The sequence below is a fragment of the Pedobacter fastidiosus genome (assembly GCF_014306625.1).
Lineage (GTDB): Bacteria > Bacteroidota > Bacteroidia > Sphingobacteriales > Sphingobacteriaceae > Pedobacter > Pedobacter fastidiosus.
Genome location: NZ_JACRYL010000014.1, coordinates 65,566 through 123,236 on the forward strand (window position 1 = coordinate 65,566; position 57,671 = coordinate 123,236).

The window sequence follows — 57,671 nt, forward strand, 5'->3', positions numbered from 1 at the left end:
CGAGGGGCAACTCCCCTCCTTATTTTCAAGGAGGGGTTGGGGGTGGTTTATTTGTTTGTTGCAATTATACTTCCCAAACCCTGACTCCAGCTGAAATGATGACCGTTTTAAAAAAGGATTTGAAACTTACTTAAGGTTTCTCCGTTCCGCTGTGCTCCAGTCGAAATGACGGTAGCTTTAGGAAAGATTTGAACTTATTGTTTCAAAGGTTGCTCCGTTCCACTGCGCTCCAGTCGAAATGACGACCACCTTAAAAGCCCTCCGTTTGGGATATGAGCTCCAGTCGAAATGACGGTAGCTTTAGGGAAGATTAGGTGCAAAATGTTTAAAAACTTTGAGGGGGCAACTCCCCTCCTTATTTTCAAGGAGGGGTTGGGGGTGGTTTATTTGTTTCTTGCAATTATACTTCTCAAACCCCGACTCCAGCTGAAATGACAACGGCTTTAGGAAAGATTTAAACTTATTGTTTCAAAGGTTTCTCCGTTCCGCTGCGCTCCAGTCGAAATGACGACCACTTTAAAAGCCCTCTCGCAGATTTTTATCTGCGCATATCTGCTTGATCTGCGGGAGATCTCTTTTTCATTATCTTCATTGAAATGCTTGTTGTTGTGTTTGTTTCTTGCAATTACCCAACTTCCCTAAATCCGACCGAAATGAAAAACACGCATCCCGATTTTCTCGGGAGCGGATTTGTAATAAAGGGCGGGACTACTGTTTCAAAAGAACTACAAGCATTGCTTTCCAAAGAAGAAAAATGTCTGTTTATCACGGTTTCCCTTAATTGATCAAATCCATTGAAAAATTAATTATTTCTAAAATCTTAATTAAAACTACCTTAAAGCCGTATTTTATCACTCGAAATTTCATTTGACAATTGAATGATTGTGTATTTCTGAATTGGTTATACATTTGCTTAACGGTGTTAGATTATTTACACCTAATATTCCAGATCATGGGAAGTAAAGAAAGAATTCTACGTTTAAAAGATGAAACCAGAACAAACATTCTGGATGCGGCCTTGAACATTGTTCAAACTGAAGGTTGGCAGGCATTAAGTATGCGTAAAATTGCCGACCAGATTGAATACACTGCACCGATAATTTACGAGTACTTTTCCAACAAAGAAGGGATTTTACTTGAGTTAACTAGGAGAGGTTATTTAATTTTAGCAAAAGACATTCGCGAAGCACGTGACAAACATGAGTTGGCTGAGGATAAAATGGAGGCGATGTGGGTTGCTTATTGGAACTTCGCTTTTGCCAACAAAGAGTTTTATCAACTGATGTATGGTGTGGATATGGTTTGTTGCAATGTAAAAAGTGCAATGTCCGAAGCGGAAAGCGTTGGTTCGATGTTGGGCGATGTTATCGAATCTTTATTTATCAAAAAACCAGTATCAGAGGATGATATCTGCATGAAATACTACACTTATTGGTCTATCATTCACGGTTTGATTTCTATTAATTTAGTTCGTCCGAATGGAAGAACGACAGACGAGTTAAACCAACAAATCTTGAAAGACGCCATTAAAGGCATTACATTATCCATTAACAACTAAATTTTTTTACCCGATAATTTAACACTGTTAGATTATTTATACACTTTAAATCCACTATAATTATTAATCATATGAATGCTATCCATCGTCTATTTATTTTACTTAACAGTGTTAAACAGTTTAACCAAGTTAAGGCAGTGTTAATTATTTCTTTACTCTCTATAATTCTTGTAAGCTGTAAGTCATCTCCTGATCAAGCTGCCGCTGCACCACCGCCACCAGTTTTGCCTGTGAGCTTGGTTAATGAAAGTTCTGAAACCACGTTTATCGAATATCCTGCATCTATTCAAGGTGCTGTAGATATTGATGTCCGTCCTCAGGTTAGCGGATATTTACAAAGTGTTTTGGTTAATGAAGGTGCTTATGTATCAGCAGGACAAACACTTTTTAAAATTAATGAAAACCCATATCGTGAGGCTTTGAACAATGCAAAAGCAAGTTTACATGCGGCTGAAGCGGCTATTTTAAATGCACAGTTAGAAGTTGATAAACTAACGCCTCTGGTACAAAATAAGGTGGTGTCTGATTTTCAATTAAAAACTGCAAAAACAGCCTATAAAATTGCACAAGCCAATGCTGAGCAAGCAAAGGCGAGTGTGGCATCGGCACAAATTAACTTAGGTTATACCAATGTTAAAGCTACGGTTAGCGGTTATATCGGTCGGATTCCTAAAAAGCAGGGAAGCTTGGTTTCTCCAACAGATCAAACTGCATTAACTCAACTGTCAGATATTCATGAGGTGCATGTTTACTTCGCCCTAGCAGAAAACGATTTTAACACTTTCAATAAAGATTATCCAGGTAAATCTCCTGCCGATAGGATTAAACATTTACCAGCGGTTGATCTGGTATTGGCCGATAATTCTACTTATTCTATAAAGGGAAAAATTGATATGATTGATGGCCAGTTTGATAAAAACACAGGTGCTATTACTTTGAGAGCAAGTTTTCCTAATGCAAATGGTGTACTCCGTTCGGGTAACACTGGCAAAATACGCTTAAGCTTGCGACATGAAGACGCAATATTGGTTCCGCAATCGGCAACGGTTGATATGCAGGATAAAGTATTTGTATTTACCGTAGGCGACAGTAGTAAGGTTAAAAAACAGTCTATCACTATTGTTGGTAAATCTGGCGAAAACTATCTGGTAAAAGATGGCGTAAAAGCTGGCGATCAGATTGTGTTAAGCGGGATAGATAAATTACAGGAGGGTATGGTTATTCAGCCTCAAAAAACAGCAGATAAAGTAGCTGTTACCAGAATAAAAAAATAATACGACAACAAATTTAAAAAGTCATGTTTCAGAAATTTATAGAAAGGCCGGTACTTTCAACTGTTATTTCCATATTATTGGTTATAGTTGGTATCCTTGGCTTAACAAAGTTACCCTTAGAGCGATTTCCAAATATCGCGCCTCCTTCTGTATTGGTAACTGCAGTGTACCCAGGAGCCAATGCCGAAACAATTTTACGTTCGGTTACCCCATCATTAGAAGAGGCCATTAATGGTGTGGAAAACATGACCTACATGACTTCCACGGCTAGTAACGATGGTACTTTAGGGATTACGGTTTATTTCGCACAAGGTACCAATCCCGATCAGGCTGCGGTTAACGTACAAAACCGGGTTTCGCAAGCTACAAGCCAATTGCCCGCAGAGGTTGTGCAATATGGTATAACAACTACTAAACAGCAAAATAGTTTTATTGGTGCTATAGGGATTTACTCAGAAGATCCAAAAAAATATGATGCAGTTTTTGTAAATAACTATGCACAAATCAATATCATTCCCGAATTAAAACGTATCTCGGGTGTAGGTTCGGCGAGTGTATTTGGTGGTATTAAAGATTACTCAATGCGAATTTGGTTAAATCCAAGTCAGTTGGCAACTTACAAAATTACCCCTAATGAAGTAATCAGTGCCATTCAGGATAAAAACTTAGAAGCAGCACCTGGCCGGGTTGGAGAACGTAGTAATGAAGCATTTGAATATATAATTAAATATAAAGGTAAACTTACCAAACCAGAAGAGTATCAAAATATCGCAATCCGTTCTAATTCGGATGGTTCTATATTACGTTTAAAAGATGTGGCCCGTGTAGAATTGGGGGCTTATAGCTATAGTAGTGTAAACCGTTTAAACGGAAAGGATGGAATTACCATTGGTGTAATCCAATTATCAGGCTCTAATGCAAACGAGATCCAGATTTCCATTGATAAACTGTTGGCAAAATTATCAAAAGATTTTCCAGCGGGAATTAAATACAACCAGTTTTACCGTACCAAAACCGATCTTGATGAATCTATTAATCAAGTTGAGCATACACTTATAGAGGCATTTTTACTGGTATTTATTGTTGTATTTATATTCCTACAAGATTTCAGGTCGACATTGATTCCGGCTATTGCAGTTCCGGTAGCTATTATTGGTACCTTCTTTTTTATGAATCTGTTCGGATTCTCTGTAAACCTTTTAACCTTGTTTGCGCTTGTATTGGCGATTGGTATTGTGGTGGATGATGCGATTGTGGTGGTTGAAGCTGTTCATGCCAAAATGGAAGAAGACCCAACACTTACCCCGAAAGCGGCAACTACGCAGGCGATGCATGAAATTACCGGGGCAATTATATCGATTACATTGGTAATGGCCGCGGTATTTTTACCAGTTGGTTTTATGACTGGATCAACAGGGATATTTTACAAACAGTTTGCCTTAACTATGGCTATAGCCATCATTATATCGGCTGTTAACGCCTTAACTTTAAGCCCAGCTCTAGCTGCTTTATTTTTAAAAAATAAACATGCAGCAACTGGCCATAAAGCACCAAAAAAAGGTTTTGTAGAAAAGTTTTATGCGGGCTTTAATGGCGGTTTTAATTATATGACCAACAGATATATAGGTGGCTTGAAAATTCTTATCCGCCATAAATGGATTAGTCTAGGTGGATTAGCCTTAATCGTTGCGGTTACCGTTTTTATGGTAAGCAGAACAAAAACTGGCTTTATTCCTACGGAAGATCAAGGTTTTGTTGCTATCGCTGTTGCCAGTCCATCTGGAACTTCATTAGCCAATACCAATAAAATGTTAAAACAAGCTGAAAAAGAGTTGCGTGCTATGCCATCAGCAAGATTTGTAATGTCGTTGGCTGGTTATAACTTTTTAACGGCATCAAACAGTCCGTCAGCTGGTCAGATTTTCTTATTGTTAAAACCAAATGACGAAAGAGGGGCGGTAAAAAATATCGATGAGATCCAAAATATTGTAAGGGCTAAAATGGCGGCTATATCTGCAGGTACCTTCTTTGTATTCAGTTTTCCAACTGTGCCAGGCTTTAGTAACGTTGAGGCGATGAACGTAATGTTACAGGATAAAACGAATGGTAGGCTGGATAAGTTTAGTGGTGTAGCGAATAACTTTATTGGAAAGTTAATGGCGAAACCGGCAATTGCTTACGCGTTTACGTCTTACAAAGCAGATTATCCGCAGTTACAACTGGATGTTAATAATGAAAAGGCCGATCAGCTTGGGGTAAGTGTTAAGGACATTTTACAAACTATGCAAACTTATTTTGGTACTGCACAGGCATCAGATTTTAACCGCTTTGGTAAATACTATCGTGTAGTGGTTCAGGCTGATGTATCTGATAGAACCGACCCAGCAAGTATTGACCGTGTATTTGTTAAAAACAAGTCAGGAGAAAGTGTGCCCATTAATACATTGGTTAAATTAACCCGTGTTTATGGTTCGGAAACGGCTTCCCGTTATAATCTGTTTAACTCTATTGAGGTAAATGCGATCCCAAAACCGGGTTTTAGCTCTGGTGATGCGATAAAGGCGATAGAAGAAACCGCTAAGGAACAACTTCCAGCTGGGTATGCCTATGAATTCTCTGGACAAACACGTGAGGAGATTTCTTCAGGCGGACAATCGACTGTGATATTCCTGCTTTGTCTGGTTTTCGTTTACTTCCTATTGTCGGCACAGTATGAGAGTTACATTTTACCATTAGCTGTAATTCTTTCTATCCCTACAGGTGTATTTGGTGTGTTTGTGGTATTGGGTTTAACTGGTATAGAAAATAACATTTATGTACAGGTAGCATTGATTATGCTTATTGGACTTCTGGCCAAAAACGCCATCCTAATTGTGGAGTTTGCACTGCAACGGAGAAAGGCAGGATTGAGTTTGTTTGATTCGGCTATAGAGGCCGCAAAGTTAAGGATCAGGCCAATCATTATGACTTCACTAGCTTTTGTGTTTGGTTTATTCCCGATGAGTATTGCAACAGGCCCATCTGCTCAAGGTAACCACTCCATTAGTATTGGTGCTGCAGGCGGTATGGTTTCAGGTGTAGTTTTAGGCTTATTCATTATTCCTGTACTTTTCGTAATCTTCCAAGCCTTACAAGAAAAAATTTCCAAAAAAACAAATGAGGTTGTTCACCATGAAGAACCTATTAATAATGTAGTATATGAAACGGTTTAATATTTTTACCATCCTGCTCCTTGTTTTAGTGTGGAGCGGATGTTCGGTTTCTAAAGATTTATCCTTGCCAAACATGGCGCCAGGTTTGTTTAGAAACTCAGTGCAGAAGGATTCTGCTAGTGTTGGCGATTTGCCCTTTAAAAGTTTTATCTCAGATTTAACGGTTCAGAATTTAATTGATACAGCGCTGGAAAAAAACTACGATATGCAAATTGCTTTAAAAAATATCGATGCAGCTGAAGTGCTTTTTAAACAATCAAAATTAGGTTACTTACCCGAATTGAAAATGCAGATAGCCGCAAGTTCGAGTCGTCCTTCTGATAATAGCTTAAACGGTTTAAGCATTAGTCAGTTTACAGATTCAAAACACATTGAAGATTACAGTGCTAATCTTGGTGTATTTTGGGAGGCCGATATCTGGGGCAAAATCCGCAATCAAAAAGCTGGCGCTTTAGCCAGTTTTTTGCAAACAGAAGAAGCTCGAAAAGCAGTTCAAACGCGTTTAGTTTCCAATGTTGCTGAGGGTTATTACAACTTATTAATGATGGATGCTCAATTAGAAATTGCGAAGAAAAACTTAAAATTAAATGATAGTACCTTACGCATTATTAACTTGCAATTTGATGCTGGTCAGGTTACATCTCTAGCCATACAACAAGCAGAGGCACAGCAGTTAAACGCTGCTCAGTTAATTCCCCGCTTGGAGCAGAATGTAATTTTACAAGAGAATGCTTTAAGTGTTTTAATTGGCACTTTGCCAAAAGCAATTAACAGGCAAACCAGATTGGATAATATGAGTATTCCCCAAAATTTAAATGTAGGTTTTCCTTCGGCTTTGCTAAGCCGAAGACCTGATATTAAAACGGCAGAATTAGCTTTAAATGTGGCCAACGCCAAAGTTGGAATTGCAAAAGCAAGTTTATATCCGTCTTTAATTATTACGGCCAGCGGGGGTATAAATTCCTTTAAAGCGAGCAACTGGTTTAACGTTCCTGCATCGTTATTTGGAATGGTATCTGGCGGAATTACTCAACCAATTTTTCAACGCGGACAGTTAAAAACCACTTACGAATTGGCTAAAATAGATCGGGATAAAACGGTTATTCAATTCCGTCAATCGGTTTTAAATGCTGTAGGAGAGGTTTCTGATGAATTAACAAAAGTTGAAAAATTGAAAACTCAATATACAATAGCAGAGAAAAGAGCTCGAACTTTACAACAGGCATCTAGAAATGCGAGCTTACTTTTTAAAAGCGGGATGGCAAATTATTTAGAAGTAATAACGGCTCAAGGCAATCTGCTACAAAGCGAACTTGAACTAACAACCATTAAAACAGAACAATTAAATGCTGTTGTAGGTTTGTATCGTTCTTTGGGCGGTGGCTGGAATTAAGTTTCCAAAGAAATGCCTTTGTCTAATGTAATTAAGTTAAGATTTTAACCACAGATGGACACAGATAATCATTGATTTTAATCTCTGTGTCCACTCTTTTATCTCTCGGAAAATCGGGACAAGTTGTGGTTAAAAATATTTGTTTTTCGTCTCTTTGCAAGTGAAAACAATTGTGCTATTACATATCAATTAAGATTATCAACAACCAATAAAAAAGGAGCTGTATCGTAAAACTAAATTGTCATTTTGAGCTTGTCGAAGGATTAATAAAAAGTGCATTTAAGCATTTCGACAGGCTCAATGTGACAAAAACTAAAGAAAATTGATTTATGATACAGCCTCTTATAAAGTTTATTTAATCTTACTTACAAGCCACCTTTTCGGTTCGATTTAGTTTGAACTGGCCATGTTGCTGGCTTTCCGGTACGTTCGTTAACCGGTAAATCAGTGGCTTTCTCATTCGAAGTTTTCTCGGGATCTTCACAGGCCATGTAAACCAAAATTGCAGCCAAGATCACGTTGCTTCTAATTTCGTCGAAAACCAATTTATCATAACTATCACGATTGGTATGCCAGGTGTAAGTTCCGTAATCCCAACTGGTAGAACTTAAAGAATAACCCAAAGCACCAGCAGCTACAAAAGATGCAAAATCAGAACCGCCAGCACCCGGAGTACCTGGGAAGTTGGTTTTGATTTGATTTTTAATTGTATCTGGAACTTTAGCCAACCAACGTGTGATGTAGTCTTTTGATTTCGCAAATCCTTGGCCTCCAATATTAACAACTCTTCCAGTTCCATTATCTTGATTGAATAATGCCTGCAAATTGTTTACAATTTCTGGATGATCTTCTACAAAAGCTCTTGAGCCATTTAAACCTTGCTCTTCACTACCCCAATGTCCAACTAAAATTGTTCTTTTAGGGTTTGGATAAAATTTCTTTAAAATTCTCATCGCTTCCATCATCATAATGGTTCCCGATCCGTTATCAGTTGCCCCACTAGCTCCATCCCACGAATCGAAATGTGCAGACAGCATTACATATTCTTTTGGTTTCTGCTTGCCTTTAATCTCAGCAATAGTATTAAAAGTTGGTACAACACCAAGCTCCTTAGATTCCGTTTCTATTTTAAGCATTGGTTTATCGCCGTTAACAGCTAAACGATAAACTAAACCATAATCCTCTACAGATAAATCTATTGTAGGGATTTTCGTGGTATTTGCACCAAAAACCTTATCTACGCCAAAACCTTGCGACCAATTGTTAATCACGATTCCGGCAGCACCAGCATTTTCTATTGCTAAGGCTAAATTTTTAGCGCTCAATCCAGTTTTTGCAACGCCTGATGCAAAGGCTTTCACGGCATCTGCTTTTTCTTTTTTATATTTTTCAAATAAATCTTTTGTTGCAAATTCTTCCCAATTTTTTTCAGGTCGGCCAGAAATTTGGTTCAAAGAAATAAGTACTAATTTGCCTTTAACGCTAGGTAGCCATTTTTGGAAAGATAGAGAATCGGTTATTGCAGGCAAAATAATTGCTTCGGCATTTACAGGTTTTCCATTGGTTGATGGGCTCCAAGCCAATTGTGTGCCTTCCAAAGTTCTTAATCGTGGACTAACCAAATCAATGTGAGAAACGCCTCGTTCCCAACCACGCCATTCGCCCCATTTTTCGTTCTTTGCAGAAATGCCCCAATCGCTATATTTTTTTACTGCCCAATCATTCGCCTGCTTCATTTGCGGACTACCAACTAGCCTTGGTCCAACAACATCTAATAATTCGTGAGCCAGTTTTTCAAGCTGGGAATTTTCGTTAACCTCCTTTACAATATTGTCTATTATTTTATTTTCTTGTGCAAATACAAAAGACGATGAAAACAAAAGTAGTGCAGTAAACAGTAATTTTTTATTCATAATTAGTTCGGTTTTTCTTAATTGACGAGCTAATTTAATAAATAAGGACGCGTTTAAACCATGATAATGGAAATGTTGCAGAATGAATCTCTGCGAAAAATCTTTTCAATTAATATGGCCTGATACTGAAATACCAAACCCAAGCGATTAAGAATAATTGAAAAGGAATACGAAACCACAAATATTTTAACCCGGGACCAGGTTTATGCAAATTTTCATAATTAATATTGTTTTTGGCTGCATAAATATTTGATGGAAAAATGACAATCAAAAATATAATCAAGGCTATGCCGGTATAATATCTAGTATTTTCGATTCCTAAACCTATAGCAAATAGAATTTCCAATGCTCCAGTAATTAAAACAATTTCAACCTTTTTTGGGATAAACAAAGGAATCATTGCGGCCATACTCGTTTTAAATTTAAAATGCCCCATGGCAGTAAAAAGCAACATAATACTCATCGCTATGTTTCCAGCGAAAAGATAATTCTTATCAAAATCTGTGTATTTGTTAAAGGCAACAAAAAGAATAAAGGCAATAAGAAGTATGAATAGGGGCTTCATTGATATTCAATTTTAGGATAACTTTCTCTTTTTCCTATTTTATTAAATTAAATGCAATTAAAATCGTAGCAACAAAAAGGACAACCAATCCAGAAAGGAAAACAATATCGGCGAACTTTTCAAGTTTTTGACTTTCACTTCTTTCTCGTCGCATGGATATAAAAGAGAGGATACAGCTCGTCATAAAAAACATAACGGCTGCAACAGCAAATTCATCAATTAATGAGCCATCTGTTAAATTTAATTTTCTTAAGGATGTTAGAACAATAAAACATATTCCTAATAAATTGGCTGATGTACTTAGTATGTGCGGAGATCGATTTTCGGGCATCTTAATCTTTTTCCTCTAATTTAATCTTTTTAGTAATTCGGTACACACGTTTCTTTTTATCAGGTTTATGTTCTTCGCCCATTAAAATTCCCCAAGGTTTCAATGTATCTACACGGTCGAAAATGATCTTTAGCATAGCCAAATATGGGATGCATAAAAACATTCCAGAGATTCCCCAAATCATTTCGCCCACAACAATGCCAATGAAAGCGAAAAGGGCATTGATTTTTACTTTGGAACCTACAACTAAAGGCATCAAAATATTTCCATCAACCGCATGCACTGCTACAAAAGCAACCAAAACAAATAATACTTTAGCTGCCCCAGCAGTAGCGAAGGTTACCAAACAACTAACTAACAAAGCAAAAAATATCCCCAAATAGGGCACAACATTAAATATCCCACCGATAAGACCTAACAAAATAGCATACTTGACACCTAAAATGCTCAAGATACTAATGAGAAGTACGGAGACAATAAACATTTGAAGGAATAAGCCAATAATGTATTTTTTAATAATGTATTGAATCTGCCTAACAATCTCACTAACTTTTTCTTTGTGCTCTTCTTTAAATACTGCTGTTAAAAAAGTAAATAATACCCTTCTGTAATTTAAAATGAAAAATGTAAAAAGCAATGTAAAGCCTAAAAATAAAAATGTTGATGATACCGTTGAAAGTGTTGTGCCAACAATAGCAGCACTGGTAGCCAAAGCTTTATCCTTACTATCTTTTATGTAATTTCCAGGCGCTGGAATTGTTACTCCAAAATTTTTGTTTACCCAATGGTTCAGTTCATCAAAAGATTCTGTTCCTTTTTTTTCTAATAAGGGCCAATCTTTCCATAAATCGCTTAATTGGTTACCGAAGAAATAAATTACACCAGCTACAACTGCAATCATTAATATTACTGCAGAAATTGTAGAAAGACTCCGTTTAAAGCTTAATTTTTTTTCTAAAAAATTTGCAACTGGCAACATCAGAATCGCCATCAAGAAGGAGAACAAAAGTGGAGCTAAAAGTGATTGTCCTATAATGGCAATGTAGGTTAAGCTAATTAAACAGAATAGAACTAGCGCAAGCTTGGGCAGAAAAGAGAGTTTATCTTTCATATAATTTTAAATCCTGTTTAATACAAAATGCCCGATTAATTGTTTTATTAATCGGGCATTTAAATATAATAGTTTATTTTTAATAGATGCTCGCTTTATCTAAAATGGAGATGTCTTCAGGGCGCAAATTTAAATTTGCAGCATCTGTAAAAGATTTTAACTGGCTTAAATCTGTAACACTTGCAATAGGTGCTGTAATAGAAGGATGATGAATTAACCAAGCCAAAGCAACAGAAGCAGGTTCAGTATGATGGGTTTCGGCAACTTGATCTAAAGCGCCTAAAATTCTGAATCCCCGTTCGTTTAAATATTTTTTAACACCACCACCGCGTTGACTTTTCTTTAGATCATCTTCACTACGGTATTTTCCAGTTAAAAAACCACTTGCTAAAGAGTAATAACTAATTACACCCAAGCCATGCTCTAAACAAATTTTTTCGTGCTCTTTTTCAAATTCTTCCCGGTCAAATAAATTGTAGCCTGGTTGATAAACTTCATAACGTGGAAGGTTGTGTTCACTTGAGGAGATTAAAGATTCTTTCAAACGATCTGCAGAGAAGTTTGAAGCGCCTATCCAACGTACTTTTCCTTCTCTAATCAAAGTTTCATAAGCGCTTAAAGTTTCTTCAACTGGCGTAGTCTCATCATCGAAATGAGAAAAATAAAGGTCTATATAATCAGTTTTTAGGCGAGTAAGCGAATGCTCAACTTCATTTATAATGTAATCTTTCTTTAATGATTTACCTGATCCCATATCAGATCCAACTTTCGTTGCAATAATAACGTCGTGGCGCTTATTGTGTTTTTGAAGCCAGTTACCAATAATTGCTTCCGATTCTCCACCTTCATTTCCTGGTTTCCAACGTGAGTAAACATCAGCAGTGTCGATAAAGTTAAAACCGCTTTCCACAAAGTGATCTAATATTTCGAACGATTTTTGCTCATCTATAGTCCAGCCAAAAACATTTCCTCCAAATACAACCGGCGCAATACTTAAATCTGTTTTTCCTAAAGTTCTTTTTTCCATGATATGAATTGTTAATACAAAACTAACAAAATTGAAAGCTCTAGGTTTTTATTAGAGGTCGGGATTGTGTAATAATTATTTATCCTCAGCTTTAGTAGCTCTTAGCATTTCTCTTTTTCCGGGTGCTCCAGGCAATTTCTCAATTGTAAAACCATTTGCTTTAACGGCTCTTTTTAATTTTCCAGTTATGGCGTAAGTAACGAAAACACCGCCAGGTTTTAAAAAACTACAAGCGTGACTTATAATTTCATCACTCCACATTTCAGGTTGATGCTGAACTGAAAACGCATCGTAATAAATTAGATCAAATTTTTTGCTTGTGTCAAATTCTGCCAATGTAATATGCGGAATCTCAAGTTCGCAAAGCGGTGATAAATTTTGTTCAGCTTTTAATGCGCCATCATAATTTTCAATAAAACTTGTCCATATTTGTTCTGGAACATAGGCTTGATAACCTGTTTGCTCAATAACTTCTCTAGTAAGCGGAAAAGCTTCAATACTGGTATAATTTAGTTTGATGTTGTTTTCTGCGCAATATTCATAGCTTAAAATAAAGTTTAATCCGGTTCCAAAACCAACTTCTAAAATCAAAATTTCTGATTTTTGTGCACTTGAAAATTTTAATCCTGCATCAATAAAAACGTGTTTACTCTCTTGTAAAGCGCCGTGTTTACTGTGATAATGTTCGCCAATGGTTTCGCTGTAAAGTGTGTTCGAACCATCTGCAGTTGGGGTAATAATATTCATGACCAGGATTTTTTTAGGATTAAAAGATTTTAGGATCAGGGTGCAAAGATACAGTAGGATTTTAAAGTATTATAGGATTTTCAAGATCGAGGAGCAAAGATATAGCAGGTTTTTTTTAGGATTTGTGGATTTTAGGATCAGGGTGCAAATATACAGCAGGATTTTTGAGGATTATAGGATTTTCAAAATCGAAGAACACCTTTGGTAATAAAGTGCCAGCCTCTTACCTTTGGTCTTTCTGCTTTAACCTTTAGTCTTTCTTCTTTTAGCTTATTATGGATATTGAATCTTTCAGAGAATATTGTTTGAGTTTGCCTGGTACAACCGAGGGTATGAAATGGGATCATTTGTGTTTCATGATTGAAGAAAAAATCTTTATCATCATTGCAATTGATGAAGGAAGTCGGTTTTCTATTAAATGTAATCCTGATGATTTTGATGCATTAACTGCAAGGGATGGAATTGCGCAGGCTTATCATTTGGCTAAACGCAAATGGATTCAAATCGAAAATTTGGATGTGTTAAATGATCAGGAATTGAAAAGTAGAGTAGCGGATTCTAGAGCAATGGTTTTGGCCAAATTACCGAGGAAAATCCAAGCAAAATATGTTTAAGTTTATTTTGATCTCTCCAATTTATAAAATATCGGTGGTCTTTTCTTCTTTTTGAGGAATACAATTACTGTCGCAGAAAATAATATCGCAAACAAAATTGATAATTTCATTGTGCCTAAATGAGCTAAAATAAAAACTATTCCTAAAATAGAATGACCATTTGATACATCATACTCATCCCCGCTCTCCATTTTTATGGCAAGAATAAAGGAGAAAATAAAAAATAGCCAAATAACTGCCATAGCAATAATGGGTTTTTCTACTGCCTTTTTTATTGATTCTCTATCCAAGGAATATTCTGAGTTTGGAATGTTTTCTCTTAAATACTTAAGTATTTCGTCTTTTTTAACTTGATTTTTTATCACCAAAAAATCAGAGCCTCCATTTAGCTCCAGATTGATAAATGGTTTTCCCTTCTGAGTACTAATCCTTTTTAAATAATTTAGTGGAATTCCTCTTATCTTTTTCGTTGGAATTTTGCCTGAATTTAAATCCATTACATAACTATCAAGTTCATTCTGAGATGGATTTCCTTTATAAATAATGCTTTTATCAATCGCAATAATTCTATCACCTTCATTTACTTTATTAACCCAAATTTTCATACTAAATATTTTTTTTGGGGATGAATTAAAATAGGGACTATGACTATATTTTAAAAAAGATATTTTTTTTTGCAAATAGGATTTATGAATTTTAATTGACTTAATTTTTCTCTTCTTTCTTTTCAGTTGATGAATTTGCTTGCAATTCTTTTTGCTTCATAATGTTAAATTTGAAAAGTTCTTCTACTGTTACCAGTTTTCTAGTGCATTTTTCAATGTCTGTTCCTTCTTTAGCCCATAAATAAGGGCGGAAACTGTAAGATTTATTTCCATCTAAGTTTGCTATAAACTGGTTCCAGCTCCCCCATCTTAAACCTTTGTAAAAAGTAGAAAGGTCACTATCAAAGCAGAATAAAATAAACTCGCCATAACCTGCGCCTAACGATTCCCAATTTAAACTATTGGGTGCCAAGTAGTAAACATTCTTTAAATCTTTCCCTAAAGCACCGTAATTAATGGCGAAAAAACCTCCAACAGCATCATCTGCAACTAAAAGATAACCTGGCTTATCGCCATATTCGGTAATGGTTTTCCCTTTGTTCCATTCTGCTACATTTCTGTTCAATCTGGCACTCCCTGATCCTAAGATCCTGATCCAACCATTATCAACCATTATTCCGCCAGTGTTGTAAATCACTGCGCCTAAAGTAGAATAGGTGCTCACTTGTGCATTATAGAGGGCGTCTTTGGCTTTTGCAGAATCTAATTCTAAAACTTCAACTTTGTTTTTGGCAGAATCTACCCACTTTTTTACAATCGGCCATGCCGGATCGGTTTTATTAATCAACTCATCAATGCTTTCCATTTTATTTTGTGCAAATGATGCATAGGATAAAAAAGTTAAACTGAAAATGAATATTTTTTTGATCGTACTTTTCATTAAGTAATGTTTATATTTTTCAAAGATATAATGATAAATAAGAACCTGAATATTTTGGCATAAAAAAACGCCCCAAATAATCGGGGCGTTTGCAATATAGGTTTGATATTCCTCTCGGGATGAATTTACTGATGGTAATAGGAGTTACCACATTCTTATTCTGTCTTCTGGCTTTTTATACAATTTGTCGCCAGGCTTAACATCAAAGGCATTATACCAAGCATCCATATTAACCGGTGCACCAATTGTGCGGTACGGACCAGGAGAATGTGGATCGGTTTTAATTAATTGAGCAGCACTTTCTGGTAAAATATTACCTCTCCAAACTTGTGCCCATGATAAAAAGAAACGTTGATCTGGCGTAAAACCATCAATTTTATCGTTGCTTTGGCCTTCTTTGGTCATTTTAAAAGCAGTATAAGCAGCATTTAAACCGCCTAAATCGCCAATGTTTTCGCCCATGGTTAATTTACCAATAACATGAACGGTATCCAAAACGGTGTATGAATCAAATTGTTCGCCCAAAGCTTTTGTTTTAGCATCAAATTTTGCTTTGTCTTCTGCAGTCCACCAGTTTTTTAAGTTACCGGCAGCATCGTATTGGCTGCCGCTATCATCAAAACCGTGGCTCATTTCATGTCCAATTACAGCACCAATTCCACCATAATTTACAGCGTCATCTGCATTTGGATCGAAGAAAGGAAACTGTAAAATTCCTGCTGGGAAAGTAATATCGTTCATTGTAGGACTGTAAGATGCATTAACTGTTGGTGGCGTCATGCCGAAACGATTGCGATCTACAGGTTTCCCTAATCTAGTTACATTTTCATTGTATCCCCAAACACTAGCATTGCGTAAGTTTTGAAAATAGGTGTTTCTATTGATTTCTAAACCTGTGTAAGTTTCCCATTTAGTGGTATAACCCACTTTAGATTTAAAAGCAGCAAGTTTTTCTAGTGCCTTTTTCTTAGTCTCGGCGCTCATCCATTCCAAACCATTAATTCTAATTTCAAAGGCTTTACGCAGGTTTACAATCATTGCATCCATACGGGCTTTGGCCTCAGGTTTAAAATATTTAGCAACATATAATTGGCCCAATAATTCGCCAATAGTGCCATCAGTTAAAGATGACATCCGTTGCCAACGTGGAGTTTGAATTTTTTGTCCGGTTTGTGCTTGTTGAAAAGCGAAACTTGCCTTAACAAAAGGAGAACTTAAACTTCCGGCAGAACCTTTTAAAATGTTCCATTCTAAGTACGTTTTCCAATCCGCTACAGAAACCGATTTCAGCATCCCATCTAAACTCGTCATAAATTTAGGTGATGAAACTAGCAAAGTATCCTGACCTTTAATTTTGAATTTAGGTAAATAAGTTGCCCAATTAATATCTGGAGTTTTTGCGTTTAATTCGGCAACGGTAAGTTTATTGTATGTAGAATAAGGATCACGCATTTCCAAACGGCTCATTTGAGCTTCAGCAAGCGCTTTTTCAATTTTAAAAACTGTTTCAGCTTTTTGTTTAGCCACTTCTGGTGTACTTCCTGTTAAAGAAAACAAGGTAGTCATGTAAGTATTATAAGCCTCGCGGATTTTAACACTACGTGTATCGTCTTTTAAATAATAATCACGATCGGGCAAAGTTGTACCACCTTGGCCAATATTAACCATGTATTTATTTACATTCTTGCGATCTTGGCCAATACCAATGCCAAACATAGCCCCACCAATGCCGTTAACCCGCATGTAGGCAACATGATCTAAAACGCCCTGAATATCTTTAATTTGTTTAACTTTTTCTAAATCTGGTTTAATAGGCGTGTAGCCCAATTTTTCGATGGTTACTGTATCCATACCAGCTGCGAAAAAATCGCCAACTCTACGTTTTACAGAACCAGCAGGTGCAGATTTATCAGCAGCCGCATCTTCTACTAATGTTTTTACAGCATTAATATTAAAGTCTCGCAACTCGTTAAAACTTCCCCAACGGGTTTCTTTTGCAGGAACAGGATTGTTTTTTATCCAATTTCCACTGGCATATTGGTAGAAATCATCGCCAGGTTTTACAGATTGATCCATGTTTGATGGATCGATGAATTTTTTTGGCACTTGTGCATTTGCTGAAAAGCCTACGGCAACAAGACCGAGTGCAGCAAAATAGCTTTTCAAATTTTGGTATTTCATTCGCTTAATAAGTTAGTTTTAATAGCGAAATTTATGAAATACTAATTAATACTGAAACAATATATTAGAAATATTACTTATAGAACCAGTAGTAAATTTTTGCTAAGCCAAGCCTTCTAATAAATTCAGCAGGCGAGAATAGGGTTTTAATAGACTTCATGATTTTTAAATCTTATACACTATTAACATTTTTTAACATTATTTATTGTGTTGCTGTAAAAATTTTGATTATTAAGAATGATTCAGAATAAAGCATTAATTTTGAAAATATGTATGTTTAGGTTTACATCATTTGAAAATTAACGTTCAGTATTTCATAAGATTTGAAGTCTCGTACTAACGGCACTCCTTTGGGCCTTTTTGCTACAACAAAAGCAGAAAGGGCTTTTGGTTTTCGCTGCAATCGGGTTTATTAACTTTTGATATTACTACTATTTGTGCCACCTAAACCCGACAAAGTGGAAAACCCGGAAGCCAATTTTTTTTTGGCTGAGGATTTGTAACAATGGCGGGAACAAAGAAACCGAAGAGAAACTGTTGTTGCTTTTCAATAAATAATAATAATTAAATGAGTCATACCCACGATAAAGAAGATAGCTGTTGCAGTAGTAAAAAACATTCTGCGGAAAAACAAGAGCATAACCATTCGCATAGCCATGAAGAAGGGGAGGAGCATGATCACGATCATGGTGGTGATCCATCTGCGTTTAAAACTTATTTGCCTGCTCTGGTTACTTTTGTAATGTTACTTATTGGCATCGCTTTCGATAACATTTTTAAAATTGAAGCATTTGCCTTAGTTCGTCCATATTGGTATATAATTGCTTATTTGCCAGTTGGTATTCCTGTTTTGCAAGAGGTTTGGGAAACGTTTAAAGCAAAAGATTTTTTTACAGAGTTTTCTTTAATGTCAATAGCCACAATCGGCGCTTTTTGCATTCAACAATATCCAGAAGGGGTTACTGTAATGCTTTTTTATACCATTGGTGAGCTTTTCCAAATGGTAGCGGTGAATAGAGCGAAACGAAATATTAAAGCTTTGCTTGATGTTAGAGCAGATATAGCCAATGTTTTTCGCAATGGGAAATACGAAACTGTAAAACCCGAAACTGTTGAGATTGGGGAAGCCATTCAAATTAAAGCAGGAGAAAAAATCCCTTTAGATGGCGAATTAATTTCTGATAAAAGTAGTTTCAACACGGCGGCATTAACTGGAGAAAGTAAGCCTAAAACCATTAATAAAGGCGAAACCGTTTTGGCAGGAATGCTGAATTTAGATAAGGTAATCGAAATAAAAGTAACCAAAGCTTTTGCAGATAGTGCTCTATCACGCATTCTGGAAATGGTTCAAAATGCAACCACACGTAAAGCAAAAACAGAATTATTTATCCGCAAGTTTGCGAAGATTTATACCCCAATTGTTTTCTTTTTGGCCTTGGGCTTAGTAACCATTCCGATCCTAATTTTAGGAAGCGACTATAATTTTCAGACCTGGCTTTACCGTTCGCTGGTTTTTTTGGTTATTTCCTGTCCTTGCGCTTTGGTTATTTCCATTCCTTTAGGTTATTTCGGCGGTATTGGTGCTGCATCTGCAAATGGAATCTTATTCAAAGGATCTAACTTTTTAGATTTGATTACCAAACTGAATACCGTGGTAATGGATAAAACGGGAACGCTTACTAAAGGCGTTTTCAAAGTTCAGCAAGTGGAAAGCAATCTTGATGAGAAAGAATTTATAAACTTTTTAACGGCAATTGAAGCAAAATCTACCCATCCAATTGCTAAAGCTATTGTAGAATATGCAGGGGATAAGGAAATCCATCCTGCAGAAAATATCGAAGAAATTTCGGGAATGGGATTAAAGGGGACGGTTAATGGTAAAGAAGTTCTTGCCGGAAATGTTAAGCTTTTGGAGAAATTCAAAATTGAGTTCGATGCTAAAATAAAAGATATTGAGGAAAGCATTGTTGTTGTAGCGCTTGACGGTAAGTATGCTGGTTACGTTTTAATTGCTGATGAAATTAAAGAAGATTCTGCTGAGGCAATTAAACAACTCCATGCAAGTGGCGTAAAGCAGGTGGTAATGCTGAGCGGCGATAAAACTTCGATTGTTAAAAAAGTTGCAGGAGTTTTAGGAATCGACTCTTATTATGGTGATTTATTGCCAGAAGATAAAGTAGCAAAGCTTGAGGAGATTAAAAAAGATAAAACTAAAGTGGTTGCTTTTGTTGGTGATGGCATAAACGATACTCCGGTTTTGGCTATTAGCGATATTGGAATTGCAATGGGCGCCATGGGGAGCGATGCCGCAATTGAAACAGCCGATGTAGTTATTCAAACCGATCAACCTTCAAAAATAGCGACTGCAATTAAAATTGGTAAGGCTACAAAGAATGTAGTGATTCAGAATATTGTTTTGGCTTTTGCTGTTAAGGCGTTGGTTTTAATATTGGGTGCTGGTGGTATTGCAACCATGTGGGAAGCTGTTTTTGCGGATGTTGGCGTAGCGCTTTTAGCTATTTTAAATGCAGTTAGAATTCAAAAGATGAAGTTTTAGTTCTTCTAAATCGGTCGTACTCTGGTTTTATTCGGAGTCTTAATGGAAAAAATTTCTATAAAATTAAAACTTAACACAGGAATTTGCTGAGAAGCTACGGCTTTGTATTACTATAAAAGTTAGTATATTTGGGTTATGTCAGAGCCAATTCCATATCCAACCAATTTACATGACGGGCCCGTTATGCAATTTGAGGATATCGATGTGTCTTTAACTTACAGCTATGCAAATTATTTGAATTGGCTTTTCGAAGATAGGGTTGAACTTATAAAAGGCAAAATCTTTAAGATGAGTCCTGCGCCCTCAAGAGTGCATCAGAAAATTTCTATCAAAATTACCAATCCACTCGTTAATTTTTTAAAAGGCAAATCCTGCGAGGTTTACAATGCTCCATTTGATGTTCGTTTTCCTAAAAAAAGTAAAGCAGATCAAGATATTTTTACAGTTCTCCAACCAGATATTTGCGTAATCTGCGATAAAGCCAAACTAGACGATCGCGGCTGTATTGGTGCTCCAGATCTAATTGTTGAAATCCTTTCTCCGGGCAATACCAAAATGGAATTGCTAAACAAATATCAGGTTTATGAAGAGTTTGAGGTTAAAGAATATTGGGTAGTAAGCCAAAGCGACCAAAGTATTCTTATTTATACGCTTAATGATTTAGGCAAATTTCAACCTTCCAAAATATTTACACTTAGCGAGAAAATTTCTTCTACTGTTTTACCAGGATTTGAACTGGAATTAGATGATGTTTTTGGAGATTTAGATTAATCAGATTTTCGTTATTTCGAAGTATAAATCAATCTTAAAATATCCTTTTAAATCTTTTTTGAGTTCTTTTTTTGGAATCAAGTTTCAATAAAATCCATCATAAAGACTTACTTAATGCTATAAAATTTAGTATATTTGGTTTATGTCAGAGCCAGTTCCATATTCAACCAATTTACATGACGGGCCAGTTATGCAATTTGAGGATATCGATGCGTCTTTAACTTACAGCTATGCAAATTACCTGAATTGGCTATTCGAGGATAGGGTGGAACTTATTAAAGGTAAAATCTTTAAGATGAGTCCGGCACCCTCAAGAGTTCATCAAGAAATTTCTAGAAATATATTTAAGCCACTTGTTAATTTTTTGGATAGAAAGATTTGTAAAGTTTACTCAGCTCCATTCGATGTTCGTTTTCCGAAAAAAAGCAAAGCAGATCAAGATGTTTTTACAGTTCTCCAACCAGATATTTGCGTAATCTGCGATAAAAGCAAATTAGATGATCGTGGCTGTATTGGTGCTCCAGATCTAGTTGTTGAGATTCTTTCTCCAGGCAATACCAAAATGGAATTGCTAAACAAATATCAGGTTTATGAAGAGTTTGGGGTTAAAGAATATTGGGTTGTAAGCCAAAGTGATCAAAGTATCCTCATTTATACGCTTAACGATTCAGGCAAGTTTCAGCCTTCCAAAATATTTACACTTAGCGAGAAAATTACTTCTACTGTTTTACCAGGATTTGAACTGGAATTGGATGATGTTTTTGGAGATTTAGATTAGTATATATCTAGTTGCCTTTATCATTTAAATAAAAATTCTATAAAAACTGTGACGTATATCGCTTAATCTTTAGATTTAAGGGATTTCAAAAAGATGAAACCAACCAATCCAGATAAAATTGATGCCGTTAAAATAGCAAACTTCGCTTCAGAAATATGAAGCGCATCACTAAAGGAAAGTAGCGCAATAAATATCGACATTGTAAAACCAATTCCGGCTAACATACCCAATCCTAAAACATGCTTCCAGCCTGCACCCGTCGGCAAATCTGCCCATTTTAATTTAACGGCAACCCAGCTAAAAAAAGTTACACCAATGGTTTTGCCTACAAATAATCCAACAATTATTCCCAACCCCAAAGGTGATATTAAACCTGAAATCATTTCTTTCTGAAAGGTAATATTGGTATTGGCTAATGCGAAAATCGGCATAATTAAATAATTAACTGGAACAGTTAAAAAGTGCTCTAGTTTTTCTAATGGCGATAAAACATCCGTTTCATTAGTCGGAATTGTAAAAGCTAAAAGCACACCTGCAATTGTGGCGTGAATACCAGAATGATGGATGAAATACCACAGGAATATTCCTGGAATCAAATAGAAAACCAAGTTTTTCACTCCGAAATAATTCATTAAGCCAAGTAAAATCAGTATTCCTCCAGCCATCGCCAAGTATTCAAAATGAATTTGGTTGGTGTAAAAAATTGCGATAACCAATATTGCGCCTAAATCATCCACAATAGCCAAAGCTGCTAGAAATATTTTTAAGCTTGTCGGCACGCTTTTTCCGAGCAAGGCAATGATGGCTAAGGCAAATGCTATATCTGTTGCCATTGGGATTCCCCATCCAGAAGCTGAAGTTGCTCCTTTGTTAAATAGAAAATAGATTACTGCTGGAACAAGCATTCCTCCAAGCGCAGCAATTACAGGTAGTGCTGCACTTTTAACTGATGACAATTCACCTTCGATTAATTCCCTTTTGATTTCTAAACCGACCAATAAAAAGAAAATGGCCATAAGTCCGTCGTTTATCCATGCCAAAATGCTGTAATTAATGGGGCCGAAACCGAGTTTGATTTCAAGAAAATTGGCGAAGCTATCTTTAGAGGCTGTATTTGCGATGATTAGAGAAATGACAACACAGGTTAAGAGAATAAACCCACCGACTTGCCCTGATTTGAAGAAACGCTTGAAGACTTCTAGGTTGATGATTTTTGCCATTGGTGTAAAAATAAGGATTATTATTTGGTTTGTTGTGGCCTGTTTTGGCTGAGAGAGCTGTAGCAATATCCTATTTAATAAATTATTTCATTTGCTCCCATCTTTTCCTATGCCCTGTTGCATGATGATTATAAGGCGAATGACTAATGGCGTTAACTCTTTATTACGCTTCCTTTCCATTTCAGGGGAAAGGTGCCGATAGGCGGATAGGGGTTTCTCTGCTCTGGCTTTCCTCGGCTCACCGCCGCCGAGGGGCCCTTTCTTTTCTCTTGATAGAAAAGAAACAAAAACCGAGCATTTCTGCGAGCTCATGAATACAATTAAAAACAGCGAACACTAATGAATAGATCAAGGCTTGAAAGCCCCACCCCAACCCTCCCCAAAGGAGAGGGAGCTACTCTATGAATAAAGGTGCTGTTTTGGTCATTCGGATTATTAAAGTTCGGGTACAGGTTTCAACTGCTTCTCCTTCCATCATTTCCTATGCCGGATAGCAGGGTGCGATAACTGTTTATTACGCGTCCTTTCCCTTTCAGGGGAAAGGTGCCGATAGGCGGATAGGGGTTCAAAAAAGCCACAAATTCTCAGATTTTTAAATCTGCGAATCTGTGGCGATAAGATTCTGAATCAAATTCAGAATTATTAATTGATTTACTTATGGTTTCTTACCAATATTCACTCTCACATTGATTTCAAAATCGCCATCTGTATATCCACTGATTGCCGAAGTTGCGGTGTTGTAATAAGCCATAAAGTAAACTGTCGATTTATAATTCATTCCGAAGCCAACCGTTGCATTTTCAGTATTGTGGTACATAGCCATCACATATAATTTATCGTTCGCAAAATTGGCATTAACACCAGCATCCCATAAATTATCGTAATTTTTTATTCCTCTGAAAACACCTTTGGGTTCTAAAGTAATTCCATTTAAACCCGTTCCCAAGGTAAATTTATAACTGATGGCCGAATAAAATGTAGGTTTATCAGCAAAGCTTAAATCATCATTTCTAAATACCGATCGCATATTTGGCACTGCACCTTCAACATTTAATCCATTGGAAGTATAAGAAACTCCAAAATCTCCATCTAAATAATACCCTCTATCGTTAAAACGAGCAATTGAAGGGTCGTTAAAGTCGATATTCCTAACACTACTTAAATCTAATTTATCTTGACTAGCACCAAAAGAAACTCCAAAATTCAGTTTCTGATCTTCACCGTTTAACGGTAAGTGATAAGCAAACGTTCCAACGGCTTTGGTGCGTTGCAAACCGCCAGATTTTTCATTATAAATATTTACGCCCCAGCCCACTTTATTTACTTGCTGATCTAAAGTTACGCTTTGCGTAATTGGTGCGCCCGGAATGTTGGACCACTGTTTTCTAAAGCTTCCATTTATGTTAAAACCTTCATTTACGCCGGCCATAGATGGATTTACCAAATACTTATTTTGAAAATATTGCGCATTTAAAGGCAGAATCTGAGCATTGGCTTTGTTGAAAATAAATGTGCTTGTTGCAAATAAGAAGGTTAAGCGACTAATCTGCTTTATGTTTTTTATAATTGCTTTCATGTTTGTAATTAGTCTCTAATGATGTTAATAAAACCTTTAAAGTTGCCTAAGTTGCTTCCCAAATCAAGAATGTAATAATACGTTCCTTCAGAAAGTGGACTTCCGTTAATTGTTCCGTCCCAATCGTTGGCATAAGTATGTTTGGTATATAAAACGCGACCAGCTTTATCAAAAATCTTAAGCGTATTGTTAGGATAATAATCAATGTTTTTGATGATAAATTTGTCGTTTATTCCATCACCGTTAGGGGTAACTACTGAGCTTGCATCCAATTTGTAATCATCAATTACCGAGATATTAATGGTTTGATCGATGCTACATCCACTCGCATTGGTCACCGTAACTTTATAGCTTCCGGTTTGCTTTGGTCTGATGGTTACTGCAGCAGTGGTTTGTCCGCTGATGATTTCACTACCTGTCCAGCTGTATTGATTGCCTCCCGTTGCCGTTAAAATAATGGCATCACCTTTAGAAATAGAAATTCCTTTATTACTATTGATTGAAACAACTGGAAGTGGATTAATAATGACCGTTGCGGTTCCTGTTTGAGCTTGACTCGTATTCACATCAGCTACGCTTACCAGATTATAAACATAATTACCGACCACATTTGTTGATGCTGAAACGGTAGCCGTTGTGTTTGTTCCCGTAGTTGAAACGGTTCTGCTTGTCCCACCGTTGATATTGTAGGTAAATGTATATGGAGCAGTTCCCTTGGTACCCGTAAATGTAATTGTTGGCGATGTGCTATTAATACATATGGCGGTGTTGCCAGCAATACTTGCAACAGGTTTAGGTGTGATGTGAAAATTAGCTGATCTGTAATTAATTGCATAATTGGCATTGATGGCCAAAGTACCTTGATTAATTGCATAATCGCCACCAGTTTCTCCTGCTACTCGAACCAATGCACCGCTAAAAGTATCGGTACCTATTAAGGCAGGTGTAGAAGTATAGGTAAGGGGAGGATCAACCGTTCCTTCTATTTTAGTTTTCGCATCTGCAGTAATATTAATGGTTTTAGGGTTAATGGTTAAAACCTGTTGTTTGGCTACCGCTGGATTATAGAATGTATCGCCTGGCTGATTAGCGGTGATGGTTACTGTACCTACTTTTACAATGTGAATATCTGTATTGCTAATCGTTGCGACATTGGTATCGCTACTGGTATAGGTAATATTGATGTTGGTATTATCGCTTGTTGCGCCTGCAGGCAAATCAGCGTCTCCATAAGTTGCCGTTCTCGTTGAAGCGAAAGTAATGTTCTGCGCTTTTTTTACCACTGCATCATCACGGGTGTACCAAATTGGAGAAGTTATGATCCTGCTTCCATCGGCTTCTACAATATCTGCATAATAATAACCTGTTGCTAAATTAGTCAATGCGTTATCTGTATAAGTTAAACTTGTTGAAGCTCCAGCGGTTAATTCTACTGGATTTGTGCCACTTCCGGGCGTTCCGTATAAAATCTTAATACTGGTTACCGGGCTTGTGGTAATAGAATTTACCTCTATTATTGGCGCACCAGCTGTTTTAAAAATACTTCCAACAGGTTGCTTATTTATAGTGAAAACGATTTTAGCTGCTGAATCCTGCGAGGCATAGAAGCGCATCTTTTTAATGGCATCGAGCAAATCATTTTCCGTTAGGGCAGGAGCGAGAACCACTAATCTTGCTCGGGTATGCCTTCCGAAAGTTAAATTGTGGTTATCGTGATCAATACTCGCACCAAGGTGATAACCTCTAGCCAACATGCGATTGTAATAACTTAAATAACTCATAGAGCTTGCCGGATCTGAGTAGGTCACATTTGTTGAAAATGCGGGCCCACTTTCTAATGCAGTTCCAACAATTGCGCTATCTGCACTTAAATCATAGGTTGCAGAAATATTGTTATAATCTGTTGTATTTGGGTGTGCTAAAGTTGCTACGGCATTTAAACCATGTCTGTTGATAATTCTAAATAGACCTGTAGTACCTGTGTAAACACTTTTAGGAACATAAATCTGGTTTTCTCCAGATTCCCATCCAATTAAAGAATCTATACCATAAACAATTACGTGTCCGCCACCACTAATTACGCCCCATTCCATTCCATGCATAGCAACAAAAGTTGAAGTCGTTGCTTTTTTAGCTGCATCGATACCCGGTTGCCAGCTGGCTAAAGACATTCCGGCTTGCGTATGGTTGTGTTCTGATATACCCAAGAAATCTAGATTCATCGAATTTTTCGCAAAGGCATAATCATCCTCTGGTTTCTTAGTCAAATCATCTTTGTTTCCATCAGAATAACTACTGTGACTGTGTAGATTTCCATAATAGAAATTTAATTTATTTACATCTAGAATGCCTGTTTTTAGATTTCCTAAAAGCGGTTGAGTGGTTAAATATAATGGGCCACCACTGCAAGCACTATTGATCGAATAAATAAAGAAGTAGTAATTGGTATTCTGGCTCAGTCCGTTTCTAATAAACGTATTTCCTGTTCCTCTTTTAACCACAATTCCACCACCCAATTGATCGCCAACAGAGTAAGTTGTCTGATTTACCGGAGCAGAAGATAAAGTATTAGTTGTACTCATTACCACCAAATATTCATCAGCGCTACTTGAAGGCGTAAAAGAACCCTGAATAAAATTGTAGTTTGATGATGTTACCGTAAAACTTGTGGGTTGTGCAGTTGATATTGCGCATGGTAACAATGCTTTTGTAGCCTGACGAGCCGTTAAAATATTGGTGGTTAAATATTTCGGTCCACCAGTACAAGAAATATTATTTAATGGAATAATGAAATAGCTGTAGCTGGTTGCATCGGCAAGTGCATTATCCGTAAAAGTATTGGTTACAATTCTATTGGCTACAATCCCGCCACCAAAAGCAGAGCCAACACTATAAACCGTACCATCAATTGGTAGTGCAGTTAAGGTTGTATTCAAACTTCTAATGATTAAATATTCATTGGCATCAGCAGATTTAGTGAAACTAGCCGAGATACTATTTGTGGTAACACTACTAAAAACCAATGCAGTTGCCGGACTTGATGGTGCAGCACAAACTGGTAAATTGGGTGGAAAATGAACACCTAATCTATTTACATCATCATCATCAATGGCATTCTGTACTGTTGCAAGTATAGTTCTGGTCCAATCGTCATCAATATAAGTTGGACTTGGCGCCGTTACATTTAAACTCCTTACATAAGAAACGTCTTTTGCGTTTACGCCTTGGCCAAATGCATCAATAATATTGTTATTGGCATCAAGAAGCGCCACGCCATCATTTCCATTAAAGTTAATCACGGTATTGCTGTTCAGTACCGCACTTGCCGTAGTTAAATAAGGAACTTCTGAGTTGCTATTGCCTGTGTTTCCTAATAAAACACTTCCCCTAGCCGGGATGGTGAAGTTTAGGTTCACAATTTGAGATGGTGCTCCAGTAATGTTGATGTTTCCGGCATCGCCAGAGATATTATATAAAGCCAACTTTAATTGGGGTGAAGCTGTATTTATAGGCGCATTACTTAAGTTGGTTAATTCAATCCATTTATTAACCGAAGTACCTTCGTAATATTGACTGATAATTATCGGCGCACTTACCAAAGGCGGGTTAGCCGTTGTTACATCTAAGTTTGCAACAGCAGTTTGTAAATTTCCCGTATTGTCTTGCGCTATGATATATAAAGTATAAGTTGTACCAGATGTTAACCCACTGATGGTTGCAGTTGCATCTGCATTTGCAACATTGGTTAAAGAGCCTGCCTTTGGTGCAGCAACTCCAGTCGCATCGAAACCTGCTTTAACTTGAGCTGGTGTTGGCGCTGTCGAGCCAGATGGCAATAATACATAATAAGTTGTTCCCGCTTCGTTAATATTATTGGTAAAATTTATGGAGTTTAGCGTAGCATTACTTGCTTTGGGATAAGTGGCTGCGGTTACAGGAGGCGTTATATCAGCTGAGCCAAGTGTAGAAAAATTTAATGTGGTAAAGACAGTTTGTAAATTGGGTGTTGTTGCAAGATCTTCTGATACAGCGTATATTTTATATGCCGTAGAAAGTGTTAATCCCGAAATGGTTGCGGTTGCATCAGTATTCGCCAAATTAGCAATCGTTCCAAATTTAAATGCTGCTGCATTATTCCCATCTCTTCCTGCTTTAATTTGTGCTGAAGTGGTTGGTGCAGTTCCAGTTGCTGGAATTATAATGTAGTAAGTGTTTCCTGCTTCATTAATATTACTGATTAAGTTAACAGTTGTACTTGTTATTGAAGCCGTTTTAGGGTAACCAGTTGCATTTGTTGGTGGCGTGATATCTACTGTACCTGATGTGGCTACAGAACCTCCAATACTAAAACCTATTCTCCCTGTTGCTGGAGAGTTAAATCCCCATCCACCGGTAGCTGTTTGTCCACTAGCATAATAACGAATTGTAATTGTTGTTCCGGCTGCAACATTTTGTAATGCAGAAATACCAGATAAGCTAACTGTTGGAGATGCATTTGGTGCCACTGTTGTGCTCGTTATTGCTGTTGGAGCACCTATCAATGTAAAAGTGGTCCCATCTAAACTATATGCATACTGAGAACTTACGCCAGTAGTAGCGTAATAGGTCGCCGTTCCTGCAAAAAGTGCATCTAAAGAAGAAAGGGATATTTTATTTCCTGCAGATGCGGTTAGCGTAACCTGAAAATAATCTGTATTTGCTATGGAAATTCCGTTATTTTGAAAACCAACCGTTCTAAATGAGTTATTTCCGGCACTTGCTACAGCGCCAGCGCCACGTGTTAAAACTGGAACGCTTGCCAAGCCAGGATCTGAAGATGTGGCTGTAGACGTAGGAAGCGTTGTTTGCCCAGTAAAATCCCAAGTAGCAATTTGTGCTAAAGTTTTTCCTGAGAAATAGAGGGTAAATAATAGAGATAGTAGTAAAAGTTTTTTCATATAAATTTACAGGGATATAAATGGATTTATAATCTTATTTGTTAATTGTGATCGGCGGAAAATGCGATAAAGCGTTTAAAAAGATTTCGATTAAGATATTAATCGGAAAAAGTAGAATTTTAACATAAAAGATAATAAGGATGATTGTTGGACGATTTGAATATTCATAGCCATTTTATTCCGATTTAGGGATAAATGATCTTTAAACAGGAATATTTTGAGAATCAATTTGCACGGCAAACGATTTTTGCTGGATCACAGCCTTATTGGAGTAATTGTTTTGCCATATGGGATGATTAGGATACGAAAATAGGTGTCTAATATTAATTAAATATTAAAAAGATATTAAATAGGGAGCTTGCTTGGCGGAAATGATTACGTAATAAATGTTAGCGCTATAAATTTATATATTTCTAACTTATTTTAACTCAATGTTGATAAAATTAATTGGGAGTTGCTTAGAAAGCTCTAGTATTCATTGATATCTATAAAAAATCTTCAATATTTCCTTTTCCCTCACGGATAATTTCAAAATCTCCATTGGTACAATCAATTACGGTCGATGCATCATTATCTCCATAACCACCATCAATCACTAAGTCTACCAAATTTTCGTATTTTTCGTGAATCAATTCCGGATCAGTAGAATATTCGATCAGCTCATCATCATCTTTTATCGAGGTAGATAAAATTGGATTTCCTAATTCTTTAACAATGCATCTTGCAATATTATTATCAGGAACACGAATACCGACTGTCTTTTTATTCGAACTTAAAAGTTTGGGAACGTTATTGTTTGCATTGAAAATAAAAGTAAAAGGGCCAGGGAGTGCCTTTTTTAAGACTCTAAAAGTCGTATTATCAATAGGTTTTATATAATCAGAAATGTGCTTTAAATCGTGGCAGATGAAAGAAAAATTGGCTTTCTCGGGTTTTATTCCGCGAATTCGGCAAATTTTCTCTATTGCTTTTGGGTTGGTAATGTCACAGCCCAAACCATAAATTGTATCTGTTGGATAGATAATTAAGCCACCTTTTTTAAGTACTTCTACAACTTGCTCAATGGCTTTCTCGTTCGGGTTCTCAGGATAAATCTTAATAAGCATATGTAAAAATAACAAAATTATAGTGTCAGTTGTTTAATAATCCTAATCTTTGCATTAACAAAATATACGCTAATCTATAATTATGAGAAAAGCTTTCGTCGCGATGGCCGCATTTTTAATAGCCCTTACCATCATGCTAGGGTTATATCACCCTTTTTTATGGTGGACATTCTTGTTTACTGGTCCATTTGTAATTCTTGGCATTTACGATTTATATCAGCCGAAACATAGTATTGTAAGGAATTACCCTGTTTTCGGTCGATTGAGGTATTTCATGGAAGAACTCCGCCCAAAAGTTTATCAATATTTTGTAGAAAGTGATACCAACGGAACGCCATATAATCGTTTAAACCGTTCATTGATCTATCAACGGGCCAAAAAAGATAACGATACCATTCCATTTGGAACGCAGCTAAATGTTTACGAAAACGGATACGAATGGTTAAGCCATAGTATTGCGGCTATTTCCCATCACGAATTAAATTTAGATCCACGGGTTTTAGTTGGCGGACCAGATTGTAAAAAACCCTATTCAGCAAGTATTTACAATATCTCGGCAATGAGTTTTGGATCATTAAGTCAGAATGCAATTTTGGCTTTAAACGGTGGCGCTAAAATGGGCAACTTTGCACACAATACTGGCGAGGGCGGAATAAGCGATTACCACCGTCAGCCTGGAGGCGATTTAATTTGGCAAATTGGTACAGGATATTTTGGTTGTCGTAATGCTGATGGAACATTTAATTACGAAGCTTATGCAGAAAGAGCAAAAACAGATCAAGTAAAAATGATTGAAATTAAACTTTCTCAAGGAGCAAAACCAGGGCATGGAGGGATGTTGCCTGCAAAGAAAGTAACCTCAGAAGTTGCCCGCATTCGTTTGGTGCCCGAAGGTAAAGATGTTTTGTCTCCACCGGCACATTCTGCTTTCAACTCACCAATTGGTTTGTTGGAATTTGTAAAACAACTTAGAGATTTATCTGATGGCAAACCTGTAGGCTTTAAACTTTGTATTGGGCGTAAAAGCGAATTTTATGCCATTTGTAAAGCGATGATTGAAACGGGAATTTATCCAGATTTTATCACGGTAGATGGGGGTGAAGGCGGTACAGGGGCTGCGCCACAAGAATTTTCAAATTCTGTAGGGATGCCATTGCGTGAAGGAGTGGCTTTCGTTTATGATGTTTTAAATGGCTTCGATCTTAAAAAACACATTAAAATTATCGCTTCCGGTAAAGTGGCTACAGGTTTTGATTTGGTTAAAAATATTTCGCTTGGGGCGGATATGTGTAATGCAGCTCGTGGGATGATGTTCGCTTTAGGTTGCATTCAAGCGCTAGAATGTAACAGCAATACCTGCCCAACAGGCGTTGCTACGCAAGATCAGAGTTTAATGAAAGGTTTGGTTGTTGAAGATAAAACGGTTCGTGTAAAAAACTTCCACAACTTGACTGTTGCCAGTGCCGTAGAACTTTTAGGCGCCGCAGGCTTGAGAGAAACGACACAATTAAGCAGAGCATATATTAATAGAAGGGTGAGCCCAAGTGTAATGCAAACCTATTTGGAGAGTTTCCCATACATCCCGGCAGGAAGTTTGTTGCAAACACCTTATCCAACCCGCTTCGAATTGGGCATGGCGTTAAGCAGTTCGAAAAGCTTTGCACCAACAGATTATAAAGTTTCGGCAATTGATTATGCGCATGCAAATCCATATAGCGATACCATGCATGATGAAAGTCATTAGTCTATAGCATTAAACCTCGCAGGTTTTTAAAACCTGCGAGGTTTGTTTAAAGAGAAAGAATAATTTATGTTTCAAGATTTCTCCATTTCGTTTCATTCCAGTCGAAAAGACGATTCGTTGTTAGAAACAAAAAAATCCGTTTGATTAACTCAAACGGATTTTTTATGCAAATAGGTTTTTGCTTTAGTCTTTAAGCTTTTACCTTAGACTAAAATTCAGCGTTCTTAGGGAATCTTGGGAAAGCAATTACATCACGGATGTTCGTCATTCCGGTAACGAACAATACCAAACGTTCGAAACCTAGGCCGAAGCCTGCATGTGGAGCAGAACCAAAACGACGGGTATCCAGATACCACCAAAGTTCATCTTGTGGAATGTTCATCTCTTCCATACGTTTGGTTAAACGATCTAAACGTTCTTCACGTTGGGAGCCACCAATCATTTCGCCAATTCCAGGGAATAAAATATCCATCGCTGCAACGGTTTGTCTACCTTCTGCATCTGGTTCGTTTTGGCGCATATAGAAAGATTTAATATCTGCAGGATAATCCGTTAAGATTACTGGTTTCTTGAAATGTTTTTCAACCAAATAGCGCTCGTGCTCGCTTTGTAAATCAGCTCCCCACTCATCAATTAAATATTTAAATTGTTTCTTCTGGTTAGGTTTAGAAGATTTCAAAATTCTGATTGCTTCCGTATAGGTTAATCTTTCAAAATCATTCGTTAAACAGAAATCCAATTTCTCCAACAAAGTAAATTCACTGCGCTCGTTTTGAGGTTTTTGTTTGTCCTCTTCAGCTAAACGGGTATTTAAAAACTCTAATTCATCTTTGCAGTTATCTAAAGCGTATTTAATTACATACTTCATCATGTCCTCAGCAAGTTGCATGTTATCTTCTAAATCTGCGAAAGCAACCTCAGGTTCAATCATCCAAAATTCTGCAAGGTGACGAGTTGTATTTGAATTTTCTGCTCTAAAAGTAGGACCAAATGTATAAATCTGTCCGAAAGCCATTGCCGCCAATTCTCCTTCTAATTGACCAGAAACTGTTAAATTAGTTGCTCTGGCGAAGAAATCTTCAGAGAAATCTACTTTTCCATCAGCAGTTCTTGGGGTGTTGTCGAAATCTAAAGTAGTAACCTTAAACATCTCGCCTGCACCTTCAGCATCACTAGCCGTAATTACCGGCGTGTGCATATAAACAAAACCACGCTCGTTATAAAACTGATGAATGGCAAAAGCCAAAGCATGACGAACTTTAAAAACTGCATTAAAGGTATTGGTGCGGAAACGTAAGTGTGCAATTTCACGCAAAAACTCTAAACTGTGTTTTTTAGGTTGTAAAGGAAACTTTTCAGGATCACTATCTCCCAATATTTCTACGCTGGTTGCTTTAATCTCAACTGATTGACCTTTTCCTAAAGACTCTACCAATTTACCGGTCGCAGAAATTGCAGCACCAGTTGTTATTCTTTTTAACAGCTCTTCAGGTAAGTTATTAAAATCTAATACAACTTGGATATTGCCCATGCAAGATCCATCATTTAATGCAATAAACTGATTATTTCGGAAGGTTCTAACCCATCCCATAACCGTTACTTCTGTGTCAAATGCTGTCGATTTTAATAAATCTTTAATTTGCTGTCTCTTAATCATATTCTTATTTGTAAAAGGCGCAAATTTAGGAAAAATTGTTAGAATGTTGAAGCTAATTAGTTGTTTATTTGGTAAAGCGGTTAAGTGTTGGAATTGCTAAAATTGTTTAATTGTTGGAATTGATTATCATTGAAACTGGTTAATTGCTAAGGATATTTATATCCCTAGTAGGCATAATAACGGTATTCCTTAACAAAGCCAGATCTACGATTATTTCCCCATCGATTTATCTCTCACCGCCTTAAATTCCGAACCTTTTTTCCATTCGGGAAAAGTTGTTTCGTTGCTCAGTTTAAAACCTACCTTAAATAAAATGTTGGCAATTTGTTCAAAGCCATCAACATTCATTTTATCGCTATATTCATCAGAAGGCTGATGATAATGTTTTTCGTTGTATTCTTTTTTCTGTGCTTTGCCATAATCAGCACCTTTATCAATACTTTCAAATCCGTTTACGATATCGATGGCTGGTACGCCAACTTTTGCAAAATTGAAGTGATCAGAACGATAATAACTTCCAGCACCTGGTCTTTGATCGCCAACAGCAATCATTTGGTTTTTTTCCAATTCCTTAACTACATAATCTTCCACCTCATTCTGGCCTTTTCCTTTAATGGATACGTCTTTTGTTTTTCCATAGAAACCCAAAGCATCCATATTTAAATTAGCCACTGTTTTATTCAAAGGATAAATGGGGTTGGAGCCATAATATTCTGAACCCAACAATCCTTGCTCTTCGCCTGTAACGGCCAAGAATATGATCGATCGTTCTGGTTTTTCTTTGGCATCTTTAAATGCTTTCGCAACTCCTAACATCGCTGCAACACCACTTGCATTATCCACAGCGCCATTATAAATAGAATCTCCATTTATTTTCGGGCCGATGCCAAAATGATCCCAATGTGCTGAATAGATGATATATTCATTTGGTCTCTTGCTTCCTGTTATCTTAGCGATTACATTTTGAGAGGTTGCGTACTTCAGTTTATTGCTTAGGCTTAAGCTAACGTTCAGGTTCAATGAAACAGCTTTAAAATCTTTCTTGCGGGCATAGGCACGAATATCTCCTGTAATTCCTGCACTGGCTAATAACTTTGTTGCAGCTTGCTCGGTCATCCAGCCTTCAATTTTGCATCTAGACTTATGCTTATCCTTTTCCTGCAGATATAACTTTGCTCCGGTATTACTGTTTTTTATAACCGACCAATCGTAACTCGCCGGCTCAGTTTGATGAACAATAATAACCCCTGCAGCGCCTTGTCTTGCTGCTTCTTCATATTTATATGTCCAACGACCATAATAAGTCATTGTATCTCCTCTAAAAAATCCTTTTTCGTTTGATTTAAATCCTGGATCGTTCACTAAAACAATTACCGTTTTCCCTTTAACATCAAGATCTTTGTAATCGTTCCATTTGTATTCTGGGGCTACAACTCCATAACCCGCAAATACCAAGGGCGAGTTTTTAAGCTGAATGGTATCTTGCTCTCTTCTTGTAAAGGCAACAAAATCCTCGACTGCTTTTAAGCTTATGTTTTGTTTTCCACCAGTAATTTCCATAGTTGCCGATGGGGTAGAAGTAATTTCGACCATTGGTACTTTTTGAACGTAGCTATTTCCATTGCCCGGTTCGACACCCATTTTTTTAAATTGTGCAGACAGATAGTTCACAGTTTTAGTCTCGCCTGTAGTAAAGGGTCTTCTGCCTTGCAGGCTATCATTTGCTAAAACTGCAATGTGAGCTTTAATCGTTTCTGGCTTAATTGGGCCAGCGGAAGCAGGTTTTTCGTTTTGAGCACAACTTGATAAAACTCCTATAAGTAAAGCTAGAGGTAAAAAGTGCTGTTTATATTTCATTATATTTGGTTTATTAGTCAATAGTTCAATGGTCATTGGTTCATTAGTCATTAGTTCATTGGTCAATAGTTCATTAGTCATTGGTTCAATGGCAAATTGTTCATTAGTCAATTGTTTAAACGATTAATTTCCTCATAAAAATATATATTAATGCTGTCATTCTGAGGCACGAAGAATCTGGAACCGATTAGCACTGCTCAAACCTGACCCACCAATTTTGGTTGATTAATTAATTGACTATTATGTTTTATCGCTTGGAGATTCTTCACTGAGTCAGGATGACAAACTCGGCGCCTTAATCATTAAATTGGTTAATTGTTTAAACGTTTTGGTTGATACGAACGATTATGCTTTATTCTTAAATCCTTCAAATCCTGCTCGTTATTGTTGTTGCTGTTGAATCGCCTCCATATATTGCTGATAGCTATTTTGTTTTCTGGCTGTGCTTACCGTTGCCGAAGGTTTTGAATAGTTTATTTCTTTCAGCTGGAAATAATTTTCATTATCGTTAAAATCCTCATCATTATAACCTACGGAAACATTTACTTCCATAATGTGCTCAAAACCACCTTTATAAACGCCTTTTACTGGCGAGCAATCGGTAAAGTTTCTACCAACAGCTAAACGCACATGATTTTCATTAGCGATGCAATTATTTGTAGGATCTAAACCCAGCCAGCCATATTCTGGTAAGTAAGCTTCTGCCCAAGCATGTGTAGCACCTTCTCCACGCATTCCATCCCGATTAGGACAAATATAACCACTTACATAACGAGCGGGAATGCCTGTTAAGCGCAGCATAGCCGTTAAAACATGGGCAAAATCCTGACAAACACCAGCCTTTAGTTTCATTATTTCCTCGATTGTGGTATCTACAGCGGTAATTCCTTTTATATATTCGTAATTCTGAAATACATGGGCACAATATTTTATTGCTGTTTGGTAAGGTGTATCTTCCTCACCTCGAATGCTTAAGGCGGTTTCCTTTAATTGAACAATCCCATCAAAACTTTCTTGACGCAGGTAATCTATATAAGGCACTTCAAATTTAATTGCATCCAATCCGTTCCATTGTTCACTGCTAAACATATCATCTTGTGGCAACGGCTTAGGAAAAGTTTCTACACTTACTTTTGAAAATATTTTTAATTGGGTATGAGGCTCGTTTTGGGTGAAAGTTCCAACCTCATTTCCATAATAATCGATAAAAATTTCTATTTCCGGACTTCCAGAGATGTTCAAGTCATGTTTTACCACTTTTTGAAAGTCATCCTTAATCGGGAATAAAATTATCTGATTTGCACTATCCCGAACAGGCAATTCGTATTTATAATTGGTAATGTGCTTAATTTTAAAAATTGGCATAAATGCTTTTGTTAATTCTATTTGTAATTGGACTAATCGGGATGATTAATTTACTATGAATTTGCAAAATAATATTCGTTTAACGAGCTTCCGATGCCAAAAAGTTCGGCCCTAATTTGCGTTAAATAATTATGCAACTCTTCTTCACCCATTGTATTTACGGAACTGTAGGTAATCATACTTCGCAAACGACCTATTTTAAAAGATGAATTGTTGTAATGCTCAATATTATTCTCACTTTTCAATCGCCCGAAATATCGTTCTATATTATTCATTGAATAAAGTGCCGATCGAGGGAAGTCGTTGTTTAGCATTACCAATTCGATAATGTTTTTGGCGTCGAAACCTTGGCGATACGTTTTTAAATACAATTCATACCCTCCCAACGATAAAAGCAAGTGTTTCCAGTAGGCGATATCCGTAAGTAAATCTGGATTGGTGCTAATGGAACTAAATTTAATATCCAAAATATCTATCGATTGAATGCTTCTTTCCAGATGCTTACCAATTTTCATAAAGCTACGGCTTTCTCCACGCTCCATTGCACTATCGGCCGTACCGTGGTAAAGCATAACTTGCTTAATTAGAATATCCAAAGCAGTAATTGGGTCATCTTTTTGAACGTACCAAAGCAGTTTTTCATCCTTCACCGTGTGATAATACTCATTTAAACACTGCCATAAATCTTTCGGAATATGTTCCTGAACACTTCGGGCATTCTCTCGGGCAAGGGTAATGATATTTAAAATCGAATTTGGATTTTCGCGGTTTAATAAAAGGTATTCGATTACCGCTCTACTATCGTGCTGAATATTTAACAATTCGTTTTCATCATCAGAAGAAAAAATCCTGATTACGGGTTTCCATGTAAACTCCTGAATGGTATCTTGTGATGATGCGTAATTTATTTTTAACATGCGCAACATACCATCGCTACGCTCTACATATCTACTTAACCAATATAAGCTTGATGCTACTCTACTTAACATATTTGTATTCTAAGAAGTTAAAACCCATGTATCTTTACTGCCTCCGCCTTGAGAACTGTTTACCACAAGTGAGCCTTCTTTTAAGGCCACTCGAGTTAATCCGCCGGGAACGATCGATATTCCATCTGGACCATTTAAAGCAAACGGCCGTAAATCTATTCTACGAGGTGCAAGTTTTCCATTAATAAAACAAGGGGCAGAGGAGAGGCTAATGGTGGGTTGGGCTATAAAGTTGCGGGATCTTTTAATATTTCTAATTTATAATCTTCAATTTCAGTTTCCGAAGCTTCGTGTCCCATTAACATGCCATAACCGCCACTTCCGTTGGTTTTTTTAACCACCATTTTTTCAATATTGGCAAAAACATGCTCCAATTCATCGCGATTGCTTAATTGATAGGTTGGCACATTTTTAAGGATGGGTTCCTCATTTAAGTAATATTTAATCATATCAGGCACGTAAGTATAAACCGCTTTATCATCGGCAACCCCATTACCAACGGCATTTACTATGGCTACATTTCCTTTGCGATAAGCACCCATTAAACCTGCAACGCCCAAAACACTATTTGGGTTAAACACTAGTGGATCAATATAATCATCATCTACGCGACGGTAAATTACATCAACCTGCTGTAAGCCCGTAGTTGTTTTCATAAATACCTTCTGGTTTTTGACTACCAAATCTCGTCCTTCTACTAGTTCCAAACCCATTAATCTGGCTAGAGTGGTGTGTTCGTAATACGCAGAATTGTACATTCCAGGACTTAGCAAAACAATTGTAGGATTTGAGACTGCCCGAGGTGAAAGCGCCATTAAGTTTTTATACAGAATAGCTGGGTACTCTGTTACGCTTCTAACGCCACATTGGGGAATAAGATCAGGAAAGAGTCTTTTGGTTATTTCTCTATTTTCCAGCATATAACTTACGCCTGATGGTGTGCGAAGATTATCTTCTAGCACGTAAAATGTTCCATCATGATCGCGAATTAAATCAATGCCTGCAATGTGGATGTAAATATCGTGAAGTACATTAACGTTGTGCATCTCCCGTAAAAAATGCGGACAAGAATAGATTACATTGATGGGTACAATTTTATCCTTCAAGATAAATTGATTGCTGTAAACATCTTTTAGGAAAAGGTTTAAAGCCTTAAGGCGCTGTTTAATCCCTTTTTCGATAAACGACCATTCACTTGAAGTAATGATGCGTGGGATAATATCAAAAGGGAATATTTTCTCAATTCCTTCGCCACTATCGTAAACAGTAAAAGTTATGCCTTGGCTCATAAAGAGTTTTTTAGCCAATTCTTCCTTTTTGTTCAGGTTGTCGAGAGATTCTTTTGAGAAGTTGTTAATGAAATTTGAATAGTGATTTCTGTAATTGTCACTATTTAGGAACATTTCATCGTATGTATTGGGATGATTTAAGTAATTTTTTATAAAATTTTCTATCATTTGACTTAAATATTTGTTTAAATTATGATTTTGAATGTATAAAATGATATTTATTGTAAATAAAATTAGTCTTAAATCTTTTTTTACTTCATTAATGGTGTTTTTGTGTCTGTATTTTAGTGCTTTAGGTTAATTATTATTAATTATTTTAATTTTTTTACAAAAATACTTGATATTATGGATAAAGTTTGTACTTTTGTGATGCTCGTTAATTATTATTATATATTTGGTTTAAAAAAAGCGCTGGTAACGGCGCTTTTTTTATAAAGACGTTCAAAAACAGGATATTCATAATCAACATAAACCAAACAACCTAAACTAAATAAAGCTTCCAAGGGTAAAACCAAGGAAGCTTTGTTGTTTATAACATTTACAGATTTGTCTATAAATAAAAAAAGCCATCTTAATTTAAATCAAGATAGCTTTTTCAATATATGTTTTGTTATTTATTGTTCTGAATAAGTGATTTTATTAACGTGCTTGTCAATTTCCCATCTTCCTGTACCTTCTTCGCCAATAACTTCGAATAATTCTAGTGCTCTACGGGCTTTATATTCTTCTTCTCTTTGTTCTTTCAAGAACCAGTTCAAGAATTCCATTGTAACAAAATCTTGTTCTTTATGGCATTTTGAAGCGATGTTTTTGAAACTTTGCGTAATGGCAATTTCAGCTTCTAAAGCATCTTCAAAAACTTCTCTAAAGCCTGCGAAATCCGTTTTGATTCCTGAAACTTCTGGAGATATTGCATTTCCACCCATATCCAAAACATATTTGAACAATTTTAACTGGTGTACTCTTTCTTCTTCAGATTGCTTTGCGAAATAATCCGCTGAAAAGTCATAGCCATTTTGGTCGCACCAAGATGACATTGATAAATATAGTGATGAAGAGTGTGCTTCTTTTTTTATTTGCTGATTTAAAAGTGTTTCGATATCCTGAGATATTAAACATTTAATACGCATTAAGTCTTTCATAATTTCCTTTGCTTAACTAATGATACAAATGTAACATCTAATTAGGCAGTTTGTGCGAATTATTTACTATATGAAATTAGTCTAAATTGCTGTAAAGGAGGTATTTATAATGATTTTAAATAAGGATGGATATATGATGCGAAATGTGAAACGGACGATGGGTTTTGAAAAGATACCGCCTTTAGTAAACCAGTCTGTTTAAACAATCGTTAACCATGTAGTTAAGTTTAAACATGGTAAAAGTACCCTGCAATAATTCTTTAAGGGCAACAATTTCTAAAGCACTTAATAAGTAAATGTGTTCGCAACCATTAAAAGTAACCAGTTCGAAATCTGCTTTGGTCGTATTTAGGAGTAAGGCTTCCACATCGATGTTTTCGACAACCTTTTTTAGCTTTTGAAGAGATAAGCAATTGTAACGAGCAAACTTACCCCCAAAATCAATATAAAAGCAGTTTAATTTATCTGATTGATAAATAGATCCTTGAGTATTTGAGAATACGTTAATCAGTTCGTTAATATCGATACATGCTTTTTCCATTCCACTGCAAAAATTGCTATTATTTAGATTAAATACAAATAAAAAGGGAAATAAATTTTGTGGCTGATTAAAACTTGCATTAGGATTGGATAAGTGCAGGTTGTCTCATTTTGGTATTTACGAGGGTTTCGGTCGGTGAGACACCAACCGATAGGGATGTTTTGAATGGTTGTTGCAGCATTATCCCAAAGGAACTCTTACGGAGAGATTCCCGCATACGCGGGAATGACAGCTTTTGGATAGGAGATTTGTTTTGGTGTTCTTGATTAAGAATTTTGAATCCTTTTTATAGCATTAAGATTCCCGTATACGCGAGAATGACGGCCGTTCATAAAATGTAGTTGATATTGTGCCATGGTACGTTTACCAAATGCCATGGTACGTGTCTTCACGTACCATTAAAATAATTTCATTCTGATTCCGTGTATTCTGTGTTTCCGTGGCAAAATTATTTGAGTTTTTCCTTTTCTAAGCATTACGATTCCCGCATACGCGAGAATGACGACTGTTCATGAAATGTAGTTGATATTGCGCCATGGTACGTTTACCAAATGCAATGGTACGTGAAGACACGTACCATTTACGATAGTTTTCGGTCGGTGAGACACCAACCGATAGGGGTTTTTGAACCCTTTTTATCGCATTACGATTCCCGCATACGCGAGAATGACGGGCGTTCATAAAATGTAGTTGATATTGCGCCATGGTATGTGTACCAAATGCCATAGTACTTATCATCACGGAACATTTACGATAGGTTTCGGTCGGTGAGACACCAACCGATAGGGATTTTTGAATCCTTTTCACCGCATTACGATTCCCGCCTGCGCGAGAATGACGGATTTTGGAGATACTATTTTATCTCTATTTTGCAAACCATATGGTGATATAATCCGCCGATAAATTCTTTTTTATTCTGAATTTGAAAGCCTTTGGTTTGATAAAGTTTTAGTGCTTTCTCATTGTCAACTTCTACCAATAAACCAACCTTATTATGACTTAGTTTTTTAGCCCATTCAATTCCTGCATCAATTAATTGTTTTCCAATTCCTTTTCCTTGTGCATGGGGATTAACACTAATGGTATCTAAATAAAATTCACCAGATCCGGTTTCATCTTCAGGTTGGAAATCGTTTAAATTATTGTGTATTGCAAGGTAATCGAGAAAGTTTTTGCGCAGTTCTATAAGCTTTGCCCCGTCATAAGCGTTTAACGAACCTAGAACGATTCCATCTCCTTCATATACTAAGGTATGCTCGTAACTATACTGATTGTTTTTTTGCTTAAAGAAGTATTCAAACAGCGCAAGGGTTTTATCCGCATCCGTTGTGTTACTGAATTTATTTGCCAGCTCGCCCATCGCCTGGATAATTAACGGAGCAACTGCTTTGGTATCTTCGGGTTTGGCTTTGCGAATCATTAAATGTCGCTCAAATTAAAAGTTTCCGCAACGCGAATTCCTTTGTCGGTTCTTTGCAAAGTGCAACATTCGTTAATGGGATCGTGTTCCAAATATAAAACGTAATTATTAGCTACCGCTTCTTCCAGAAATGCTTGTTTCTCCGTCAACGTTTTTAGCGGAAACATATCATAGGCCATAACATAAGGTAAAGGCAAATGCCCAACAGAAGGAAGCAGATCGGCCATGTAAACGATGGTTTTACCTTTGTAATTTATTTTTGGGAGCATCATCGCATCGGTATGGCCATAAGCAAAGCTGATGTTAACGTCTTTACGCCACTCTACATTTTCTTTTTCTTCGATAAACTTAATTTGTCCGCTTTCTTGAATAGGCAATATATTTTCTTTAAGAAACGAAGCTTTTTCTCTTGCATTTGGTTCTACTGCCCATTGCCAGTGTTTTTCATTGCTCCAATAGGTTGCATTTTTAAATGCAGGGATTAGTTTTTCGCCTTTGCGAATAACTGCGCCACCGACGTGATCGAAGTGGAGGTGCGTTAAAAATATATCGGTAATATCAGCTTTGCTGAAGCCCAAGCTTGCTAAGGATTTATCAATGGTATCATCGCCATGCAAATAATAATGACTAAAAAACTTTTCATCCTGCTTGTTTCCAATCCCGGTATCTATTAAGGTGAGGGTATTGCCATCTTCGATTAAAAGGCAACGCATGGCCCAGGTGCAAAGGTTGTTAGCATCAGCAGGGTTGGTTTTCTGCCAAATGGCTTTAGGTACAACGCCAAACATGGCACCGCCATCGAGTTTAAATAAACCAGTGTTTATGGTATGGAGTTTCATATTGACGTAAAATGGAATAGGTAAGATGTAAAATAGAATGTAAACTTGGTTAAAAATAGAAAAAACCTGTTAAACTTAATTAACAGGTTTTCAGTTTAGGTTGATTTCCATTTTCCATTTTCCATCAACCATTTTCCATATTTACAAGTGTATCACTTCTCCGTAAGCATCGGCTGCAGCTTCCATAATGGCTTCGCTCATTGTTGGGTGAGGGTGTACAGATTTGATCATTTCGTGACCTGTTGTTTCTAATTTACGAGCGACTACAATTTCTGCAATCATCTCGGTTACGTTAGCACCAATCATGTGGGCACCTAATAATTCTCCGTATTTAGCATCGAAAATAAGTTTTACGAAACCATCTTTAGCACCTGCGGCAGCTGCCTTACCCGATGCGGAGAATGGGAATTTACCAATCTTAAGTTCGTAACCAGCTGCTTTCGCTGCTTTCTCGGTATAACCAACAGATGCGATTTCTGGTGTGCAATACGTACAACCCGGAATGTTATTGTAATCTAGTGGTTCGACATGCTGACCAGCGATTTTTTCTACGCAGATAATTCCTTCTGCTGATGCAACGTGAGCCAAGGCTTGGCCGCTAACAACATCACCAATTGCGTAATATCCTTTTACCGAAGTATTGTAGAATTCATCGGTAACGATTTTACCTTTTTCAGTTTTGATGCCGGTTTCTTCTAAACCGATGTTTTCGATGTTGGCCACAATACCAGCGGCAGAAAGTACGATATCGGCTTCGATGGTTTGCATACCTGAAGCAGTTTTAACTGAAACTTTGCAACCTGCGCCACTTGTATCTACCGATTCGACACTTGCTGAAGTCATTACATCGATCCCAACTTTTTTAAGGCTGCGCAACAATTGTTTGGAAACATCTTCATCTTCTACAGGAACTACGTTATCCATAAATTCTACGATCGTAACTTTCGTTCCCATTGTAGCGTAGAAATATGCAAATTCTACACCTATAGCGCCAGAACCTACAACTACCATGCTTTTTGGTAATTCTGGAAGCACCATTGCCTGACGATAACCGATAATTTTTTTACCGTCTTGTTTTAGGTTAGGCAATTCTCTTGAACGAGCACCTGTAGCAATAATGATATTTTTAGCTGTTAATTCCTGTTGAGAACCATCCGCACCTTTTACCTCTAATTTATTTCCTGGCTTTAGTTTACCAGTACCCATGATTACGTCAATTTTATTTTTCTTCATTAAAAATTGAACGCCTTTACTCATGCCATCGGCTACACCGCGACTGCGTTTAACTACTGCAGCAAAATCGGCTGTTGCGCCTGCCGTGGTAATTCCGTAATCGGCAGCATGGTTAATATATTCGAAAACCTGAGCGCTTTTTAAAAGTGCCTTTGTAGGGATACATCCCCAGTTTAAACAAATACCACCTAATGATTCACGCTCTACAATTGCAACTTTTAGTCCCAATTGAGAAGCTCTAATCGCAGCTACATAACCACCTGGGCCGCTGCCTAAAACAATAACGTCGTAGTTCATATCTATATTAAAGAGATTTCTTTTAATTGTTTTGTTTTTATTGTAATCTCCGGGGTAGGAGAAGGCTCTTGGAACAGATTACCCTCGCTTTTATAAAGTATATCAGCATTACGTTTTAAAAAACTTCCGTTTCTTACAATCCCCAAAACTAAAAAAAAAATGTTAAATGGTGCAGTCTATTTGATCGGTGGGCTGTTTATGCGCTATAAATTTACAAAGGATGTATATATTATGCACGGGGCTTGAACTGTTCGCTAATTTTTTAAGGGAAGTTCTTTATTGTTTAGTAGAAATAAAACATTGTTGAAGTTAAAGATTACGAAATTTCGTTTTAAGGACGGTGTATTTTTCAATTCTCCATTAAAATTAGAGTGAAGATTTGTTGATTGTAACTTTGAGGGGTTTTGTTTGCCAAAAAATTAATTGTTGGGATGTATTTTTAGTAAAATTCTATTTTTGGTTAAATTTTACTGCATTTATTATAGCTTTTGGGTGTATTTCTTAGTAATAATATACTTGTTAAGGCAAAGTATTGATAAACTGAAAGTTATAAAGCCCTAAAACCATGTTAATTGTTGAAAAGTTTTGAAGGAGTTAACGATAATTTAACATTGAATGTTAAAATGTGTTAAATATTATTAATTACATTTGCGGCATAAAAATCACCCCTGATTTTATTTAACAACAAAAAAACATTTAAAAAACAAAGTATGAAGAAATCTTTACTTTTAAGATTAGTGCTTGTTATTGTGGCTTTTGTGGGTATTACCTTAAGTGTAAATGCACAGGTAACTACATCGTCAATGACTGGAACTATTAAGGATGCCAAAGGCACCTTACCTGGTGCAAGTGTTAAAGCTACTCACACTCCAACGGGTACAGTTTACACCGTATCGACAAACAATGACGGCCGTTTTACCATTGGTGGGATGCGTGTTGGTGGTCCTTACACGATTGAAGTTAGTTTTGTAGGTTACAGACCTGAAAAACAAACAGAAGTTTATCTAAAATTAGGTGAGCCTTATTCTTTAAACTTAGTTTTAGTTGATAATAGCGCTACCTTATCTGAGGTAAAAGTAGTTGGCCAAAGAGCTAGCTCGATTATGAATTCTAATAAAACAGGTGCAAACACTGTTATCACAAGGGCTGAGATTCAAAATTTACCATCAATTACGAGAAGTGTTAACGATTTAACGCGTTTAACTCCTCAAGCAAATGGTACTTCTATAGGTGGTGGTAACTATCGTTCTAACAACTTTACTGTAGATGGTGCTAATTTTAACAATCAATTTGGTATTGGCCAGAATATTCCTGCGAATGGTTCGCCAATTTCTATTGATGCATTAGAGCAGATCTCTATTAACGTTACGCCTTACGATGTTCGTCAATCTGGTTTTACAGGTGGTTCAGTTAGTGCTGTAACGCGTTCTGGAACAAACACTTTCCAAGGAAATGCTTTCTACACGATGCGTGGTGATGACCAACAGGGAAAAAGAATTGGAGAAAGTTATAGAATTCCAGCAACTGTGGTTCAGAAATTAGATGAGAAAAATTATGGTTTCAGCTTAGGTGGACCAATCATCAAAGATAAGTTGTTCTTCTTTGCCAATTACGAAAAGAAACATACTATTGAGCCGGGAAATAACAGAATTGCTGCTACTCCGGGTCAACCTTATGGAAGTTTAACTACGGTTGCACCAGCAACAGCTGCTGATTTAGATGTATTAAAATCTACTTTAATGTCTAGATACGGTTATGATCCTGGTGTTTATCAAGGTTATTCGAATATCAGTGACAACGAGAAATTCTTTGCTCGTTTGGATTGGAATATTACTAAGAGCCACCGTTTCAGTGTTCGTTATAACCAAGTAGAAAGTACAAGTCCAAGTTCGGCAAGTACTTCAGTTACTGGTTCGGGTGTTACGGGTAACTTAGGTTATGGAAACTCAAGATCTGGAACAGCAACTAATGCTGGTTTGAACTTCTCAAACTCAAATTATTATCAAGCTGCCAACTTATATTCGGCAGTAGCAGAATTAAACTCAAACTTTGGAAGTAAAATTACCAACGTATTAAGAGCTACTTATTCTCACCAAAATGACCCTAGAACATCTGACAGTTCTCCATTTCCATTAGTGGATATCTTAAACAATACTCAATCTGGTACATCGGCAGGTAGTGTTCTTACTACTTTCGGTTATGAGCCATTTACATACGGAAACTTAAGAGATGTTAAGGGCTATACTTATAGTGATGATTTAAGTTTAGCATTAGGTAAACACAACATTACTATTGGTGTGCAGGCAGAATATAGCACGACTAAAAACGGTTTCCAACGTTTCGGTACTGGTTTCTATACTTTTGCTTCTTATGCTGATTTTTACAATAACGCAAGACCATTACAATACTCAGTAACTTATCCTTTAACTGCTGATGGTTCTCAAGCTTATCCAAGCTTTAAATTTGCACAGTACTCTGCTTATTTGCAGGATGAATTTACAGTATCTGACCGTTTAAAATTAACTGCAGGTTTACGTGTTGAACAGGCAACTTATCCAGATGTTTCAGAAATTAGAACACATCCATTGGTTGCAGCACAGACATTTGCTGATGGCAGAAAAATTGATACAGGTGTTTTACCAGCTAACAAAATCACTTATTCACCACGTTTCGGTTTTAACTGGGATGTTATGGGCGACCGTTCATTACAGGTACGCGGTGGTACAGGTATTTTTACCGGACGTGTTCCATTTGTTTGGATAGTTGCTCAATCTGGTGATGCAGGTTTATTACAGTATACACAAGTTTATTCGGGTACATCTACACCATTATTTAATCCAAGCATAGCTCCAAACTTAACTACGGCAGCGCCAGCAGCTGGAACAAGTATCCCTGGAACTATTAGTTCATTGGCTCCAGATTTAAAATTCCCTCAAACTTGGAAATCAAGTTTAGCTGTGGACATTAAATTACCTGGTGGTGTTATTGGTACTTTAGAAGGCATTTATGGCAAAGACTTATATGTTGCCGTAGGTAGAAACGTAAACTTACAAAACCCAACCAATTTAAATATTGCAGGTTATCCTGATAACAGACCATTTTATGGTAGTTCTGTAACTTCTAGACAAGTTGTAAATATTACCAGTGCAGGTTTACCAAGTGCAACGGGAACTTCGGCTCTTAACGTAATTGAGATGACCAATGCAAAAGGAGGATACAACTGGCAAGCAACTGCTCAGTTGACGAAGAATTTCTCTAATGGTTTATCGGCTATGATTGCTTATACAAGATCTGACCAACGTAACTACGGTGATGGTGGTGGCGATCAGTTGTTAAACTTATGGTCTATTCCATATACTTCGACAAACGCGAACACGCCTACTTTAAGTTATTCGAGTAACTTAAATCCGGATCGTGTTGTTGCTAATATCTCTTACAAGAAAGAATATCTTAAAAACTTAGCTACCTCGTTCTCCTTATTCTACTCAGGATCGCAACAGGGTAGATTCTCTTACAATTATAGTGCAGATTTTAATCGCGATGGACAAACCAATGATTTGATTTACATTCCACGTGATGCTTCAGAAATTAACTTTGTAAATATTCCAACTGGAACTACAGGTTATCAAAGAGCTTATAGCGCACAAGAGCAAAGTGATATTTTTATGAATTATATCAATAACGATAAGTATTTAAGTGAGCACAAAGGACAGTATGCTGAGCGTAATGCAGCTACTTCACCTTGGAGAAACCAATTTGATTTAAGATTGACACAAGAGGTTTTCAAAAACTTTGGTAAAACTAAAAACTCTTTCCAATTTACTGTAGATATCTTTAACGTTGGTAACTTATTAAACCGTAAATGGGGTAATGTAAATTTTGTAAACAATGCAGCGATTTTGGTTCCTCAGAATGTTTCCTCAATTAATTCGTTTACAAAACCAACCTTTAGATTGGCGAATGCTCAGGGAGATATTGTTAGAGAAACATTTGGTACTTCTCAAACGATTTCTTCAACTTACTTTATGCAGTTTGGAGTTCGTTACAATTTCAACTAATCGTTTATTATTAAATTGAAAAAAATGAAAAATATCATATCTAAAATTACGGTTATCGCTAGCATTATCATTGTATCGATGAGTGCTTGCAAGAAAGACTCTAATTCTGAAGTAGAAGTTGCTGGCACGGGTGCTACAACAATTGAACTGGCGAAAAGCACACCAATTTCTGCTACGGGTACAGTGGCTACAAGCGTTGTAACCCTTAACTATATTGTTGGCGAAAAACTTTTCCCATCAAAGGTGATCCCAAAGTTGACTGTTTATTATTTAGCTAATACACAAACGAGTTCTACTGCAGTGAGTAGTTCTGTTAGAACTCCGCTTTTTACGGCGACTAATGTATCTTTAGCTGCTAACGCTACACCAGCGGCGGGTGCACCTGTTGTGACTGCAATTGGTGCTTATGGTAATGCAAGCAATACTATTTGGGGACTTACTTATACTTTTAACTTAAGCCAAATTGGTAAAGGCCTTTTTACTGTAAGTAATGGTGCTGTATCTCAATCAAGAGGAACAAGTATTATTATTGTAGCACAAGATGCGGCAAATGTTACCCTTGCGGAATATACTTTTGCACTTACTGAATTTGGATTGAGAGCGGCACTTTAGTCGTTTTTAAATTCCTATTTGAAGCCCCCGAAATTCGGGGGCTTTTTTTGTCTTAAATTTTCTGTGGAGAATGAGATTTTACCTAAAAATTATAAGATAGATTTGTTTGCTAAAATAATTAGTATAAATTTGCCATTGTGAAGAGGGCATATTGCTTCTTAATTTATCTAAGCGACAGCACGTATTTTATTTTATGACAGTTACAGTTTTAGCAATATTGGAAACAGATTTCCGTCCAGAATTTTCTTTAGGCAAAATTATGAATGAGCGACTAAAGAATGCAGCGAGGGAACTTCAAGTGGTCCATTTAAAATCTTTAGAGGCTTTGGGTAAACGTGATGATGATCTTGTTGTTTACATTAGTTATAATCCAAAATATAAAATTAGATGGCGTGTGGTTAATGATGTGCCAAAATCTATAGATGATCAGGTTGCTTCAATTTGTGGCGATTTGGGCTACATCCAATGGAAAACCGCAGTGGTTAATGTTTTTAAAGGGAACGAGTAGGGGGGAGATGTAAGATGGGTGATGATGGGCTAAGTTGATTGAATTTGTTTGCAAAACTAATTGCATGGCCGATCAAGATTAACTTTTTGAAGGCTAATCTAAATCGAAATTGGGGATGATGGGTTGATTTATTTATTTGCCGTCTATCGCCTCGATTAATTTATCCAGCTCATTTTCTGTATTGTAGTAATGAAAAGAAAACCGGGTGCCAGCGCCTCTTGCCGAACATATAATATTGGCTTTTTGAATTCGCTGAAGCATATCTGGGGTTAATGATAAGCTTAAGATTGTTGAATGTTCTGCTCGTTCTATTACCGCATCAGCAAGTAATCCTCTATTCATAAAAGCAATCTTAGCTTTTTGGGTTAAGCTTTGGGTTGTGTTTTCTATATAATCCAAGCCCAATGCTTCTAGCTGGTGGATCGATTGATTTAAGCTTCCAAAACTCAAGGTATCTAGGTGACCAGGCTCGAAGCACATAAGTAAATGATCTTTACCCTGTAAAAAAGGTTCGGTTGGTAAATTGTTTATTTTTCTGTTTTTGTAGATGAAGTTTTTGGCATCATTTTTTATGAAGACAAAGCCATTTCCATAACCACCAAGCATCCATTTATAACTGCTTGAGATTAAAACATCGAGTGCAGAGTTTTCAAAATTGAAAGGCGCTGTTCCACAAAATTGTGTACCATCTGCAATTAAAAGCAAATTGGGGAATTCTGATTTCAAATTTTTAAGGAAGGATTCACTTAGTTTGATCCCGGAAACGTATTGAACTAAGCTAAAAGCAAATATGCTGGGTTTAATTTCTCTAATTTTATCTAGAATTCTTTTTTCTAAATTTGTACCTATCTCTACAAAATCACACTGAAAACCTCTACTTGTAATGGGATAATTAACGGAAGGGTAATCTCCGCTGAGCAGTAAAAATGTGTGATTGCTTTCTAGGCCGTCGAGAAATGTATTTAAACCAAAAGAAAAATTTGGAACCAAATAGGTGTTTTCTGATTTTGCTTTGAAAAGACGAGCAAGATTTTCTCTTATACTTTGAAAGAATAGGGCAGTGTTTAATCGAAATTCGCTTCCTAAATCCATAAATTCTTCATCATGCTTTTTTCGCCAATTGGCAATAGAAGTAGATAATAATCCGGAGTTGGCTGTATTTAGATAGGTGCATTTTCCAAGTACTGGAAATTGATCAGAAAGGTTCATGTACAAATGTAAGAGAAAAAATAAATAGCTGATTATTTGATTATTGAATCAAAATCAAAAATATCATTCATGGAAACATTTAAGGCATCTGCTATTTGTTTTAACACATATCCTGATGCATTTACATGGCCATTTTCTATTCTGCTAATGCTCTGAAAATCCTTATTTATACTAGCGCCTAAATTTGGCTGCGTTAATCCCTTTTCTTCACGCAGTTGTGCAATACGTTTTCCTAGCTTTTTTTTGAAAAGTTCTAAATCATCCATCCTGCAAACTCGAGAGATTTGAGAACAAACATCTAAACGTATTTGTTTAGTTTGGTATTTTTTGTTACTTTTGTAGAACTTACTTTAAATAATTAAATCTCAATTATTGGAAAGTAGGTTTCATTCTGATTACATCCCAATTTTAGTAGTAAAAATTTACGTCATCGGTAACTTAATTGTTATTCCGTTGTATTTAGATTCAAAACATTTACCTATGAGCAGTAGCATGGTGGGGAAAAATGGGTGTATAATGGCTTCAATTTTTAGAAGCTTACAATTCCCATTTTACAGATTTGAGCGGTTGAGCTATTTGTTTAACAAGTTATTTTGAAAATTTTTATAAAACGCCGATGACGTACTTTTTAATTCCCGATTTGGGGAATTTCATCAACATGGTGGGCAATTAATTTCCCAATAAAATTCTTGAATAAAATTTTAATTATCCTTAATGTATTGATAATCAAATGATAGGGTGTTTAGTCGCGTTTTGGCATTGTTTTGTAATAGTATAAAACATAAGACTGAAAAACCACTTGTTCAAAACATTTGAAAAAAACGCTACTCAAAACTTTTTCTTGTCTAATTTTTTGCACAAATTTTCGGCTGTGTATCCCTCTATTGGGCTGTGCACAAAAGCTTGATGCCATTGGTAAATCTAAACCACTAGCAATTACGGGTGGGATATCGACCAATCAGATCGCTTATTTTGCATCGGGTATTACAGATAGGAGAGCGCCTTACAATTTCTTTGTGTCAGGAAATCTGAACTTTGATCTATACGGATGGAGCGTTCCTTTAGGATTTACATATTCCAATCAAAGTAAAGGTGCTTTCCAACAGCCATTTAACCAATATGGATTAACACCAACCTATAAGTGGGTAACTGGACACGTAGGATATAGCAGTATGTCTTTTTCCAATTATACCATGAACGGCCATTTGTTTTTAGGTGTTGGTGCTGATCTTGCGCCGCTAGGTCCATTCAAGGTAAGTTTAATGTATGGTCGATTACAGAAGGAGGTTGTGGTTGATGAGAATTTATCACCAGGAATAGAACCTGCATATAGGCGAATGGGTTATGGAATGAAGGCTTCATATTCTAAAAATAAAGATAATATAGACCTGATAATTTTTAAGGCAAAGGATAATCTCAACTCAAATCCAACAATGCCGATGGATGGCTTGGTAACCCCTCAAGATAACCTGGTTTTAGGTTTAAATGCTACAAAAACACTATTTAAAAAATTGCTTGTCAATGCAGAATTTGCTGCAAGCGCATTAACCAGAAATCAAACTGCATCGATAGATAGTTTAGGAAGCAATAAAGTGCCCAATCTTGGCTTTCTTCTTCGAACAAATAGTTCTACTGCTTTATATACCGCTTACAAAATAGGTGTAGGTTATAGTGAAAAAAAATATACCATAGGACTTGGTTATGAACGCATTGCACCAGAATATAAAACACTGGGTGCTTATTATTTTGCCAACGATTTTGAAAATGTAACGGCGAATTTAACAACGAGATTATTAAAGGATAAATTGAGTTTGGCCGTGAATGCTGGGGTACAGCATGATGATTTGAGGAAAGCCAAGCAGAGCACAATGAAACGCTTTGTTGGCGCATTGAATGCAACTTATCAGGCCAGCAAAAAAATGAATTTAAATGCCAGCTATTCTAATTTTCAATCTTTCGTAAACATTCGATCCAATTTTAATCAAATCAATTCCTTAACGCCATATGATAATCTTGACACCCTAAACTACACTCAGATTTCTCAAAATGTAAGTTTAAGTAGTACCTACTTATTAAGCCAGAGTAAAGAGAAAAGCCAGATAATTTCAACCAATGTTTCTTATATGACTTCTGCTGATAAACAAGGGGGAAATGTACAGCAAAGTGGGGGACAGTTTTACAACATTAATGCGAGTTATAGTTTGGGCCTAGTGCCGAAGAATATATCATTTACAGCAAGTATAAATGCAAATAAAAATAGTGTTGGTGTAATCCATACCAGCACATTTGGACCAACATTAGGGGTAAACAAAGCTTTTTCGATAAAAAATTGAGGTCTTCTTTCAGTGCTTCTTTAAACAGAAGTTACGCAAATGGAGCTATGAATAGTAACATCATCAATTTTAGGATTACAAACACTTATGTAGTTAAGAAAAAGCACAATTTAAATTTAAGTATGATGGCTTTAAATCGTGCTGCTGTATCGACACTACAAACAACCAACAGTTCGAAAAGCTTCTCTGAGTTTACAACGACATTGGGTTACAATTATAATTTTTAAGTAGAGGCAATTTTTTAAAGTATTTATAATGAGTAAAGAGATAAAAAATTTTAAGTTGCTGAACGATCGTCAAATTCGTTTTTCGTGTACCGTTTTTCGCTTTTTGTTTTTCGGTTTAAGAACGCTAAACTTTCCAACTTCAACTTTTAACCTTTTAAGTTTCCTTTCTTGGCTAGGCATTTCGAACCACCCCGCCCTGCGGGCACCCCTCAAGAGGGGAATTGCATGGCGCTCAAAAACTTTCAACTTTCAACTTTTAACTTTCAACTTCTTATTATTCTTCTGTTTTTCAGCTTTCAGCTTAACTTCAAGCGCTCAACAAATTTCACCTATTCTTGCAAATACTCAGGTTAATCCGCCATATAGTTCTTATTTGAGCGATTATTCTTCTCCTGGATCAACCAAATTACAGGTTAATTTATTTTTGAAAGATTTAACAAAAACCAATTATCCTTGTAGACTACGAATTAAGATTGAAGGATTTGGTATTACTATACAAAGCAAAAACGATTTTAATGCTCCTGCTTTATTTTTAAACGGTGGCGAATTAAGTGTAATTACCGGAGCAGATCTGGAGCCATATTTCAATCCGCAAAACTTGGTTTTCCAAGGACTAAACCAAACCGAGTTTACCAAAAATGGAGGCAAACTCCCAGAAGGAATTTATCGGTTCACTGTAGAGGTTATTGATTATTATCGAAAAAGTCTGGTGTCTAATTCAGCGCTTTCGGTAGTTTCTATTTTTCTGGCTTATCCACCCATAATCAATCAACCCTTTAATTTAAGCAAGGTAGCCGCTTTGGATCCTCAAAATGTGGTTTTCCAATGGACACCAAGAAGTACCGGTTCAATTAATGCCGCTTATAATATTGCGTACAAATTTAGATTGGCAGAAATTATTCCTGCAGACCGAGATCCAAATGATGCCATTCGTACCTCAAGACCTTTGTACGAAACCTTTACCGATCAAACCGTTTTGGTTTATGGTTTAACCGAGCCAAATTTAATTCCCGGTAATAGCTATGCAGTTCAAGTTCAGGCGGTTGAGGCAGATGGGAAGGATTTATTTATAAATAACGGAAATAGCGAAGTTGTAAAGTTTACTTATGGCGATAAATGCGCCAGTCCGATTAATATTTTGGCCGAACTTTCTGGCCTAAATTCGATTAAGGTAAGCTGGAATGCTCTGCCATTACAACAGGCTTTTACCATCCGATATAGGGAATCCAATAACCCAACTGCACAATGGTTCGAACAAGAAGTTTATACGCCTAGTTATTTAATTCAGGGATTGCGGTCTTCTACCCAATACGAATTTCAGATTAAGGCACAATGTATTTATGGCTATGGAGATTACTCCGAACTTCAAACTTTTAAGGTACCGGATGAAGCGCTTACGCAAGGCGATTTTGTTTGTGGCAAAGTGGAAGATCTACCCGCTGTAGAACAGGGCGATCCGCTCCCGGTATTGGTAAAATCGATGGTTTTCTTCGCTGGAAAATTTCCTGTTGTAGTTACCGAAGCCAGTGGAGCTAACGGTAATTTTAGTGGAACAGGAACAGTTGGGGTTCCATTTTTAAATGCGTTAAGTTTTAAAGTTGAGTTTAAAGATATCCGAATCAGTACCGCATTAAAGCTAACTAACGGGAAAGTCTCTTTCTCACGACAGACTTTAGAGCAATCTATCGATCAGGTTATTGCTAACATAGCGGTAAAGCCCGATGCCAGCGGAAATGTAGAAGCCATATCAGCTAATGGTTTGCCTACAATAGTAGATGCTGCTGTAAATTGGCCTGGTGCACTTCCTACTTACGATGCTATAGCCAAAACCGTGAAATTTACCGCTTCTGTTGATGGACAAACACCAAAAGAAATTACCATCAAATTAAAAGAAGGGCAACCACCATTCGTTTTTCAAGATAAAAACAATGAAACCTTTAGTGTCGACAAAAACGGTACGGTAACTCATTTGGGTAAAATACCAACTTCAGAATTGCTGGCCGGCGGAAGTAGCACAAGTTTGGTGATTAATACAGAAAAAGCAAGTGTAAAGTTTTTAGCGCCAAATCAAAAATATGGTTTAGATACCTATCAAAAAGACTTCGGTACCAATTCCAATTATGCAGCAGGCTACCAAGCATTAACTGATAATGGCAAAGGCAAACCTAAATATTTTGTTAGCCGAAAATCTATAGAAAGCCATCAGCCTGATGAAGTACAAGCCATAATTACCACTACCGACAAAACGATTTTAGCCAACAAATTGGAATTTAAAACCGGAAGTGGCGAAAAATTATCTTCGACTTTAAAAGATAGTATCTACACGATTAATTTAATTGGTGCATTAGCCGATAATGATAAAGAAATTTACGCTTACCACCCAGATGTGGCCACTGGAGGAGCCAATATTGGTAAATTAAACATCAGTGCTTTTAATAAAATAAGTAAAAAGGTTATTCTCGTGCCTGTTAACGGTGCGGGTGCATCTATTAATGCTACATCTATTCATGGGGCCTTAAATAAAATATATGAACAGGCTGTAGTAGAATGGGATGTAAAAATTGCTGATAATTTTGATAGTAAAAATATAGACTTTGATCATTTAGAAACCGCCAATAGCAACATCATCAGTGCCTATACCAATGGGCAAAAAGCTTTGGTAAATGCTTATCGAGAAAATCATAAACTAGAAAGTGGAACCTATTATGTTTTCTTGGTAAAAAACTTAAGTGATGGCAGTGCTGGTTACATGGTGCGTGGCGGGCAGGTAGGTTTTGTGGCCCTCACCCCAGCCATTTCCGAAGGAGAAGGAGCTATTGGGCGTACCATTGCGCACGAACTTGGACATGGCGCTTTTATGCTTCAGCATACTTGGGCAGATCCTGGTCTTAAGGAAAAATCGACAAAGAATTTAATGGATTATGCAGGTGGTACTGAGCTCTGGTACAGTCAGTGGAAGTACATGCGTAATCCGGATTTAATTTTTAGGCCTTTTGAGGGAGACGATGAGGGGGCTTATCTTAAAAATAGCTTTTTCGTGGCTATCAATGGCTATCCAATTGAAATAAAAGATGTTGATCTAAAATCTATAAGAGTATCTGCAAAGTATCCTTCAGGTAGTATTTCTGGATATACAGATAAGCAGGGTAAAGTTTTTGATGCCGTTTTTGAGAAAGGTGCATTTGTTGGGTATCGCTATGGCGTTGGCAAAGCTGCAACGACCATCAAGTTAAAACCAATAGATAAAAAACTTATAAAAGTTCAGTTTATAGAACCAACAATAGATGATTGTATTTATAAGATATCTGTGGGCGATTATATTGTTCCATCAGAAATTTCCGGTCTTGTAGCATCAAAAATTGAGATGCCTGCAAGGAGAGATACATCTGGAACAATGACAAGCCTTTCCTGTATTTCTCAAAACTTGGCCAACGATAGCTATACCGGCAAAAAATATTTAGATGCATTAGGTGAGAATATCGGTAAAGGAAATGATAGTAGTTTGCCCAAACCATCTGATGGCAATTCGTTGATGTTCGATTATGCACAAACGCTTTCTGTTAAAGAAAAGCAAAAGGTAATGGAACAGTTAAAGTTTATTAACGAAAATGACGGGATAGAGGGAAGGATTTATATTACCGATTACCTCACTCCAATAGAAACTAAGCAAGAAATCCAAACCTATATAAATAATTTAAAAGGCAAAGAAATAGCACTTTGGATAGATTTTGATATCAATAAAAAACCAAATGTTCAATTAAAAGTAAGCAGTGATATAGAGGGTGCCGGAAATCCTTCAACACTAGCATATATAGAAAAGTTGAAGGAACGAGCTTGGTATCAGGTTGTTGATGCCAACTGGCAAATGGATTTTAATCCGTTAACAGCTGTTTTGGATGGCGTTGCCGGCTTAATTGGTAAGCTATCTATCCCTGAACGTTTTTATAACCCATCTGCCCAAAATTACAATTCACTGCCTGCAACCATTTATGCTG

The 57,671-nt window shown here is 36.7% G+C and carries 39 protein-coding genes and 1 pseudogene (1 of these 40 running past the window's edge); 15 read left to right on the forward strand and 25 right to left on the reverse strand.

What is annotated here, in order from left to right:
* The first annotated feature begins 952 nt into the window (after nt 1-952).
* From H7U22_RS15950 to H7U22_RS15965, 4 genes are all read left to right on the forward strand, one after another.
* Nucleotides 953-1,558, forward strand: coding sequence for a TetR/AcrR family transcriptional regulator (locus H7U22_RS15950; RefSeq protein ID WP_187072338.1), 606 nt, complete (start codon nt 953-955; stop codon nt 1,556-1,558).
* A 71-nt stretch (nt 1,559-1,629) separates the two neighbouring features.
* The gene (locus tag H7U22_RS15955) at nt 1,630-2,832 is read left to right on the forward strand and encodes an efflux RND transporter periplasmic adaptor subunit (RefSeq protein ID WP_187072339.1); all 1,203 of its coding nucleotides are present in this window, start codon (nt 1,630-1,632) and stop codon (nt 2,830-2,832) included.
* Between the two features lie 23 nt (nt 2,833-2,855).
* The gene (locus H7U22_RS15960; RefSeq protein ID WP_187072340.1) at nt 2,856-6,044 is read left to right on the forward strand and encodes an efflux RND transporter permease subunit; all 3,189 of its coding nucleotides are present in this window, start codon (nt 2,856-2,858) and stop codon (nt 6,042-6,044) included.
* Nucleotides 6,031-7,437: a TolC family protein gene (locus H7U22_RS15965; RefSeq protein ID WP_187072341.1), complete on the forward strand. Its 1,407-nt coding sequence runs from the start codon at nt 6,031-6,033 to the stop codon at nt 7,435-7,437. The genes H7U22_RS15960 and H7U22_RS15965 overlap by 14 nt, the downstream gene beginning before the upstream one ends.
* Before the next feature lie 365 nt (nt 7,438-7,802).
* On the opposite strand, the gene H7U22_RS15970 is transcribed toward H7U22_RS15965, so the two are convergent.
* The 6 genes from H7U22_RS15970 to mnmD form a co-directional block, all read right to left on the reverse strand.
* Nucleotides 7,803-9,350: a M20/M25/M40 family metallo-hydrolase gene (locus H7U22_RS15970; protein ID WP_187072342.1), complete on the reverse strand. Its 1,548-nt coding sequence runs from the start codon at nt 9,348-9,350 to the stop codon at nt 7,803-7,805.
* A gap of 109 nt (nt 9,351-9,459) precedes the next feature.
* The gene (locus H7U22_RS15975) at nt 9,460-9,915 is read right to left on the reverse strand and encodes a DoxX family protein (protein ID WP_187072343.1); all 456 of its coding nucleotides are present in this window, start codon (nt 9,913-9,915) and stop codon (nt 9,460-9,462) included.
* A gap of 34 nt (nt 9,916-9,949) precedes the next feature.
* The gene (locus H7U22_RS15980) at nt 9,950-10,246 is read right to left on the reverse strand and encodes a hypothetical protein (RefSeq protein ID WP_187072344.1); all 297 of its coding nucleotides are present in this window, start codon (nt 10,244-10,246) and stop codon (nt 9,950-9,952) included.
* A gap of 1 nt (nt 10,247) precedes the next feature.
* Nucleotides 10,248-11,357: an AI-2E family transporter gene (locus H7U22_RS15985; RefSeq protein ID WP_187072345.1), complete on the reverse strand. Its 1,110-nt coding sequence runs from the start codon at nt 11,355-11,357 to the stop codon at nt 10,248-10,250.
* Between the two features lie 79 nt (nt 11,358-11,436).
* Nucleotides 11,437-12,384, reverse strand: a complete 948-nt coding sequence (locus H7U22_RS15990) for an aldo/keto reductase (protein ID WP_187072346.1) — start codon at nt 12,382-12,384, stop codon at nt 11,437-11,439.
* Between the two features lie 75 nt (nt 12,385-12,459).
* The gene (mnmD, locus tag H7U22_RS15995) at nt 12,460-13,131 is read right to left on the reverse strand and encodes a tRNA (5-methylaminomethyl-2-thiouridine)(34)-methyltransferase MnmD (protein ID WP_187072347.1); all 672 of its coding nucleotides are present in this window, start codon (nt 13,129-13,131) and stop codon (nt 12,460-12,462) included.
* Nucleotides 13,132-13,406: 275 nt separating this feature from the next.
* On the opposite strand from mnmD, the gene H7U22_RS16000 reads away from it, so the two are divergent.
* Complete coding sequence (locus H7U22_RS16000) at nt 13,407-13,745, forward strand: MmcQ/YjbR family DNA-binding protein (protein WP_187072348.1); 339 nt, start codon at nt 13,407-13,409, stop codon at nt 13,743-13,745.
* Nucleotides 13,746-13,747: 2 nt separating this feature from the next.
* Here H7U22_RS16000 and H7U22_RS16005 read toward each other — a convergent pair whose 3' ends face one another.
* The 3 genes from H7U22_RS16005 to H7U22_RS16015 form a co-directional block, all read right to left on the reverse strand.
* Nucleotides 13,748-14,350 (reverse strand): cytochrome b family protein, encoded by a 603-nt coding sequence (locus tag H7U22_RS16005; protein WP_187072349.1) that lies wholly within the window; start codon nt 14,348-14,350, stop codon nt 13,748-13,750.
* A 100-nt stretch (nt 14,351-14,450) separates the two neighbouring features.
* Complete coding sequence (locus H7U22_RS16010) at nt 14,451-15,230, reverse strand: DUF2625 domain-containing protein (RefSeq protein WP_187072350.1); 780 nt, start codon at nt 15,228-15,230, stop codon at nt 14,451-14,453.
* A 144-nt stretch (nt 15,231-15,374) separates the two neighbouring features.
* Nucleotides 15,375-17,411: a M13 family metallopeptidase gene (locus H7U22_RS16015; RefSeq protein WP_187072351.1), complete on the reverse strand. Its 2,037-nt coding sequence runs from the start codon at nt 17,409-17,411 to the stop codon at nt 15,375-15,377.
* A gap of 568 nt (nt 17,412-17,979) precedes the next feature.
* Between H7U22_RS16015 and H7U22_RS16020 the strand changes: the two genes are divergently transcribed.
* The 3 genes from H7U22_RS16020 (at nt 17,980) to H7U22_RS16030 (ending at nt 21,517) form a co-directional block, all read left to right on the forward strand.
* Complete coding sequence (locus H7U22_RS16020) at nt 17,980-19,968, forward strand: heavy metal translocating P-type ATPase (protein WP_187072352.1); 1,989 nt, start codon at nt 17,980-17,982, stop codon at nt 19,966-19,968.
* 135 nt (nt 19,969-20,103) lie between these two features.
* On the forward strand, nt 20,104-20,739 hold the full coding sequence (locus H7U22_RS16025; RefSeq protein WP_222621883.1) for a Uma2 family endonuclease: 636 nt from the start codon (nt 20,104-20,106) through the stop codon (nt 20,737-20,739).
* Between the two features lie 142 nt (nt 20,740-20,881).
* Nucleotides 20,882-21,517: a Uma2 family endonuclease gene (locus H7U22_RS16030; RefSeq protein WP_187072353.1), complete on the forward strand. Its 636-nt coding sequence runs from the start codon at nt 20,882-20,884 to the stop codon at nt 21,515-21,517.
* 62 nt (nt 21,518-21,579) lie between these two features.
* Here H7U22_RS16030 and nhaA read toward each other — a convergent pair whose 3' ends face one another.
* The 4 genes from nhaA to H7U22_RS16050 form a co-directional block, all read right to left on the reverse strand.
* Nucleotides 21,580-22,737 (reverse strand): Na+/H+ antiporter NhaA, encoded by a 1,158-nt coding sequence (gene nhaA, locus H7U22_RS16035; protein WP_187072354.1) that lies wholly within the window; start codon nt 22,735-22,737, stop codon nt 21,580-21,582.
* Nucleotides 22,738-23,392: 655 nt separating this feature from the next.
* Nucleotides 23,393-24,313 carry a PorP/SprF family type IX secretion system membrane protein gene (locus tag H7U22_RS16040; RefSeq protein ID WP_187072355.1) on the reverse strand — a complete coding sequence of 307 codons (921 nt, stop codon included), beginning with the start codon at nt 24,311-24,313 and terminating at the stop codon, nt 23,393-23,395.
* An 8-nt stretch (nt 24,314-24,321) separates the two neighbouring features.
* Complete coding sequence (locus H7U22_RS16045; protein ID WP_187072356.1) at nt 24,322-29,250, reverse strand: T9SS type B sorting domain-containing protein; 4,929 nt, start codon at nt 29,248-29,250, stop codon at nt 24,322-24,324.
* Between the two features lie 485 nt (nt 29,251-29,735).
* Nucleotides 29,736-30,356 carry an L-threonylcarbamoyladenylate synthase gene (locus H7U22_RS16050; RefSeq protein ID WP_187072357.1) on the reverse strand — a complete coding sequence of 207 codons (621 nt, stop codon included), beginning with the start codon at nt 30,354-30,356 and terminating at the stop codon, nt 29,736-29,738.
* Nucleotides 30,357-30,438: 82 nt separating this feature from the next.
* Between H7U22_RS16050 and H7U22_RS16055 the strand changes: the two genes are divergently transcribed.
* Nucleotides 30,439-32,100, forward strand: coding sequence for an FMN-binding glutamate synthase family protein (locus tag H7U22_RS16055; protein ID WP_187072358.1), 1,662 nt, complete (start codon nt 30,439-30,441; stop codon nt 32,098-32,100).
* 208 nt (nt 32,101-32,308) lie between these two features.
* Here H7U22_RS16055 and asnS read toward each other — a convergent pair whose 3' ends face one another.
* From asnS to lpdA, 10 genes and pseudogenes are all read right to left on the reverse strand, one after another.
* Entirely contained in the window at nt 32,309-33,757 is a 1,449-nt protein-coding gene (gene asnS, locus H7U22_RS16060; protein WP_187072359.1) for an asparagine--tRNA ligase, read from the reverse strand.
* Between the two features lie 210 nt (nt 33,758-33,967).
* Entirely contained in the window at nt 33,968-35,614 is a 1,647-nt protein-coding gene (locus H7U22_RS16065; protein ID WP_187072360.1) for a M28 family metallopeptidase, read from the reverse strand.
* A gap of 381 nt (nt 35,615-35,995) precedes the next feature.
* Nucleotides 35,996-36,979 (reverse strand): transglutaminase family protein, encoded by a 984-nt coding sequence (locus H7U22_RS16070; protein WP_187072361.1) that lies wholly within the window; start codon nt 36,977-36,979, stop codon nt 35,996-35,998.
* Nucleotides 36,980-37,032: 53 nt separating this feature from the next.
* On the reverse strand, nt 37,033-37,968 hold the full coding sequence (locus tag H7U22_RS16075) for an alpha-E domain-containing protein (RefSeq protein WP_187072362.1): 936 nt from the start codon (nt 37,966-37,968) through the stop codon (nt 37,033-37,035).
* 9 nt (nt 37,969-37,977) lie between these two features.
* A pseudogene (locus tag H7U22_RS16080) lies at nt 37,978-39,425 on the reverse strand (circularly permuted type 2 ATP-grasp protein).
* Nucleotides 39,426-39,871: 446 nt separating this feature from the next.
* A complete protein-coding gene (locus H7U22_RS16085; protein ID WP_187072363.1) occupies nt 39,872-40,399 on the reverse strand; it encodes a ferritin in 528 nt (175 codons plus the stop codon).
* 181 nt (nt 40,400-40,580) lie between these two features.
* Nucleotides 40,581-40,940: a hypothetical protein gene (locus tag H7U22_RS16090; RefSeq protein ID WP_187072364.1), complete on the reverse strand. Its 360-nt coding sequence runs from the start codon at nt 40,938-40,940 to the stop codon at nt 40,581-40,583.
* An 853-nt stretch (nt 40,941-41,793) separates the two neighbouring features.
* Nucleotides 41,794-42,360: a GNAT family N-acetyltransferase gene (locus tag H7U22_RS16095; RefSeq protein WP_187072365.1), complete on the reverse strand. Its 567-nt coding sequence runs from the start codon at nt 42,358-42,360 to the stop codon at nt 41,794-41,796.
* A complete protein-coding gene (locus H7U22_RS16100; protein ID WP_187072366.1) occupies nt 42,360-43,199 on the reverse strand; it encodes an MBL fold metallo-hydrolase in 840 nt (279 codons plus the stop codon). The genes H7U22_RS16095 and H7U22_RS16100 overlap by 1 nt, the downstream gene beginning before the upstream one ends.
* Before the next feature lie 141 nt (nt 43,200-43,340).
* The gene (lpdA, locus tag H7U22_RS16105; protein WP_187072367.1) at nt 43,341-44,729 is read right to left on the reverse strand and encodes a dihydrolipoyl dehydrogenase; all 1,389 of its coding nucleotides are present in this window, start codon (nt 44,727-44,729) and stop codon (nt 43,341-43,343) included.
* Between the two features lie 710 nt (nt 44,730-45,439).
* On the opposite strand from lpdA, the gene H7U22_RS16110 reads away from it, so the two are divergent.
* The 3 genes from H7U22_RS16110 to H7U22_RS16120 all read left to right on the forward strand — a co-directional run bounded on the left by H7U22_RS16110 (nt 45,440) and on the right by H7U22_RS16120 (nt 49,907).
* A complete protein-coding gene (locus tag H7U22_RS16110) occupies nt 45,440-48,787 on the forward strand; it encodes a TonB-dependent receptor (protein ID WP_187072368.1) in 3,348 nt (1,115 codons plus the stop codon).
* A gap of 24 nt (nt 48,788-48,811) precedes the next feature.
* A complete protein-coding gene (locus tag H7U22_RS16115) occupies nt 48,812-49,399 on the forward strand; it encodes a hypothetical protein (RefSeq protein WP_187072369.1) in 588 nt (195 codons plus the stop codon).
* Nucleotides 49,400-49,592: 193 nt separating this feature from the next.
* The gene (locus H7U22_RS16120) at nt 49,593-49,907 is read left to right on the forward strand and encodes a hypothetical protein (RefSeq protein ID WP_187072370.1); all 315 of its coding nucleotides are present in this window, start codon (nt 49,593-49,595) and stop codon (nt 49,905-49,907) included.
* Between the two features lie 132 nt (nt 49,908-50,039).
* Here the strand turns inward: H7U22_RS16120 and H7U22_RS16125 are convergent, their stop codons facing one another.
* Both H7U22_RS16125 and H7U22_RS16130 read right to left on the reverse strand, forming a co-directional pair.
* Entirely contained in the window at nt 50,040-51,116 is a 1,077-nt protein-coding gene (locus H7U22_RS16125; RefSeq protein ID WP_187072371.1) for an aminotransferase class V-fold PLP-dependent enzyme, read from the reverse strand.
* Nucleotides 51,117-51,148: 32 nt separating this feature from the next.
* A complete protein-coding gene (locus H7U22_RS16130) occupies nt 51,149-51,382 on the reverse strand; it encodes a helix-turn-helix transcriptional regulator (RefSeq protein WP_187072372.1) in 234 nt (77 codons plus the stop codon).
* Between the two features lie 618 nt (nt 51,383-52,000).
* On the opposite strand from H7U22_RS16130, the gene H7U22_RS16135 reads away from it, so the two are divergent.
* The 3 genes in view from H7U22_RS16135 to H7U22_RS16145 are tightly spaced (at most 28 nt apart) and all read left to right on the forward strand, a layout consistent with a single transcriptional unit that may run on beyond the window.
* The gene (locus H7U22_RS16135) at nt 52,001-53,449 is read left to right on the forward strand and encodes a TonB-dependent receptor (protein ID WP_187072373.1); all 1,449 of its coding nucleotides are present in this window, start codon (nt 52,001-52,003) and stop codon (nt 53,447-53,449) included.
* Nucleotides 53,446-53,676 carry a hypothetical protein gene (locus H7U22_RS16140; protein WP_187072374.1) on the forward strand — a complete coding sequence of 77 codons (231 nt, stop codon included), beginning with the start codon at nt 53,446-53,448 and terminating at the stop codon, nt 53,674-53,676. Before H7U22_RS16135 ends, H7U22_RS16140 begins: the two co-directional genes overlap by 4 nt.
* 28 nt (nt 53,677-53,704) lie before the next feature.
* Nucleotides 53,705-57,671: the 5' portion of a fibronectin type III domain-containing protein gene (locus H7U22_RS16145; protein WP_187072375.1), read on the forward strand. 1,412 nt of this gene lie beyond the right edge of the window; 3,967 of the gene's 5,379 nt are visible here — the first part of the coding sequence; its start codon is at nt 53,705-53,707; its stop codon lies off the right edge, out of view.

Bases quoted from the DNA above. Each gene is read 5' to 3' on its own strand.
- H7U22_RS15950 (WP_187072338.1), top strand. From the start codon at position 953: ATGGGAAGTAAAGAAAGAATTCTACGTTTAAAAGATGAAACCAGAACA.
- H7U22_RS15955 (WP_187072339.1), top strand. From the start codon at position 1,630: ATGAATGCTATCCATCGTCTATTTATTTTACTTAACAGTGTTAAACAG.
- H7U22_RS15960 (WP_187072340.1), top strand. From the start codon at position 2,856: ATGTTTCAGAAATTTATAGAAAGGCCGGTACTTTCAACTGTTATTTCC.
- H7U22_RS15965 (WP_187072341.1), top strand. From the start codon at position 6,031: ATGAAACGGTTTAATATTTTTACCATCCTGCTCCTTGTTTTAGTGTGG.
- H7U22_RS15970 (WP_187072342.1), bottom strand. From the start codon at position 9,350: ATGAATAAAAAATTACTGTTTACTGCACTACTTTTGTTTTCATCGTCT.
- H7U22_RS15975 (WP_187072343.1), bottom strand. From the start codon at position 9,915: ATGAAGCCCCTATTCATACTTCTTATTGCCTTTATTCTTTTTGTTGCC.
- H7U22_RS15980 (WP_187072344.1), bottom strand. From the start codon at position 10,246: ATGCCCGAAAATCGATCTCCGCACATACTAAGTACATCAGCCAATTTA.
- H7U22_RS15985 (WP_187072345.1), bottom strand. From the start codon at position 11,357: ATGAAAGATAAACTCTCTTTTCTGCCCAAGCTTGCGCTAGTTCTATTC.
- H7U22_RS15990 (WP_187072346.1), bottom strand. From the start codon at position 12,384: ATGGAAAAAAGAACTTTAGGAAAAACAGATTTAAGTATTGCGCCGGTT.
- mnmD (WP_187072347.1), bottom strand. From the start codon at position 13,131: ATGAATATTATTACCCCAACTGCAGATGGTTCGAACACACTTTACAGC.
- H7U22_RS16000 (WP_187072348.1), top strand. From the start codon at position 13,407: ATGGATATTGAATCTTTCAGAGAATATTGTTTGAGTTTGCCTGGTACA.
- H7U22_RS16005 (WP_187072349.1), bottom strand. From the start codon at position 14,350: ATGAAAATTTGGGTTAATAAAGTAAATGAAGGTGATAGAATTATTGCG.
- H7U22_RS16010 (WP_187072350.1), bottom strand. From the start codon at position 15,230: ATGAAAAGTACGATCAAAAAAATATTCATTTTCAGTTTAACTTTTTTA.
- H7U22_RS16015 (WP_187072351.1), bottom strand. From the start codon at position 17,411: ATGAAATACCAAAATTTGAAAAGCTATTTTGCTGCACTCGGTCTTGTT.
- H7U22_RS16020 (WP_187072352.1), top strand. From the start codon at position 17,980: ATGAGTCATACCCACGATAAAGAAGATAGCTGTTGCAGTAGTAAAAAA.
- H7U22_RS16025 (WP_222621883.1), top strand. From the start codon at position 20,104: ATGTCAGAGCCAATTCCATATCCAACCAATTTACATGACGGGCCCGTT.
- H7U22_RS16030 (WP_187072353.1), top strand. From the start codon at position 20,882: ATGTCAGAGCCAGTTCCATATTCAACCAATTTACATGACGGGCCAGTT.
- nhaA (WP_187072354.1), bottom strand. From the start codon at position 22,737: ATGGCAAAAATCATCAACCTAGAAGTCTTCAAGCGTTTCTTCAAATCA.
- H7U22_RS16040 (WP_187072355.1), bottom strand. From the start codon at position 24,313: ATGAAAGCAATTATAAAAAACATAAAGCAGATTAGTCGCTTAACCTTC.
- H7U22_RS16045 (WP_187072356.1), bottom strand. From the start codon at position 29,250: ATGAAAAAACTTTTACTACTATCTCTATTATTTACCCTCTATTTCTCA.
- H7U22_RS16050 (WP_187072357.1), bottom strand. From the start codon at position 30,356: ATGCTTATTAAGATTTATCCTGAGAACCCGAACGAGAAAGCCATTGAG.
- H7U22_RS16055 (WP_187072358.1), top strand. From the start codon at position 30,439: ATGAGAAAAGCTTTCGTCGCGATGGCCGCATTTTTAATAGCCCTTACC.
- asnS (WP_187072359.1), bottom strand. From the start codon at position 33,757: ATGATTAAGAGACAGCAAATTAAAGATTTATTAAAATCGACAGCATTT.
- H7U22_RS16065 (WP_187072360.1), bottom strand. From the start codon at position 35,614: ATGAAATATAAACAGCACTTTTTACCTCTAGCTTTACTTATAGGAGTT.
- H7U22_RS16070 (WP_187072361.1), bottom strand. From the start codon at position 36,979: ATGCCAATTTTTAAAATTAAGCACATTACCAATTATAAATACGAATTG.
- H7U22_RS16075 (WP_187072362.1), bottom strand. From the start codon at position 37,968: ATGTTAAGTAGAGTAGCATCAAGCTTATATTGGTTAAGTAGATATGTA.
- H7U22_RS16085 (WP_187072363.1), bottom strand. From the start codon at position 40,399: ATGAAAGACTTAATGCGTATTAAATGTTTAATATCTCAGGATATCGAA.
- H7U22_RS16090 (WP_187072364.1), bottom strand. From the start codon at position 40,940: ATGGAAAAAGCATGTATCGATATTAACGAACTGATTAACGTATTCTCA.
- H7U22_RS16095 (WP_187072365.1), bottom strand. From the start codon at position 42,360: ATGATTCGCAAAGCCAAACCCGAAGATACCAAAGCAGTTGCTCCGTTA.
- H7U22_RS16100 (WP_187072366.1), bottom strand. From the start codon at position 43,199: ATGAAACTCCATACCATAAACACTGGTTTATTTAAACTCGATGGCGGT.
- lpdA (WP_187072367.1), bottom strand. From the start codon at position 44,729: ATGAACTACGACGTTATTGTTTTAGGCAGCGGCCCAGGTGGTTATGTA.
- H7U22_RS16110 (WP_187072368.1), top strand. From the start codon at position 45,440: ATGAAGAAATCTTTACTTTTAAGATTAGTGCTTGTTATTGTGGCTTTT.
- H7U22_RS16115 (WP_187072369.1), top strand. From the start codon at position 48,812: ATGAAAAATATCATATCTAAAATTACGGTTATCGCTAGCATTATCATT.
- H7U22_RS16120 (WP_187072370.1), top strand. From the start codon at position 49,593: ATGACAGTTACAGTTTTAGCAATATTGGAAACAGATTTCCGTCCAGAA.
- H7U22_RS16125 (WP_187072371.1), bottom strand. From the start codon at position 51,116: ATGAACCTTTCTGATCAATTTCCAGTACTTGGAAAATGCACCTATCTA.
- H7U22_RS16130 (WP_187072372.1), bottom strand. From the start codon at position 51,382: ATGGATGATTTAGAACTTTTCAAAAAAAAGCTAGGAAAACGTATTGCA.